The organism is Spirosoma soli (assembly GCF_042684525.1).
In the GTDB taxonomy this organism is placed as follows: Bacteria; Bacteroidota; Bacteroidia; order Cytophagales; family Spirosomataceae; genus Spirosoma; species Spirosoma soli.
This window is the reverse complement of sequence record NZ_JBHULN010000015.1, coordinates 57,672-115,342: the sequence shown is the minus strand read 5'-3', so window position 1 is coordinate 115,342 and position 57,671 is coordinate 57,672. Positions and strand designations below refer to the sequence as shown.

The following is a 57,671-nucleotide window of genomic DNA, read 5'->3' as shown; positions in this document are numbered from 1 at the left end:
ATGCGGGTAGTCTGTCGGTGAGCACCAGCTTTGGGCTGTCGGTGAGCCCGATGCCGGTGGCCTCCAGTGGCTTCAGCATTCTGGGCGTAACGACAGTGAGCTGTGAGGTGATCGGTGCTGACCAGCGTCGGTTGACCTTCACCCCCCAATACGGGGGCGTAACGGGAGCGCCGATCTCTTTCTCGGTGGTCAATGAGAAGCTGCCCACTACCGATCCAGGTCCTTATACGCTGAATCTGTACACTGATAATCCGGCCATCAATTTAAGCGCTCAGCAGGGTAGCACGGTGGCTACTTACCGATATAACTGGCTGGTTGGCTGCCAGGGTGGTGCCCGATTGGGTAGTGTGGAGCCGGGCAGCGAACTGGTGGTGCGGGTACTGGGTAACCCCATCCAGAACCACCAGGTAAAGCTGGAGGTGCGGGGTGCAGAAGGTAAGCCTCTGCGGCTGCAACTGACTGACCAGACGGGCCGAACGGTGAATGAGGGGCTAGTGGAGCAGGCCGGGGCCATCGAGCGCCAGACGCTGAACCTGGGCAACGAGCCAGCGGGTATGCTCTTGCTGCGGGTAAGTACTCCGACCCAAAGCCAGACGGTAAAAGTGCTCAATACCAGATAAGCTGTCTCGGAGAGTGGGATCGTTTGCCTCAACGCATCCCACTCTCTAACGTGCCTTTGTAGGAGCTTTGCCCGGATGAGGGTTGGTAACTACTGATATATTTAATTTATGCTGTTTTGTAAATAGCTGATAATCAGCAGAAATATAAGTTTGTATTTTTTGTCCACGCTTTTGTCCACGCCTGTTTTTAGGCTTTGATAAGCTTCTAAACTTGCTTTGTTTCCGCCAGGATACTGGTTTTCGTCTCATCAATTCTCTGTTCTGATTGCGTATAAAGAAGCCATCTGTTAACAGCTATCATCCATAATCATACACCCTTTATTCTACTATCATGAAAACGATTTTACAGAACACCCTCCTGATTACCGGTTCACTGCTGAGCACGGTACCGCTTTATGCTCAGCAGGTTGGCATTGGCACGTCTACTCCCAAAGCTTTTTTTAATGTAATTGAGAACAGGGATGTCCTTTTCGGTACAGACGTAAACGGGAGTGGCAACAAGCTCATTTGGTACGGCTCGAAAGCTGCATTTCGAGCCGGTAGTAGTGGAACTACCCAGTGGAATAATAGTGAAGTTGGTCAGGGCTCCTTTGCTGCTGGTTTCAATACACGGGCGAGTGGTGTCGGGTCTACAGCTTTGGGAAATGCAAGCGAAGCAACGAACACGAACTCGTTGGCTACGGGTTTCAATACACGGGCGAGTGGTGTCGGGTCTACAGCCTTGGGAAATGCAAGCGTAGCATCCGGCCTTAACACGACGGCCATGGGATTTTCTTCAACGGCTTCCGGCGAAACGGCAACGGCAATCGGTAACAGTGCCCAGGCACCGGGTGTATCGGCCATCAGTATTGGAACGCAGACGTCGGCTGGCGGTCCCTACTCAACCGCGTTAGGGTTTGCTACACAGTCAACGGGCGAATTTGCCACTGCGATTGGCAATACAGTCGAGGCTAGTGGCAGGAACTCCATTGCATTGGGGACTAATGTCAGCACGAACGAGCGAACTGGCTCAATAATTATTGGCGATGCGTCGTCAAATCGGTACGAAAGTGATGGTAATCAGAAAATGACAATGCGCTTTGGCGGAGGGTATGTGCTTTATAGTTACAATGGGCCGCAGCGTCTGGGCGATCCCTTCTTCATTCCTCCAGGCGTTGAGTTACGCCCTGGCCAGAATGCCTGGTTTGTTATTTCCGATTCAACAAAGAAGGAAAATTACCGATCTGTCGATGGCGCAAGTGTTCTCAAAAAAATTAGTCAGATGCGGTTAGGGAGCTGGAACTATCGTGGGCAGGACCCGAAACTGTACCGTCACTACGGTCCTATGGCCCAGGATTTTTTTGCCGCCTTTGGTCATGATGCACTGGGGACCGTTGGTGAGCCTACGGGCATTAATCAGGGCGATTTCGACGGCGTCAACCTCATTGCCATCAAAGCACTCATCGCTGAGGTAGACCAGCTAAAGGCGGAACTGGCCGCATCCCGCGACCGGGAAAAAACAACCCAGGCCCGGCTCGATAAAATCGAAGCCCTGCTCGGCACCTCGGCGGGTGTCGGTACCGCCAGCCCGAAGCCACAAGCCGGCCGGTAATTAGCCTTATTTAGCCCATTACTCAATGGTGATTGTTCGTCGTCCGAAAAACGACGCACGACCACTCGGGGCTCTCTTTGCCCACATTAATCAACCAGACCACCTTCCCTTATCCAGCAATCCACTCATTGCCAGGCTACATCCATCAGCATGACCGTCGATTCTTCGCCGGTACCGTGGACTGGAGTGGCCCGTTCACCTCAGAATTGTATGAACAGACTTATTCTTACCTCGATAGTCGTTTTATGGGTGGCCCTCACCACCCAGGCTCAATTTTATAATAACGGGCTGATTACCAACACCGGCAATGTTATTAGCGACTCACAGCTGCCGTGGGTCAACGCGGCTAATGGCGTTTATAACGGAGCTGGCACCAACGCTGTATTTGAGCATCGGGGGCCCTCGGCCCAGACATTTACCAACCTTGGCACCTATTCTGCAATGACGGGACATACCGACCGATTCTTAGGGCCGGGCGGGTCGCCAGGTGCGCAGGAACTGGCCGGATCGAAACAACCGGTGTTTTCGAATCTACATCTGAACAACGGAACGGGCCAGGCCATCAATATCACCAATACGGCCGGTATTCTGGTAACGGGTAACCTTACCTTCGCCAATGGCATCACCTCTACCGTGCGCACCAACCCAGCGGCCGGCTCCCTGCGCCTGGGCGCAGGAGCGACCTATACCGGTGGTGCCACCGACGCGCAGCACGTCAATGGCTACGTGACTAAGACGGGCAATACGGCCTTTACATTTCCGGTCGGCAGTGGTACTGACATCCGTACGCTGGTCATGAGTGCGCCCGGTGCGGCCACCGATCAATACAGCGTCGCCTGGATTGCGGGTGACCCGACCAACACGCTCGACCCTTCCGATGCGCAGCCGTTGCACCCCACCTCGAACCGGGATGCCCAGGCAATCAATCGGGTTAGTCCCGTAGGGCAGTGGGACTGGATTGATACGGATGGCACCGGAGCTGGTCTAACTATCAGCGTGTCTATCCCTGACATGACTGCTTTTCAGAGTGCGATTAGCTTGCGACTCGTTGGCTGGAACGGTACGCGCTGGATTAACCTCAGCACGGGGCCAAAACCGTATCTATCAGGAACTAGCTACGCCAGTGGTAACACGGCTAACAGCACCCTGGACGGCACCCTGGTGGCGGGCATCACGGCCATCGGCATTGGCGAGTTTCCCAGCGGATCTCGCCTGACGGGTAGTGTTTTTTACGATGGTAACGGCCTGACGGACGGACGCGTGGAACAAAATGGTAACGGACCTGTTCCGCTCAATGGTACGGACTTCGATCCGCTCACGACAGGTGCGCAGGCGCTGTACACCACGCTCATTAACAGCAACGGCACTCCTGTAACGACCGTGCCCGTAACCTCGGGCGGTACGTTCTCGTTTAACAGCGTCGCGCCCGGTAATTACTCCGTGGTACTAAGCACGAATGCGGCTGGTAGTACGGTGTCGGTGCTCCCTGCCAATTTCATGAGTATCGGTGAACGATTGGGTACCGGGGGGGGGAATGACGGGAAGCCCGACGGTATTTTAACCGGCATTACGATTTTCATTGGAGCGCCTGCCGGGTCTTTTGATAACATTGTTAATTTCGGCATTAATCGGCAACCCGTCGCGAAATCAACGCAGGTTCCTCCGCAAGCTACGCCGGGACCGGATGTTCGGGTTCCCGTACCCGCTACAGCCTTCGGGGGAGTTGACCTCGAAGATGGGGCCTATCCAAGCCCTGAAAACAGTACGTATAGTTATGATCTGCGGAGCCGGGAAGTAACCCTCCGCCCCGCCACGAATGGTACGGTTTACTACGCCGGGAGTCCCGTCACTGCCCCGCTGATTATTCCGGGTTTTGATCCCGATCAGGTGAGTGTAAGCATAGCGAACGCCCAAACCACGTCGGTGTCCTTTCCGTACACCATTCGCGATCAGGCAGGCTTTGCATCGGGCATCAGCAGTATTAATTTAACGTTCACCGGGCCAGCCCCATCTATTTCGGGTACGGTCTTCGCTGATGGGAACGGGGATGGAACAGTGAATGGTACACCTATCAATGGTACCGCCGTGCCCCCTATCAATGGCGCACCCGTGCCGCTCTACGTCAGTCTGGTGCAGAATCTCGCCCAGGGAACGGCATTGATTGCCACGGTTCCTGTAACAGCTACGGGCACTTATAGCTTCACCAATCTTGCCATTAACACGTCTTATAACATCATACTTACCACAAATCCGGATGGCACCACCAGCGTCCCCTCGCTGCCGACGGACTGGGCCAGCACGGCCGATTTTTATGACGGGCTGTATGATTCCAGAGGAGATGGCACCATAACTGTTTTGGTGAGAACGACCCCGGTCGTGAATGCTATTTTCGGCATTAACCGCCGTCCGCAGGTTAGCAGTGCGACTGACGTTGTTCGGCTCAATCCGGCTGTCGCAGTTCCGGTGTCGGCCAGTCTTTTTGTCGGTTCTGACTTTGAAGATGGCGCGTATCCTAATAATATGCTGGGGCGAACCGTATCGTTAAGCGCGGCCACCGGCGGGGCACTCTTCCACAATGGTCAGCGGATCTCGACGGTCGCCGGGTTCGTCAACGGCTTTACCCCGTCCGGGCTGACAGTTGACCCCACCGAGCCGGGTGCCACCACTGTTACGTTCGCTTATCAGATACAGGATAATGCAGGTGCGTATTCAGCGCCCGGCATCATCAACGTACCCTTTGTTGGGCCAACCGTTAGCCTGTCTGGTCAGGTTTTTGACGATGGTAATGGCCTCAGCGATAATCTGGTCAACCAGACCGGAAATGGGCCTAATCCACTCAACGGTACCGATTTTGACCCCCAGGTTACCGGCAGTCAAGCTCTATTTGCCACCCTGGTTAACAGTACCGGTACAGCCCTCGGCACTGTACCCGTGACGGCGACCGGTACCTATTCATTCACGGGTGTGAGTGCGGGTACGTACTCGGTCGTGTTGGGTACGAACGCTGCAGGCAGCACCACATCCTCCCTGCCTAACACCTGGGCAAATACCGGCGAACAATTGGGTACTAGTGCAGGCAGCAATGGTACACCCGACGGTATCCTGACGGGTGTCGTTGTGGGCACAACTGCTGTTGGCGGGGCCAATTTTGGGATTAATAAACGACCTGTGGGCGCTACTGTATCGCTTCCGGCCCAGCGCAACCCCGGGGGTAATGCACAAGCCGCTGTCCCGGCAACTGCCTTTACGGGCACCGACCTGGAAGATGGTATCTATGCCAACAACCTGGCCGGCCGGGACGTAACGCTACTTCCTGCATCGGGCGGGACGCTGTATTATGCCGGTAACCCCGTCAGCACCACAACAGCTATTGCCAGTTTTGACCCAAGCCGGGTCACGGTAGACCCTACGGGCACGCAGGGCACGACGGTTCAGTTTACGTATATAGTGCGGGACAACGCGGGAACGCCCTCAAACCCGGCGGCTACCTCAAGCTCTATCTTTGTTCCGTTCACCGGCGACCCAATTGTCATTTCGGGTACTATCTTCGACGATGCCAACGGGCAGACAGATAACACCGTCAACGGAGTAGCCATCAACGGCACGGCCGTGCCCCCCATCACGGGGGTACCCGTGCCGCTCTACGTGAGTCTCGCGCTGGAAGCCACGCTGATTGCCACCGTGCCCGTGAGCGCGGCTGGTACCTACAGCTTTAGCAATGTGACAGGCAATAGTGCCTACAATCTGGTACTGACGACGAACCCCGCTGGCAGCGTCATCAATTCGACGCTGCCCTCAGGCTGGGTTAACACAGGGGCATTTGTGGGTACGGGTCCGGGCAATACCGGCACCTTCCCCGGCGTGCAGGGGGTGTCTGTGGGCTCTAACAGCATCAGCAACGCGAACTTCGGCATCGACCGCCGACCCGAAGCTGTGGCTGTGACTCTGGACCCGCAGACCAACCCTGATGGCAACGTACAGGTCTCCATTCCGGCGACAGCCTTCACCGGTATCGATCTGGAAGATGGTACCTACCCCAATAACCTGACCGGCCGGGCCGTAACGCTGGGTGCAGGTGGGGGCGGCACCTTGTACTACAACGGTACAGCGGTCAGCACCGTGCTGGCCATTACCAACTTCGACCCTACGAAGGTTACCCTTGATCCGACTGCTCTGGGAATAACGACGGCTACATTTACGTATTCGCTGAAAGACAATGCCGATGTGACCTCGCTGCCCACTACGATTACCGTACCCTTCCAGCCGACGTTCGGCATTGCAGGTCGGATATTCGATGATGGCAACGGCCTGACCGACAACACCGTCAACCAGATTGGCCAGGGTCCCAATCCGCTCAGAGGTACCGACATTGACCCCCAGGTGGCCGGTAATCAACCCATCTACGCCGTGCTCTTCCGCCTGCCCGACGAAGAAATAATCGCCACCGTAGGCGTCACAAACACGGGTACATATTCCTTCACCGGACTGCCCCCTGGCACTTATGCCGTGGCCCTGGACAACACCCCGGCCGGCAATCAGGCCCAATTGTGGCCCGGCTGGCAATCGACCGGCGAGTTTCTGGGTGTCGGTCCTGGCAGCGATGGCTCGCCCGATGGTTTGCTGACCAATATAAGGCTGACTAACGCCAGCGTGACTGAGGCTAACTTCGGCATCAACAAACGGCCCCAGGCCACAAGCCGCGTCCTGACGGCGGAGCTTAATCCAGGTGGCAACAGGCGGGTGGAGGTTTCGCCCAGAGCGTTTTCGGCTGCCGATCTGGAAGATGGGACCTACCCCGACGATCTTTTCCGCCGTCGCGTGACGCTCAACCCGGCCACGGGGGGCACATTGTATTACGAGGATGCTCTGGTGAGTGCCCCGCTGGAAATTGACAGCTTCGACCCCGATGAGGTTGAGGTTGATCCCGACGCGGATGGGGAGACTTTTGTGACTTTCTCGTATTCCATCGACGACAACGCGGGCGTTGCCTCCGAACCAGCCTCCGTTACTCAACCCCTGGGAGTAAGGTACCGTATTTCAGGTCGTGTTTTCGACGATGGTAACGGCCTCACCGATAACACCGTCAACCAGGTTGGCCAGGGGCCGAACCCGCTCAGAGGCACCGACATCGATCCTCAGGTTGATGGTAACCAACCCATTTATGCAGTCTTGTTCCGCTTGCCCGATGAAGAGATCATCGCCACCGTACCGGTCACCATCTCAGGTACGTACGCCTTCACGGGACTGCCCGCTGGCACCTATGCCGTGGCCCTGGACAACAACCCGGCTGGCAATCAGGCCCAATTGTGGCCCGGCTGGCAACCCACTGGCGAGTTCCTGGGTAGTGGTCCTGGCAGCGACGGCTCGCCCGATGGCATCCTGACCGACATTAACCTGACCAATGCCGACGTGGTCAACGCCAACTTCGGCATCAACAAACGGCCCCAGGCCACGTCCCGCACCCTGCCGACCCAGCCGAATCCGGGCGGTAACGATCAGGTGGTTATTTCGTCTACGGCGTTCTCGGGTAGCGATCTGGAAGATGGCACCTATCCCAACAACCTGGCCGGCCGAAGAGTACGTCTCAGCTCAGCTGATGATGGTACCCTTTATTACGACGGAGCAGTCATTGCATTGGGCTTAGATATCGCCAGCTTTGACCCGACTAAGCTTACGATCGACCCTACGGCGGTCGCTTCGACCACGGTCAGCTTCGACTACACCGTTTATGATAACGCGGGCGTCCCCTCCGAGTTAGCCGAGGTTATGATACCGTTCCAGCCCACTTACACGGTATCGGGCCGGGTGTTCGACGACGGCAATGGCCTGACCGACAGCACCGTCAATCAGATAGGCCAGGGGCCAAACCCGTTGAATGGTACGGACATTGACCCGCAGGTTGCCGACCCGCAGCCGATTTATGTCGTATTGGCGGATAATTTCGAATTTCCACAAATTTTGCGCTCTGTTCCAGTATCGGCCGCGGGTACGTACTCCTTTACGGGCGTACTTCCCGGCACGTATTCGCTTCAGATCAGTGCTCAACCATCACGCTTTCAAACATTCGTTCCCTTTTGGCTACCGACCGGGGAGTTCCTGGGCAGTGGACCCGGTAGCGACGGTAATCCCGATGGTGTGCTAACCAGCGTTCAGGTCGCCAGTGCCAACGTAGGCGAGGCCAACTTCGGACTAAATAGAATAGCCAAAGCGAACGACGCTACCTTGGCCGAACAGCCGAATCCGGGTGGTAGTGTGCAGGTGCCGGTGTCGGCTACAGCTTTTTCCGCCACTGACCTCGAAGATGGTATCTATCCCAATAACCTGACTGGCCGACGTGTTGATCTGTATGAATTAGGTCAGGGTACAGTATACTATAATGGTGAGCTTGTGGTGGGTTCATTAACGGTCGAGCGCTTTGATCCCACGAAGGTTGCCGTTGATCCCACCGAGCCGGCGGCTACCACCGTCACCTTTGGGTATGCTACTTACGACAACGCTGGTCAATCCTCCGAACCAGCTTCGATCACCATACCCTTCACCAATCCGTCATTCAGCTTGTCGGGGCGGGTCTTCAACGACGGCAATGGTTTAAATGACGGAATTGTCAACCAGAGCGGCAATGGGCCTAACCCACTCAATGGTACCGACATTGACCCCGAGGTAGCGGGTCCGCAACCCATCTACGCCGTCTTGTCGCAGGCCGGGGCTAATCCTCCGGTGGTTACCGTGGTGCCGGTAACCACCACCGGCACCTACTCCTTTACGGGCCTAGCGGCCGGCACGTACGCTGTTGCATTAAGTACCGATCCCGCTGGCACAACCCTTACGTCGCTGCCTACGGGCTGGTTCAACACTAGTGAGCAACTAGGCAATGGCCCCGGCAGCGATGGCTCGCCCGACGGACGGTTGTCCGGCATCGAGATTACCCGAAGCAACATCACCGATGCCAACTTTGGTATTAACAAGCAGCCCAGAGGGGCCGAGGTTACGCTGGCTAATCAGCCGAATCCGGGTGGTAATGTGCAGGTACCGGTGTCGGCTACAGCTTTTTCCGCTAATGACCTCGAAGATGGCATCTACCCTAACAACCTGACTGGCCGGGCGGTGGTACTCAACCCAGCTACGGACGGTACGCTGTACTATAGCAATACGCCAGTCAGTGCCAGTGTGGCCATCAGTAGTTTTGATCCGACTCAGGTTGCGATCGATCCCACTGCGCCGGGCAGTACGACAGCCACGTTTACCTACTCGGTCCAGGATAACGTAGGTATAGCCTCGCCACCCGCCCAGATCCGCCTGTTCTTCCAGCCGGTATTCAACATCACAGGACGGGTCTTTGATGATGGCAATGGCATGACCGATGGCCTGGTAAATCAGTTTGGTAGCGGACCTAACCCGCTCGACGGCACCGATATCGATTCTGAGTTTGGCGGTAAGCAACCAGTTTATGTGGTTTTATACGATGATTTCGAGTTTCCGCAAGTGCTGAGGCTGGCACCCGTAACAGCTACGGGCACTTACTCCCTAACGGACGTACCGGCGGGCACTTACTCACTCTTACTCACCAGCGAACCGTCCACTCTTTTTCCAGTAATGGTACCGGGTTGGGTCTATACTGGCGAGCACGTCGGCAATGGGCCGGGCGACGACGGTAAGCCTGGCGATGGTCTTCTTGAAACTATTACGGTCACGAACGCGAACGTCAGTGAAGTAAACTTCGGCATCAATAGACGAGCCCAGGGAGAGGAATTCACCCAGGATGAACAACCCAATCCTGGCTCGCTACGGGCACCCGTTGATTCCAGGGCATTTAATGCCGAGGACCTGGAAGACGGCTATTATTTCGATAATCTGCGTGACCGCCGGGTTGAACTGGTTAGTGCTGAGCCGTTCGGTACCCTGTATTATAAAGGCAACGTTGTCAGAAATGACACAATTTTTATAGTGGACCGGTTCGATCCTAACGAGCTTTCGGTCACGCCCGCCGATTCAGGCGAAACCACTGTCCTTATCACGTATTATGTCTACGACAACGCGGGTGTACAATCCCGGCCTATTATTATCCGAATACCCTTTACGAACGAGCCTACGTATAGTCTGTCGGGTCGCGTCTTTGACGATGGCAATGGTCTGACTGACAACCTTGTCAATCAGATAGGTCAGGGGCCTAACCCGCTCAATGGTGCCGATATTGATCCTCAGGTAGCGGGTAATCAACCCATCTACGCGCTGTTACTTCGTGATGTTGCAGGGAGTCAGGAGATTGCCGCTACCAGCGCCGTGACCACTACGGGTACCTATTCCTTTTCGGGTTTGCCGGGCGGGGCGTATCGGGTGGCACTAGGTACCGACACTACCGCCGACCGGATTGCCACGCTGCCTACCGGTTGGAACTTCACGAGTAAACAGTTGAGTACGGGACCTGCCAGCGCCAGCACCAGCCAGACCGCCCGGCTCGATGTAGCTATCAACAACGCCAGCGTGGGCGATGCCAATTTTGGTATTAACAAACGACCTGTGGGGGCGAGTGTCACGCTGGCGGAGCAACCAAACCCCGGCGATAGTGTCCAGGTACCGGTGCCGCTTAGTGCCTTCACTGGTTCCGACCTCGAAGACGGCACTTACCCGGACGGCCTGACAGGCCGACGGGTCCGACTCGAAGCATTTACTGGTGGATCGCTGTACTATAGAGGTAGACTTGCCCCTAATAGTCCCTTTATCCAAATTATATTGGACTCCTTTGACCCCAGCCAACTCACCGTCAATCCTACTGCGCCGGGAGCGACCACGGTTAGTTTTCGATACTCGGTTTATGACGACGCGGGAGTAGAATCTTCGGGATTGAACACAATCTCACTGCCCTTCACTGCTCCAGAGCCCCGTATTGCAGGACACGTCTTCAACGATGGCAACGGGCTGGCTGATAATTTGGTTAACCAGATCGGTAACGGGCCAAACCCGCTCAACGGAGCTGACATCGACCCGCAGGCCCCCGGCAACCAGTCACTCTATGCCGTGCTGTATCGGGATGATAATGGCGTCCCTGATGCCGACGACGAGATTATAGCCGTTGAGCCCGTTGCGCCTAACGGTAGCTATGCCTTCTACAATCCGCCCACTGGTCCTTACTCTATCCTTCTGAGTACCAATCCTGCCGGGAGCCTGAGTCCCTCGCTGCCCCAGGGATGGGCCAACACTGGCGAACAGCTGGGCACCGAACCCGGCAGTGATGGACAACCCGACGGACGACTGTACGTAGTGAGCTACCAAACGGAGGTTAGTGAGGCCAACTTCGGTGTCAGCAAACGGCCCGTGACTAACCCCGTTGCTCTGGCTCCGCAAACCAACCCAGGCGGTAACAATCGGGCTTCTATTCCGGCCAGCGCCTTTACTGGCTCCGATCTGGAAGACGGCCCCTACGCCAACAACTTACGGGGGCGGCATGTGACGCTCAACCCGGCTGTGGGCGGCCGGCTCTACTACGATGATGCAGAGGTGATTGCTCCGCTGGAGGTGGATGAGTTTGACCCTGATGACGTCGACGTCGATCCCGATGCTGATGCAGAAAGCTTCATAGCTTTCTCGTACTCTGCCGACGACAACGCGGGCATTGCTTCCGAGCCAGCATCGGTCACCCAGCCTTTCACGGCATCGTACCGCATTTCGGGGCGCGTCTTCGACGACGGCAACGGTCTCAATGACAATATAGTCAACCAATTCGGCGATGGACCTGATCCCCTCAATGGGAATGACATTGATCCCGATGAGGCTGGCAACCAGTCACTCTACGCCGTGCTGTATCGGGATGATAATGGTGTTCCTGATGCCAACGACGAGATTGTGGCCGTTGAGCCGGTTTCGCCAGATGGTAACTACGCTTTCTACAACCCGCCCACTGGTCCTTACTCTATCCTTCTGAGTACCGATCCCGGCGGGAGCCTGGCTGCTTCGGTACCGGAAGGTTGGGTGAACACCGGTGAATACGCAGGCAACGGGCCGGGCAACGACGGACAGGCAGATGGTCGACTCTATTTTCAGAGCTACCAGACCGATGTCAGCGATGCCAACTTTGGTATCGAGCGGAAACCGGTGGTCATGGTGGGGGTTGCCTCGCAGCTTAATCCGGGCGTGGGGCAGCAAGTCACTGTGCCGGCGATAGTCTTTTCGGGCACTGATTTTGAAGACGGTCCCTACGCCAATAACTTAACCGGTCGGCCTGTAAACCTGACGCGGGCCGTGAACGGCACACTCTATTACGAGGGCAATCCGGTAAGCACCTCGCTGGCTATAACCAGTTTCGATCCGACTAAGGTAACACTAAGTCCAACCGCCGAAGGGTCCTTGCTAGCAACGTTCACCTACGCGGTTAAAGATGATGCGGGCGTATTGTCGGATGCCAAGCCAATCAGCTTTACTTTCCGCACGGAACCCATCCGTATTTCGGGTACGGTCTTCGACGATGGCAATGGCCTGACCGACAACACTGTCAACGGCACTGCTGTCGTCGGCGCGAGCGTGCCGCCAAATAGTGGCAGCCCTGTGCCTGTATTTGCCAGTCTTATAGTAGACGGTAATTTGCTGAGCACGGTCGCCGTCACCGCTACAGGTACCTATGCCTTTACCAACGTCACTGCCAACAACACTTATCAAGTCGTGTTGAGCACCGACCCCGCCGGTAGTCTGACGCCTTCCTTGCCGCAGGGCTGGGTGAACACCGGCGAGTTTCTGGGTACCGGACCCGGCAGCGACGGAACACCTGATGGCATTCTGGCGGGTATTTCGATCGGATCAGCTTCTAAAACTGATGCCAACTTTGGCATTGATCAGCGCCCTGCCGGTGCCAACGTGACGCTGGCCAGCCAGGATAACCCCGATGGCACGGTTCAGGTACCCGTTTCGGCGACGGCCTTTACCGGTACAGACCTCGAAGACGGCACCTATCCCAATAATCTAACAGGGCGAGCCGTCTCGCTGAGTGCCGCCACGGGTGGTACGCTCTATTACAACGCTACAGTGGTGAGCACAACACTGGCCATTGCCAGTTTCGATCCAACCAAGGTGACAGTTGATCCCACGGCTCAGGACAGCACGACGGTCAGCTTTACGTATCAGGTGCTGGATAACGCCGGGATAAGCTCAGCTCCGGCCACCATCACCCTGCCATTCGGGGCACCTACAGTAAGTATATCGGGGAACGTGCTGAACGATGGGAATGGCTTGCGCGATAATCTGGTCAACGGACCAGGCATCAATGGTCCGTCCTTGCCGCTGTATGTGTCGCTGCTGGACGGGGCGAACATAATTGAGACGGTATCAGTCAATGTGTCCGGCTTCTTTAACTTTCTCTCAGTCCAGGCTAACAAGGCCTATAAACTGATTCTGAATACCCTGTCGGGTGGAAGTCAAACGCCTTCATTACCTGCTAAATGGATCAATACTGGGGAGTCGGTGCCAGAGGCCAATAAAGCCCTTGCCACGCTAAATAAAGGGGCTAGATTGAGCCAGCAGCAATTGCTCAACTTGGTGGACGATGCTGCTGATGGGGCCATCCAGATACAGGTTCAAACAAGTGCCGTTAGTGATGTGGTTTTTGGCATCGAACAGCGTCCTGCCGGAGCGGATGTTACGCTCGCTGCTCAAACCAATCCTGGCGGTACGGTTCAGGTACCCGTTTTAGCTACAGCTTTCACGGGGTCCGATCTGGAAGATGGGGTGTATCCAGACAACCTGGCGGGCCGAGTAGTTGATTTGAATCCAATCACGGGGGGCACATTGTACTACAACAGTACGCCAGTGAGCACCAGCACGTCTATTTCTAACTTTGATCCAACTAAGGTTACCCTGGACCCTACCGCTCCTGGGAGCACGACGGCCAGCTTTACCTATCGGTTGCAGGATAATGCTGGTGTTAGTTCTCAGCCAGTAACTATCACCCTGCCGTTTACGGGACCGACGGCTCAGCTTTCGGGCAACGTTTTCAATGATGGTAACGGCTTAACCGACAACCTCGTGAATGGTGCCGGGGCAAACGGTGCAGCCCTGCCGCTGTACGCGAGTCTGATCAGCAACGGCGTAGTCGCTACTGTACCGGTGACAGACGCGGGTGCTTACTCCTTTACCGGCGTCGGTTCGGGTACGTATTCGGTCGTACTGACCACCAATTCGGGGGGCAGCACAACGGCTTCGTTACCCGCCAACTGGGTGAGTACGGGCGAACAACTCGGCACCGGTCCGGGCAGTGATGGGACGCCAAACGGCATTCTAACGGGTATTAGCGTGGGCACTAGCGACGTGGAAGCGGCCAACTTCGGCATCGACCAGAAACCAGTCGTGTCCAGTGGCGCCATGCCTCCGCTGTCGAATCCGGGTGGTACCAACCAGTCAGCCGTGTTTGCCTCCGTGTTTGCGGGTAGTGATCCTGAAGATGGGACGTATACCAACAACCTAAGCGGACGCGAGGTGACGCTGACGGCCGCGACGGGTGGCACTTTGTACTACAATGGAAGCCCGGTCAGTGGAGCTGGCGTCATTACTAACTTCGATCCCGCGCAGGTTAAGGTAGACCCCACCGCTCAGAAAGAAACCGTGGTAACCTTTGCCGTTGCCGTAAAAGACAACGCTGGTGTCTTATCGGACCCGAAAACGATTGTGGTTCCCTTCTCCGACGACCAGGACGACGAAGATGATAACGACGACCCCGATGAGGACGACGGCAATGAAGACCCGGATGACGATGACGATGGTGACAACAATGACGATGGGAAACGGGATGATCGCGTTCGGCTACCGAACAATACCTTTACGCCTATCATCCCCACGATTCGGTTACCTCTCCCGATCGGCGTTCCGCCCATTCCGCTCATTGGTGTACTGATCACCGTGTTCCCGATCAATGCCATTTCTATCATCATCAACGGTACGGTATACACCAAAGATACGTTCCCGCCGGAGGGTATAATCGTGCGAACGAATGAGGACGGCGATCTGGAGGATGACCTGGTTATTGAGCCGGAGGACCCCACCAAGCCTGTGCCGATTCCGTTTGTCGGCGTAGGGCCAACGGGTACACCGGTGACCAGCCCGAGTAACACCAACGCCCAGCCCGCCACGCTGGTTAACAACGGGCCGCTGTCGTGCACAAACACGACGGTCACGCTGACCGCTGGGGGCATAGGCACGTACCGCTTCAGTGCGGGGGCAACGCAGGTAGCCGGTGGAAACACCGCTAACGTTACCGGAGAAGGTACGTATTACGTGATTGTAACGGGTCCCAATGGTTACCAGGCCAGGGCAGCGACCGTAGTTGGCGTCGATAAAAGCGTACCGGCTGCTACGCTCACCAGCTCCGGCCCGCTATCTTGCTCTACGACCAGTGTCACCTTAACTGCCGGTGGTGTGGGAACGTATCGCTTTAGTGCCGGAGCCACACAGGTCGGCACAGGCCCTACTGCAACGGTGACCCGGGCCGGTACTTACGAAGTAACGGTAACAGGTGCTAACGGTTGCCAGGCCACCGCTTCAGTTCAGGTAGTGGCCGACCAGAGCGTACCAACCGCCACGCTGGTGAACGATGGGCCGCTATCGTGCACGAACACGACGGTCACACTAACGGCCGGGGGCACGGGTACCTACCGCTTTAGCGCGGGAGCCACGCAGGTAGCGGGCGGTAATACCGCTACTGTTACTGAAGCTGGTGTGTATAGCGTAACGGTGACATCCGATGGCTGCTCGGCTACGGCGCAAACAACGGTTAACTCAACCAGCGAAGATCCCCTTCGGATTGTAAACCAGCCCGTTTCATCCTCAACCGTCACTGTTGGGGCCACCATTACCGCCAGTGTTTCTGTCTCGGGTACGGGGCCAGCGCAGTATCAGTGGTACAAGGACGGCGGTACGCCCGTGGTAGGGCAGACCAGTGCTGTGCTGAATCTGTCAAACGTGCAACGTTCTGATGAGGGCCGCTACGTTGTGGTCATCAGCGGTCCGTGCAACAATGGCGTGCCGGGTAGCCTTACGTCAACGGCATTTAATCTTACCGTCAATCCAAATTCGCTGACTCTTACCGTAGTGGCGACGCCGGATACGTTGCGGACAACCGAAACAACCCGGCTGACGGCAACGGTACTAGGAGGCACCGCGCCGTACACTTATGCGTTCAGCGGACCTGGTACAATAACGGCCGCGGGAAATACGGCCACGGTGTCTAGCTTAACAGCTGGCGTGCAAACCTTTACCGTCGTGGCCAGAGATGCGACAACGCCGACCAGCCAGACCGTTTCGGCATCGGTGAGCGTAACGGTCAGCGAACCGAACACGCCCCCAAGGGCAACGGCCAACCTCAGCCAGACGGCCATTGTAAACGAGGATTTCTCGTATGAAGTGGCCGCCTTCACGGACGCCGAAACGCCCAACAGCCTGACCTACTCGGCCCGCATCAGTCCGGCCAATGGGTTAAGTTTCGATCCTGCAACGCGGGAGATATCGGGTACGCCCCGTTTGGTCGGTGTGAGCAGTGTGACCATCACCGCCACCGATCCGGGTAGTTTGACGGCCAGCACAACGTTCCTTATCGTTGTCCGGCAGCCACAAAGCACTACCGGTTTGGTAATCAGTCAGATTTATGGCAGTGGTGGTGAACCGGGCGCTACGTACAGGAATGATTTTGTAGAACTCTTCAACCGGAGCAACGCCACCATCGACGTCAGCGGCTGGTCGGTTCAGCACGCCAGTGCCACCGGCGATACCTGGCAGTCGACCCCGCTAACGGGCAGTATACCGGCCGGGGGGTATTACCTGGTGCAGGGAGCCGCCGGCAGTTCGACGGCCGTAACTACCAGCCTGCCAGCAGCCGACGCCACCGGAACGATTAGTCTGAACGGAACGGTGGGCAAGGTAGCGCTGGTGAAGGTGAGTACGGCCCTGTCGGGAACGTGCCCCACGGGAGCGGACATCGTTGATTTTGTCGGGTATGGTACTGTAAACTGTTACGAAGGCAGTGGTGCAGCCCTGGGGTCGCCCACCGGTACAACGGCCTACTTCCGAAAAGAGAACGGCTGTACGGATACCGACGACAACACGGCGGACTTCGCGGTCAGTTCGGTACTGCCGCGCAACTCGGCGAGTCCGACTAACGTATGCGGTGCAGTTAGGTCGCTGTCGCTGACAGTCTCTGCCAGTCCCACCACGTTGCTGACGACGGGTACAACCACGCTGTCGGCAACGGTGACCGGGGGCGCGGGTCCTTACAGCTACACTTTCAGCGGGTCAGGCACCATCAGCCAGACGCCCGCCAGCAACACGGCGACGGTGACCAGCTTAACCGACGGGGTGCAGACCTTTACGGTGGTCGTCAGTGACGCTACCACCCCCGTCAGCCAAACCGCCACCGCTACGGTGAGTGTAACGGTGACGGCTCCTCAGCCGGTCAACACGGCGCCGGTGGCTACCACCAACGCCAGCCAGACGGCTCTTGTGGGTCAGCCGTTTGCTTACACGGTTAATGCCTTTGGCGATGAGCAACCCGCCAGTCTGACTTACACGGCTAGTATTAATCCGGCCAACGGGCTGAGCTTTAATGCCGCCACGCGAGTCCTATCAGGTACGCCTGTTCAGGCCGGTGTTGTCAGCGTGACTATCACGGCCACCGATTCGGGCAGTCTCTCGGCCAGCACCAGCTTTACTATCAATGTGCAGTCGGCATCAGCTGTGATGGCAGCTACGCTGTCGGGCAGTTCAACGATCTGTGTCGGCTCGTCGGCCGCAGTTCGGGTAAGTCTAACCAGTGGGATTGCACCTTACATCGTTGTTTATTCGGATGGGGTTCGTTCGACTACTGTATCAGGCTACATTAGCGGGGCGGACATCCAGGTGAGCCCTGTTCAATCAACGACTTACACGCTGGTATCAGTGACTGACTCGGCCGGTGTACGAGCCCAGCCTCTGAGCGGAACGGCTGTGGTTACGGTTAGTCCGCTCCCGCTGGCCCGCATCAGCGGTCTGCTCACGGTCTGCCTGGGTCAGAGCACAACGCTGACCGCGTCGGATACGATCGGTATTCCGGGCATTACCTACCGCTGGAACACGGGGGCAACGACAGCGGCTATTTCGGCCACAACGGGTACATATTCGGTAACGATTACAACCCTCAGCGGCTGTACGGCTACGGCCAGCGCAACGGTTTCGCCATCAAGTGTTGATTTTGGTCCGCTGGTAGATCTGTACAACAGCACGGGTGGAGCCAACTGGACGCAAAAAGATAACTGGCTGACGGGCTGTACGCCTTGCAACTGGTACGGTGTAAGCTGCGACGGCAATGGTCGGGTAACGGCACTCCGCCTGCTCGGTAACAACCTAACGGGTACGCTTCCTGCTAGTCTGTCCACCTTAACTCAGCTGACATCGCTCGAATTGGGTGAAAATGAATTGCTGAGTGGTGGAATTCCGAGCGGTTTGTCGTCATTAACGGGGCTGCAAACACTGAACCTGAGCCGTACTCAATTAAGAGGACCCATCCCCGACAATTTAGGCGCGTTGGTCAACCTGGAGCGATTGTTTCTGAACCAAAGCGGACTGACAGGAGCGATTCCTGCCAGTCTGGGTGGGCTCACGAAGCTCCAGGACCTGCAACTGTATTCTAACCAGCTTACAGGATGTTTCCCCAATAGTCTGTCCGCCTTGTGTGGCAATCGGGTCATCAATTTTAGTGATAATCCCGGCCTGCCCGGCGGAGGTGACTTCGCGGCTTTCTGTAGTAACGGTACTGGCAGCTGCAATCCGGTCAACACGGCCCCGGTGGCTACGGCCAACGCCAGCCAGACGGCTCTTGTGGGTCAGCCGTTTGCCTACACCGTCAATGCGTTCAGTGATGCCCAAACGCCCGATGGTTTGATCTACTCAGCTAGAGTTGAACCTGCCAACGGCTTATTCTTCGATGCGGCCACGCGGGTCCTCTCGGGTACACCTTCACTGACGGGAGTGAGCAGTGTGACGATCACGGCGACTGATCCGGGTAGTCTGAGTGCTTCCACCAGCTTCAGCATCACGGTGGGGCCAGCCCCGGTGGTGACTCCGCTATCCGTGACACTAACGGCCAGCCCAACCACCTTGCTAACGACGGGCACCACCACCTTGTCGGCAACGGTGGCTGGAGGGACCGGACCTTACCTGTATAACTTCAGTGGAGCGAGTGATAGGTTTACGGGTATATTCAACGGAAATCCGCGCAGCAACACGGCAACGGTATCAGGCCTGAATCCCGGCGTTCAGCTGATCAGTGTGTCAGTCACGGATGCCACCCAGCCTACCAACCAACGTGTCTCGGCCATCGTGAGCGTGACAGTGGTGAACCCGCTACCAGTCAACACCGCCCCGGTGGCCACGACTAACGCCAGCCAGACGGCCACAGTAGGCCAGGCCTTTGCCTACACCGTCAATGCGTTCGAGGATGAGCAACCCGCTAGTCTAACGTATACGGCCAGCATCAATCCGGCCAGCGGTCTGAGCTTTGATGCGGCCACACGGGTCCTCTCGGGTACACCTGACCAGGATGGCCTTGTCAGCGTGACCATTACGGCGACTGATCCAGGTGGACTATCGGCCAGCACCAGCTTCAGCATCACAGTGAATCCGGCTCCGGTGGTGGCTCCGCTGTCGGTGACGCTGACAGCCAGCCCAACCACAGTGCTCACCACAGGTACGACTACGCTGTCAGCGACCGTGACTGGAGGGACCGAACCTTATCTGTATAATTTTAGCGGAATAGGCATATTCAATGGTAGTCCGCGCAGCAATACAGTAACGGTATCAGGCTTGAACCCCGGAGTGCAGACGCTCAGTGTGTTAGTCACGGATGCCACCCAGCCTACTAACCAGCGCATCTCGGCCATCGTGAGTGTGACGGTGGTACCCCCAGCACCAGCCAACACGGCTCCGGTGGCTACGGCCAACGCTAACCAGACGGCTACTGTGGGTCAAGCGTTTGCTTACACGGTCATTGCCTTTGGGGATGCCGAAACACCCGACAATCTGACTTACGCGGCCAGCCTTGATCCGGCCAATGGGTTGAGCTTCGATGCGGCCACGCGAGTCCTCTCGGGTACGCCTGTTCAGGCTGGAGTAAGTACCGTGACGGTGACAGGCACCGATCCGGGTAGCCTCTCAGCCTCTACCAGCTTCAGCATCACGGTGAGTCCCGTCTCGGTAACTGCGACGGCACCGTTTGCCATCACGGGGGTGACAACACTCAGTTGTACGCCGGTGGGCGACCGCATCCTGCTACGTTTCTCGCCCCAGTATGCGGGTCTGAGTGGAGCGCCGGTGAGCTTCTCGATAGTTAACGAGTTGTTGCCGACCTCCGCGCCGGGACCTTACACTCTGAACCTGTATCCGGATAACTCGGTGCTTACCTTGAAGGCCGTTCAGGAGGGATCACCGGCGGACGCCAGCTTTGTTTACAACTGGTTGGCCAGCTGCGACGCCCTGGTGTCGGGCAATACACCACCCACGCTGGTCCAGGCCGTGCCACCCCAATCGGCAACCGTTGGTCAAGGCTTTACGTATCAGATACCAGCCAATACCTTCACCGATGCACAAACGCCTAATGCGCTGGTGTTGTCGGCCACGGGCTTGCCGGCAGGACTCTTTCTGGTGGGCACTACCATCAGTGGTACGCCCTCGACCACCGTTGGTTCGCCCTATCGGGTGACGCTCACGGCTACCGATGGGGGAGGGCTATCGGTGCAGACCAGCTTCGCTTTCACGGTGAGTCCTTCGTCGACGACCGAAGTGGCTCCCTTTGCCATCACCGGGGTGACGACGCTCAGCTGCACTCCCGATGGGGAACGCATTCGGGTGAGTTTCGTGCCGCAGTATGCAGGCTTGAGCGGGGCGCCAGTGAGCTTCTCGGTGGTCAATGAGTTGTTGCCGACCACGGCACCTGGTCCCTATACCATTAGTCTGTATCCCGACAACGCCCTGATCACCCTGAAGGCGGTGCAGACGGGCTCACCGGGCGAAGCCAGCTTCGACTACGCATGGCGAGCGGCCTGCACGAGTGTGACGCCGGTTAACACGGCGCCCAGAGCGGTCAGGTTCATTCCGAACCAGTCGGTGACGGTCGGTCAGGCGTTTAATTACACGATCAGCGGCAACACGTTTACCGATGCCGAAACGCCGAATAGTCTTACCCTTTCGGTGAGCGGTTTACCACAGGGCCTGAACTTTACCGCCCCGGCCACCATCAGCGGTACGCCTTCTACCTCGGCTAGTACGCCGTTCCGGATCACCGTGACGGCCACCGATCCGGGTAGCTTGTCGACCAGTACCAGCTTTGAACTGACCGTGCAACCCATTGTCATCGACCCGGACCCGACCCAACCGTTTGCCTTAACGGGGGTACGCACGATTAGCTGCGAGGTAGTGGCCTCGGATCAGCGTCTGGTGACGTTTACGCCCCAGTACCGGGGCTTGAACGGACAACCGGTGAGCTTCTCGGTGGTGAACGAGTTGTTACCCACTACTAACCCCGGTCCGTATAGTTTGCGGCTGTATACTGATAACCCGACCATTATCCTGGAGGCTAGCCAGACGGGTAGTTCCCAAGCCGTTCGGTTCAACTACAACTGGCTGGCGGGTTGTCCTACCCAGCCGAGTGGTCGGCTGGGCAGCGGAGAGGCTTATGAGTCGGGGCTGCGCGTGAAGGTACTGGGCAACCCGGTAATCGGTAGCGAAGTAGTGATCGAAGTGACCGGTGCGGAAGGTCAGCCGCTTGAGTACGAGCTAACCGACTCGCGAGGGCGAGTGGTAGGTAGCTATCAGGTAGGTCAGGCTGGCCGATTGGACCGGCAGAGCCTACGTATTGCGAACCAACCGGCCGGCCTGCTCTTGCTGCGGGTGAGTACCCCAACTCAAAGCCAGACAGTGAAGGTACTAAGGCAATAACTGCATCATCAATCGTAAAACGCCCACCTCCGATTCGTAAAGAGTTATGGCGTGGGCGTTTTATGACTGATAATGGTTACAATGGAGCTTGTTTAGAAAATTATATGAGCGCTTAAGTGATTTGATTGGAGTTTGATCTATAATCAAGACGGAAAAAACCTACGGCTGGCGCGGAAGTGTCAGCCGTAGGTTTTTTACGCCTTATTTGCAGAAGTAAGCCCCAGCAATAACGTCAAAACAACGGGCGTCGAGCGACTGACGCGGGGTAGCAGAAGGTGCCAACACCGTCAGTCGGTCGGCGTAGGGCAGGTGATTGATTTCTTCGTCGAACACCAGTTGACTATGCCGTAAGTATCTCAGACCACTTTAATGCCTGACTCACTGAATAGTTTCAGCAATTGCTGTAACAACTGGCTCTTAAAGCTTGCTTCGGTATAGACGCTGGTGATCCATACCTGCACTTTCAGTTCTATGCTATCGGCAGCGATGGCAGTGACCAGCACTTCGGGCGGTATCGTTTTAACAACGCCTTGTATTTCAACAACTTCTTTTTTGATTAAATCCGTAAGTGCTGGCAGGTTTGTATCCGCACCGACCTTGAACGTAAGGTCGGTTTTTAGATTACTGCTGTTCGATGTCCAGTTTACCAGGCGGTTGGCCAGCAAATCGCTGTTGGGAATGATTACTTCGGAGCCTTGCACAGTTTTCATCCGGCTCGACCGAATGCCGATGTCGTGGATCATGCCTTTTTTGTCGGCCAGTTCGATGTAGTCGCCAATCTGGAATGGTTTTTCAAAGATGAGGATGATGCCCGACACAAAGTTGCTGACAATGTTCTGCATCCCTAAGCCGATGCCTACACTGAGTGCACCTAGCACCACGGTAAGCTTGTCGACCGAGATGCCCGAAGCCGCCACGGCCAGTAGCACACCGGCGATAATGATAACCAACCGCACCAGGGCCAGCATGGAGCTGATGTGTTCGACCTGCTCACCCGTCGAGGGCAGTTTGCTTTCGCCAAACAACAGGCTTACGTTTTTTTGCAGCAGACTGGACAGATAAACAATAATCGAGAACGACAATACATTGCTCAACGTGAACGTAATGCTGCCGAATGAACGAGGCCGAACGAGTATCTGGTAAAAGAAATTAAATAAACTGTTGGCTATACCCAGGTTGATGAAGAACACCAGTAGCCAAAGGCTAATAGTGACGAAAAGAAGTATTCGCTGAAACGACCCTCGTATGTGGTCTGTATTCACGCGCGAAAAGATGCCTTTGGCGTGGGTGCTTAGCCTCATCTGCAACTCCAGGCCTTCCATCATGATCTGGATGAACACGCCCAGTCCGATCACTTGCACCAGTCCAATAACAGCTGTAATGCCCAGGGTTTTGGCCAGGCTAATACGCCCGAACACGTTGAGTACAATAGCCAGTACCTGTAAGAGTTGATAAAGCCGAATAACCGGATTGATGAGTCCCTGGCTAATATGCTCACGGTTTAGCTTTGGGTAGAATACCAGGCCAATGTACAGGAAGCCTATGTTAAGGGCTATTAACGCAAGGCGAATGAAAATGGAATCGTTTAGCAGGGCATTGACCACAATAAGTGCCACGTACATGGCGATATTCAGCAGCCAAAACCGTAAATCATGCCTGGTAAAGCGCTTCCAGAGATGAACCGTCAGCACCATCAACAGCAGAAACTGAGTAACCTCTATGTACAAAGAAGGGGAGGTTGGCTCAAAAAGCGGGGTCAGATTAAGGTAGACAATCAGCGAAGCAACAATGGGCACCGGCTTTAGATTCTCGAACCGGATAGGATCGATCTGCTTGTCGGCCAGAAGCTCAGCGGCTTTGCGGTAGTTTGTAAATACCCATACAAAAAACAAACCCGACAAGAGGAGTAAGAGCAGCCGGTTGTCCCAGGTTGAATTAATAAAATACCGGAATATTTTATTCTGGCCCTGATAGGTCGATTTGACAATGGCCTGCGTGTTGCCAGCCCCGAATGAGGTAGGGGCGTCCCACAGGTAAGGCGACTCCCGGTAAAAAGCATTCGTGTTCGACTTTTGCAACTGCTCATTAATGATGGCCTGCAAGTTGCTGACCGATATTGACGTAGCTGAAACGTCGGCCAGAAGCCGGCTCACAGAATCTAACTTGGCACTGGTGAGCGTGCCGGCTTCCTGCAATTGTAGTTTAAGGCTGGATAGCTGTCCGGCGTAAAACTTCTTTTGGGTCGTATCGTTGCCTGCTACGATCAGCAGCGAGTCATCACTCAACGCCAGCACCTCGTCGAGTCGGCTCTGTAAATCGTTGTTAGCCTTTGAGAGTGTAGCTCGCCAGTCGGTCAGCTTTTCCTGAGAGTCGTCCAGGATTAAGCCATAACTCGACAGATTCTTTGAATCGATACTTTTGTTCGGCGTGTTTACGTCGGCGGAGATAGGAGCAATGCTGGCCTTTATACTCCTGAGGCCATTCCGTATGCGATTGGCGCCGGAGTTTTTTTTATTCGCTGCCTTTATTTCAGTAATAACCGACTGTGCTTTCTGTATTTTGAATAACAACGTATCCGGAATAGTCAGGGCCGGCGGGTTACCCGTAGACTTGGTCGTATCCTGCGCCATCACCGGCTTGGCTCCGGTCAGGAAAAGTATGATTAGGGCTAGTTTAACGAATAATTTCTTGACGGGCTGATAGCTGATACTGAGGTTATTATATTGCTGAAACATCATACATTAATCAACATCAAATTAAGTGCAGATAGGTGGTCAACAAACAACAGCCTATGGGTTGTTGTGCCATCTGCTTTCAGTAGGAACGCAAATTGTGCAGTACAATTCGGTAAAGTACGGCTTATCTGAGCAAATGGACACGGCTCGGACGAACTAAATAGGCGTTCCGATACGTTGATGGTAGCCTGCTTTTTGGGCCCAGCCTAATAGGTATAGATTAACGTTAACGGCTTCGATTTTTCAAAAACAACCTCTGAGCCCAAAGTTGTGTCTTCGCTGAAATCAACCTTATGCGTGCCAGTAAGCACCAACCGCTAATCGGCCAGGAGCAGCCGAGGTGTTGCAGAAACGATACCTTGCCAACTTAGTTTAGTGGCACTTAGGAACTCACCCCTTTCTTTTTATCTTTTGGCCTCATTCCACTGAATACATTATGCGTCTACCCAAAGCGGAACACGTGGCTCAGCTACAGGCAACTGCCTCCAGACTAAAACAGGAGTTTTTTGACTTGGACAAGATTGAGCGGTACTTTCGGTTAAGTGATAAAGAAAGCGTTTATCAAGTTATTTCAGACAAGACCTTTCAGGATCTGGACATGAATGAAGTTTTTATGTTCGTTGATCGTACCAGCTCGAAGGTGGGCCAGCAGTTTCTTTATCATACAGTACGTACAATTCCTGATGATAGACTCCAGTCCGAACGATTTGAAAAGCTGATCAACCGTATTGAGCGAACCCCTGGCCTGAAAGACACGATCCTGCTTGAATTATCGACCTTAAACAGCCCTAATGCTTACTCTGTTGTCTCTTTGTTTTTGAGAGATCAAGTCCAGAAACCCAAGTGGTTCTGGGTTATTAAAGCTCTGTCGTTTACTAGCCTCTGCGTGGTGCTACTGTCCATTGGCTTTCCGCAGGCGCTGCTTCTGCTACTGCCCTTGCTGGCGGTTAATTTTCTGATTCATTATTGGAACAAGAATAACCTGTATCAATACGTTGGCTCCATTCCTCAATTAGCCCGTATGAATCAGGCGGCCAAAGAGATCAGCAACTACGAAGTCAACGATGAACTAAGTCCTGGCATTCGTCTATCCATTGATGCAATAGATCGCCTGGGAGCGCAAATGTCTTTGTTTAAGCTGGAAGCAAAATTGCAAAGCGAGATTGGCCTTATTGTTGACTATGCACTGGAATTGGTGAAAGCGTTGTTTTTGCTGGAACCACTCGTATTTTTTAATGTGCTGGAAAAGATCAATGTGAAACGAACGGAAATCGAAGCTGTCTATCGTTACGTCGGAGAAATCGACGTAGCCATGTCGATACGATTTTTACGAGAGCAACTGCCTTTTTTCTGCCTGCCGACTTTAACTGCTGACAAAAAGCAGCTTACGGCTCTGGATGCTTACCACCCCCTCATTGACCAGTCCGTGCCTAATTCTATTTCTCTAGTGGATCATTCGGCGTTATTAACCGGCTCTAATATGTCGGGTAAGACTACGTTTATCCGTACAATTGGTATAAACGCGCTCATGGCTCAGACGCTGAACACCTGCTTTGCTAAACAATGGCGGATGCCAAGGCTAAAGATTCACTCGGCGATCCGGATCAGTGACGATCTGTTAAGCGCCAAAAGCTATTATTTCGATGAAGTACTAACCATAAAAACCTTACTTGACCAGAGTCAGACTGCGGAAGGACACCTGTTCTTGTTGGATGAGTTGTTTAAAGGAACAAATACCGTCGAGCGAATTGCTTCGGGCAAAGCGGTTTTGAGTTATCTGAACCAAAAGGCTAACCTGGTTTTTGTGTCCACCCACGATCTGGAACTGGCCGAATTAGTAAAAGACTCGTTCCAACTATTTCATTTTACCGAGATCGTTGAGGAGGGCACAGTTCTGTTTGATTATACACTTAAAAAAGGCAATTTAACCCATACTAACGCCATCCGGATCTTGGAACTGAACCAGTATCCCACGGAGGTGACCGACGAAGCGACTCAATTGGCCCGACACCTTTACGCCAACAAACTGAAGCCGGATGCTGGCTGAAGCAGCTCCATTAAAAATTCCACCAGACTGTTTTCGGATATACCGATCCTAGCATAACGGGCTCGCCAATCTGGGGCGTCGTTACGTCGAGTCCTTGCTCAGCAGCTCGTTTGGTAAGCCGCTGAATGGGTTCGTTCCAGGCATGATACGCCAGTGCGAACTTAGCCCAGTGCACCGGCAATACCGTTTTGGCTTTTAAATCCTGCGCGGCCGTTGCCACCTCTTCCGGAAACATATGAATGCTCGGCCAGTCTTTGCCGTACTGGCCGCATTCGAGAATGGCCAGGTCAAACGGACCGTATTTGGCACCAATCTCTTTAAAATGACTGTCGTAGCCCGAATCGCCCCCGAGGAAAATGTCGTAGCCATGCAGTTTCAGGGCAAACGCGGTCCATAACGTTTTGCCACGCGAGAGACTTCGCCCCGAAAAGTGCCGCGCTGGCGCTGCTGTCAATTCGATCTGATCCGCTACTTTTTGCGTTTCCCACCAATCAAACTCAACAATTTTGTTTGCCGGAACACCCCAGCGTTCAAGGTGTGCCCCAACACCGAGGGCCGTATAAAATCGTTTCACTTTTGGGATCAACTGCACAATGGTCTTGTAATCGAGGTGGTCGTAATGGTCATGGGAGAGCACAAGCAGATCTATAGTTGGCATGTCATCGGCGGTGTACACGTTTGATCCAGGAAAACAGCCTCCAAAAAAGGATACGGGCGATGCATAGCCGCTGAATACGGGATCGACCAGAATATGAACGCCTTTCGACTTAATCAGGTATGACGAATGCCCAAACCAGACAATCGTTGGTTTATCGTCGATCAGTGCGTTCAGATCTGTATGGACGGAAGGCAGGGCATGCGGAGGAACATTATCTTTTGGTTTGTTGAGGTAGTCTGTAAGCATAGCCGCATACGAAGCATTTTCTCGCATGACGGCCGTTGGTGTCAAATTATGGAATGATCCGTCCCGGTAATTAGGTGAGTGCTTGATACGTTCCAGGCGAGTTGTGGCCGGATTGCTCCCAAACGTAGGTTGCTGCATAAATAGCAGCGTTGCTCCTACTAAAACGGTTAAGACGATAGTGATGGTTAGCATGGTGGTTTTCAATCGTTTCATGCAGCCACAACGGGTAGTGCTTACATCAGGTTCCAGGGTTTAGGCTAAGTCATTATGGGAACAATACCCATTCGGGGGGTGTTATGCAACCGAATCAACGGAATGTATCGGTAATGCTTTGTTTAATGTTTGTAAAAAAAAATTGAACAGAATAGGGCTAAAACCGGTTATTTAGTTGACAATCGCACACTAATGAGCGTTTTGGCTACACGCTCTGCCGTCTGCCTGTGTTGTACACAAACTTTGTAACGACAGGTTGATCGAACCCTTTATTCGATTCTCTTTAGTATGGACATTTCTCGGGCGGAGGCCCCACGGGTTGCGGTGTTTCGCAAGGAACATTTCAACGCGGCTCATCGTCTGCACAACCCCAACTGGTCAGACGAGAAAAATACCCGCGTGTATGGCAAGTGCAACAATCCTAACTATCACGGGCACAATTACAACTTAATTGTGCAGGTAACTGGCCCCATTGATCCTGAGACCGGGTATGTTATCGATATGAAGGAGCTCAGCGACATCATTAATGAACACGTCATCGACCGCTTCGATCACAAAAACTTAAACCTGGATACCGAGGAGTTCGCTGACCTGAACCCATCGGCCGAAAACATTGCCATTGTTATTTACACAATTTTACGCAACCAGCTAAGCGAGGGCTTAGATCTTAAAATCAGATTATATGAAACTGAACGGAACTTCGTCGAATATCCTGCCTAACGGTGCCTCGCTCAACGGTAATCACAAAAATGGCTATGCCCTAAATGGTCATCAGGCCGGAGTGACGGACCATGAGGAGTTGGTCGACGAAATTGGCGACGCCCACGGTGCCGCTTCCATTGATACACCCATGCGTCCTGATGCCTTCGATCTTGACGACGATACTAAAATCGATTTGATTGAAGAGCATTTCCGGGAGATCATGGGTATTCTCGGCCTTGACCTGACTGATGATAGTCTGAAAGGATCGCCCCGACGCGTGGCCAAGATGTACGTGAAGGAAATCTTCCGCGGCTTGAATCCCGCCAATAAGCCGACGCCAACGTTGTTCGATAATAAGTTTCGGTACAACGAGATGCTGGTCGAGAAAGATATTACAGTGCAGACCTACTGCGAACACCACTTTGTTCCTATCATCGGCAAAGCGCACGTAGCTTACATCTCCAGCGGGAAAGTGATCGGTTTGTCGAAGCTCAACCGGATTGTTGAATACTTCAGCAAGCGGCCACAAGTGCAGGAGCGCCTGACGGTTCAGATTGCCGACGAGCTTAAGAAAGTGCTTGAAACGGAGGACGTTGCCGTTATCATCGACGCGAAACACCTTTGTGTGTCAACCCGTGGTGTTCACGACGTAAATAGTTCGACCATTACGGCCGCCTACGGGGGTAAATTTGAAGACGAAGCCACCCGGCAGGAGTTGCTTCGCTACATTGCACAATCGAATGTAACCATTTAAACAGTGGTCAGTTAACAATAAACAGCCAACAGTTAGCCCTCACAAACTGTTGGCTGTTTATTGTTAACTGACCACTGTGTTTCATGCAAGGTAAAAATATTCTTATTGTTGGAGCGAGTTCGGGAATTGGCCACGCCTTGGCCGAACAGCTCCAGGCTCAGGGCGCTACGCTCTTCACGGCCGGTCGTAATCAACCCGACGGCATTCCGTCTACACACATGACGTGGGACGTCTCGCAAACGTCGGCCACTGATGCCCTCAATCAATTGCCTGATACGCTGCATGGGATAGTGTATTGCCCCGGCACCATCAATCTCAAGCCTTTTCAGCGGCTCACGATCGATGATTATCGCACGGACTTAGAGATTAATGTACTCGGGGCTGTCGCCACGATTCATGCGGCTTACGCGGCCATCAAAAAATCGAAGGGTGGTAGTATTGTACTCTTTAGTACAGTAGCGGCTAAAGTTGGCATGGGTCTACACTCGTCGGTTTCGGTGGCAAAATCGGCGGTAGAAGGCCTGGCTAAGTCGCTTGCGGCCGAGTTTGCGCCGTATAATATTCGGGTTAACGCAGTTGCGCCTTCATTGACCGATACGCCCTTAGCGCAGTTTCTGCTCGCCGATGAGGCTAAACGAGAAGCGGGCAACAAACGTCACCCGCTCAATCGGTACGGCACTCCACAAGATATTGCCAGCATGGCCGCCTACCTACTTTCCGACCAGGCCAGCTGGATCACCGGCCAGGTGATCGGCGTGGATGGCGGCATGGGTACGCTAAAGTAATATCTCTGTAACGTGGACGGGAATCCGCGTAAACTGAAGGTAAGTTAAGTAGAGCAGCTTAGCTCTGTTTGCCTTCGGCTTACGCGGGCTCCCGTCCACGTTATTTTTTACTTCGTCATCTTTCCATCCACATTTCGCCAGATACCGAGTGGATTAGCGTTTTGCAGGGCTAGAGGCAGCAGCGCATCCGGAAAACTCTGGTACGTAACCGGACGAACGAACCGCAGAATAGCCCCGGTGCCCACCGAAGTAGTGCGGCTGTCGGTCGTAGCGGGGAATGGCCCTCCATGCGTCATGGCTTCGCAGACTTCTACCCCCGTGGGATACCCGCCAAAAAGTACCCGCCCGGCTTTGGTTTGCAACAGCTCTATCCAGTCAACCGATGATTGATGAAGTTCGTCGGGAGTGGCAAACAGCGTGGCGGTAAGCTGACCTTCCAGTGACTGAACACAGTCGGCTAGTTCGGCTTCGGTTTGACAAACGACGACCAGCGAGCTAGGCCCGAAAATTTCATGACTTAAATCAGGATTACTCAAAAACAACGGAGCCGTAGTGGTCAATACGGTGGCGCGGCCTTCGGTACGGTCGTGGCTGGCTTCTGTCTCTCCTTCGGCCAGCACATGAATACCCGGTAATACCCGAATCTGTTGCACCCCTTTGTAATACGACTGACAAATGCCCGCGTTGAGCATCGTTGCCGGAGCCGATGCTCTAATCTTTACGGCGACGGTTTCCAGGAAACTATCGGTTTGTGGCGAATCGAGGAGAAAGACTAGTCCCGGATTGGTACAGAACTGACCGACGCCCAGAACCACCGACGCGGCCAGACCTTCGGCTACTTTCACCGCGTTTTCCTGAATCGCACCGGGCATAATCACCACCGGGTTTACCGCGCTCATTTCGGCGTATACGGGGATGGGTTCGGGCCGCTCCTGGGCGACACGTAGCAAAGCCAGTCCGCCCCGTCGTGAACCGGTGAAACCGACTGCTCTCACGGCTGGGTGCGCTACCAAACCTTGAGCTACGTCGTTATCGGCGTGCAGGAGTGAAAAAACACCATCGGGCATTCCGGTTTTTTGAGCCGCTTCCACAATCGCTTGTCCAACGAGCGACGAGGTGCCGGGATGCGAGGGGTGGGCCTTGAAAATAACCGGGCAACCAGCCGCCAGGGCCGAGGCCGTATCGCCACCCGCTACCGAAAATGCCAGGGGGAAATTGCTAGCGCCAAAAACCACAACTGGGCCCAGCGGCACCAGCATTCGGCGCAGATCGGGTCGGGGGAGGGGCTGGCGATCAGGCAGGGCCGGGTTAATGCGGGCATCGACCCAGGAGCCTTCGCGCAGAAGCGTAGCAAACATGCGTAGCTGTCCCATTGTCCGGCCGCGTTCGCCCGAGATTCGACCCGTTGGTAAGCCACTTTCCAACACCGCCCGTTCGATCAGATCGTCGCCGAGGGCTTCAATTTCAGCAGCAATGGCGTCCAGAAAATCCGCTCGTTGCGCTGGGTGCAGTTTGGCATAAGCGGAGAAGGCAGCAGCCGCTTTGTCAACGGCCTGATTGGCTTGTTCAGCGGAGACATTGGCAAATTCGTCGGTAAGGGCTTCGTTGCGAGCGGGCGCAAAACTTTGAAAGGAGTCACCTTGGCCCGTAACGGCTTCATAGCCAATAAAATTCATATTGAGCTGAGGTTGAGTAGCTTGCATGTACTTACAATTTACAGGTTGTTTTTTGACCAATATTAAACACGGAGGCACAAAGAATACAAAGAAAATAACGAATCTCTGTGCTCTTTGTGCCTTCGCTTGGGCGGACTGATCTGTGTGAAATAGACTATCTAAACCATCGTTCCGACACGCTCCAGTAACGCTTTTGTTTTTCGAATGCCTTCGTATTCATCAAGTTTGTTGCCTTCATATTCAATTCCGGCAATGCCTTTGAAACCGCTGTCTTTGACCACCTTCATAACGCGGCTGTAGTCGGTTTCGATGCAATTGCCGTTCTCGTCAAAATCATACGTTTTAGCGGAAACTCCTTTGGCAAATGGCATGAGTTCCTGGGTACCCTGATAACGGTCGTATTGCTCTTCGCAGCCGTTAGCCCCGCGTTTGATGCAAAAATTACCGAAATCAGGCAACGTACCTACGTTTTTCATGTTCACTTGTTTCATCACGCCCGATAGCCATTGCCCGTTCGACGAATAGCCGCCGTGATTTTCAACAATGACGTTGATATTCATGGTTTTGGCAAACTCACCCAGCTTTCCCAGTCCTTCAACAGCCGCTTTAGAGACCTCCTCGGCTGTTCCCTTGCCAGCCGCATTAACCCGAATGGTTTTACACCCCAGAAACTTGGCGCATTCGACCCAGCGGTGGTGATTTTCTACGGCTTTGGTCTGCTCGTCTTTGTCGGTTGCGCCCAGATTACCTTCGCCGTCAATCATAATCAGGTGATTGGTGATACCATTGTCTTTGCAACGGGCCAGCAGGTCGTTCAGGTAGGTTTTGTCCTGTGCTTTGTCTTTAAAAAACTGATTGACGTACTCGACAATGCTGATGTCAAACTCTTTACGGGCAATGGCCGGAAAATCCAGGTTCGTAATTTTCTTACTGAACAAAGCTTTGTGCAGTGACCACTCGGCCAGTGAAATGTCGAAGAACATCTTCTTTTTTGATACTTCGGCAAAGGCAGCGGGGAATACAGCCATACCAGCAGCGGCTCCAGCGGCTTGCTTAATGAACATACGACGGTTAGAGGGCATATCGCAAGAATTGTTAGCGAGTGAAATTTCTGGAATAAAAGACTGCTTTTTCTTACAAAAACCAAAACAGGAGCGAATTACTCATTTACTCCTATTAATCTTTTAAGCAGTTTGTCATTAACAGTCTTGTAGTGTGATGAAGTGATCATTAATCATTACTGGCAGCGTAGACGCTATTAATCAACAAATGACAGAATATAACGGCCAATGACTCTTGCTTAAACCGGTGAGTAGCTTGCTTTCTTTGTATTTTGGCCCATCGATACGTTATTAACCCACATGCTGACAACTGATTTACCTTACATGATTTCAATTGATACCATCCGCGATGCGCACGATCGCATTCGGCCGCATATTCACCGCACAGCTGTTCTGACCAATCAGACAATTAACGACCGTGCCGGAGCCGAACTGTTCTTTAAATGCGAAAACTTTCAGAAGATTGGCGCCTTCAAGGCACGGGGTGGGTTAAACGCCGTTTTGCAGGTTGCTCAGAACAAGGAAGGCACCGCCCTAACTACCCATTCGTCGGGCAATCACGCACAGGCAGTGGCTTTTGCGGCCCGTCAGGTTGGGCTACCGGCCTATATTGTTATGCCACGCACGGCACCACAGGTCAAAAAGGAAGCGGTGTTGGGCTATGGCGCTGAGGTGATCGAGTGCGAACCAACCCTCGACGCGCGGGAGGCCGGTGTTCGTGAGGTTATTCAACGTACCGGTGCTGTGCTGGTACACCCGTTTGACGATGACCGGGTCATTGCTGGTCAGGCTACGGCGGCTAAGGAGTTGATCGAAGATTATGGACAGGAGCAACCGTTTGACGTGATGGTAGCCCCAGTAGGTGGGGGAGGACTGTTGAGCGGTACGGCGCTGACTACCCATTATTTATCGCCCACCACCCGCGTTGTTGCTGGTGAACCTGAAGGAGCGGCCGATGCCGTATTATCGTTTCGCAGTGGTCAGGTGGAGAAAGCGCCCTACATCAAGACCATTGCCGATGGGTTAATGACGACCCTGAGCGAACGAACATTAAGCATCATCCGAGCCCACGTTTCTGACATTCTGACGGTATCGGACGACGAAATCATTGCCGCCATGCGCCTGGTATGGGAACGGATGAAGATCATCATTGAACCGTCGTGCGCCGTGCCGTTAGCTGCCGTATTGAAACACCCAGACCAGTTTGCCGGACAAAAAGTGGGGATCATTCTGACCGGCGGTAACGTAGACCTGGGTAAATTGCCTTTTTGAGCCTTACTGAATTTGTTTAGTGCTAACCTATGCCAGAAATTCATTCTATTACCCCTGAGCAGACCTATGCGCTTCGCCACGCTGTGCTTTGGCCAGATAAGCCGCTGGACTACGTTAAGGTAGAAATCGACGCGGAAGGGCATCACTATGGAGCGTTTCAAGCTGGTGAATTAGTAGCCGTTATTTCGCTATTTGTGGATGGGCCGAGCGCTCGGTTTCGAAAGTTTGCTACGCACCCCGGTTACCAGCGGCAAGGCATAGGAACGTTGTTGTTGAATCACGTTATCGCCGAAGCCCGACGTATGGGAGCCACTACGCTCTGGTGCGACGCCCGACTCGACGCGGCCGATTTTTACCGGCGGTTCGGGATGAAGTCCGTCAGTGACACATTTTACAAAGGGGTAATACCGTATGCCAAGTTTTCGCTTAACTTGTAGCGGCTTCGCTAAAGGCTGGTTTTTAGCGAAGCCGCTGGTCTATTTTTATAAACTAAATCCTAAAATGTATGAAGTCTTTTTTGAGCTTATTACTAGTACTAAGCCTGAGCGCTTTGTCTTATACCGCGAGCGCTCAAACGACCAGTGCTACAACTGATTCAACCAAGTTGAAAGCGTATACCGGGTCGTACACATTCGCTAGTGGCAGCCCAATTCAGAAATACACGGTTACCACGGAAAAAGGGGAGCTGTATGGTGAAGCCGATACCTATGGTAAGAACAAACTGGTTAAGCAAGCCAAGGATGATACGTATCAGTCGACCAGCTCTTATGGGGCCATGATTACGTTTGTACGCGATGCGGCCACGAAAGCGGTGACTAGTATCAATCTGTCCGCTCAGGGAAATGAATTGACGGCTAAGAAAGATAATTAAGGGGAACCAGACCAGCCGTAAGCATTAGCCGGTTTTACCGTAAAGATAAGGCCCGAAAAGGACATGCTTTTCGGGCCTTATCTTTAAAACTGATAAAGTGCTCTGGCGCGTAACCCCATACTCACGGTCTGATGCCACCCCGGATCTATCTGGAGCGGAATGTTAGCAATGGGACCTGCCTGCGCCACCCAATGGCCACGATGCCATTCGATGTTGGTGCCTAAGGCAAAGGTATTGATGCGGTCTACGGCTCCCTTGAGCTTAAAATTAGCGGCATTAAATCCAAGCAACGGTTCCTTGTAGTAGAACGTTACGTTTTCCGTACTGCTTAGATCAATGTAGGTGCCGACTGTAGGCTGCAATGCCAGCGTTTTAGTAAGCGGAATACGATAGCCAAGGGTAATGGGTATCTGGAGCCGAATCGTACGAGTGTCAATGTTCAAAATATCCCGTCGTGGATCAATACCACGGGCAATTTCGCGTCGGAAATCGCGATGGGTGCGTTTATTGAACTCGATATCCGTCAGGAAATTGCCGGTGAAATACGTTGTTCGGTTCAGCCCAACGCCTAAGGCCCAATGCTGCCCAAGAAGTACTTCAGCCACACCGCCCACACTCCGCATGTTCAGACTAAGGTCTGTACTGGCCCCAACTCTTAGCTTTACGGCTAATTGCTTAACAGGCTGACTCATGGTTGGTTGTACACTTGTTGGCAGCGAAGGCCTCGCTGACCGCATCCGCTTAGATCGTTGAACGAGTTTGGAACTCCAGTCAGTAGTTTCGAGACTTAGCGGCCGGCTCGTCACCAACTCATAATTGGCTGCTGGTTTACTTTCCTCAGCTGTGGCTCCAGGAGTAACTGACGTGTTGATTGCTAGGTCGGTTGGGGCATTGTCGGCGCTGCCAGGAGAGGTTCCATTAGCACGAGATAGATCGGTACGCTGGTTTTGTCCACGGTCTTGAGTGCTCCGTTCCCGGCGCTGGTTATTCGTCTTAGTCGTTACAACCGATTCATTATAGGTAGTCCCGTTGGACTGAGTTTGAGTAAACGTTTTATCATTCAGTTCAGCTGGTGAATTGGTAGATGGTAATTGAGATGTAGTCGCAGAAGAAGTACGATCTGTGGCAGCATACCGTTCGGGCGATGCGTCAGAGCGTTGAATAGCACGGTTTTCTTTAGGCATAGGTGATGGCTGAGCAGGAACCGTGATGTAACGCGTTACGTATACGGTATCCGGGCGAACCGAAGCTTTTTCTGATGAACTGTGCCGTAGATTGCTATTCTCTTGAGGAAGAGCGGTGCCCGAATCGGCAACCTGCGAGTCGCCCGAGGCCGACGTATCGCCGTTTACGGGCGTAGATTTGGGTCGGCCCACCTGCTGGTGGCTGTACTGCCGGACTGTTTTGCGAAGCTGGTTTATCTCTTGCCGTTGCCAGATGCTGTAGGCCATGAGCACAACCGTACTCACACTGGCTGCGGCCATCATCCAGGGCCGACTGGTCCGGGCTACGCTGGTAAAGGGCTGACTGGCCCCCGGTGCATTCGGTTGGGGTAAGTTGGCCTGCTGAAGCGTAGCTTGCATACGCGTCCAGTCATTGTCGGTAAATTCCGGCCGAATACTTTCCAGTTTTCGCCGGATAATATCGGTAAATCGGTCAGTTTTCATGATAACGTATTGGAGCTTCGGGGCTAGTCTTAGCGTGGAAAGGATAAGCTTGTTTGATGAGTTGCTGCAACTTGGCGCGGGCACGAGCGTAGTTGGAGCGGACCGTCGCTTCGTTGTGGCTGAGCAAACCGGCTATCTCGTGAAGGCTATAGCCATCCACAACGTGCATCATAAACACAGTTCGATAGGTTGGACTCAGCTGCTGCACCAGCGCCAGAATTTCTTCGGCGGCAATCTGATCGACTATATCATCATTGAAGGCGACCTGTTCGCCCACTTCCAGCGATGTGTGCTGCTCTAAGCGTTGATTTTTACGGTAGTGACTTATGGCCGTGTTTACCAGAATTGTCCGTAACCAGGCTTTAAACGGTAGCGTTTCGTCGTAACTATCCAGATGCTGAAAAGCTTTTAGAAATCCTTCGTTTAATACGTCTTCAGCCTCTTCCGTGCTGGACGTGTAGCGTAGGCAGATGCTTTTGGCGTAACCGAAGAACTGTTTGAATAGCGTACGCTGGGCCCGTGGGTCATTAGCACGACAGGCCCGGATGACACTGAGCAAGTCATTGTCGGCGAACGAAGACGATTTTCTGAAAAACAAGGCTCGGTCGGATTAATGTGAACACCCGTGGTCACTGTGAGTAAGTACGCTTATCCTGCGAACAACGTTGCAGTCTTTGATTTAGTTAATTAATTTTTTTTAATCCTGCCACGTTTAGAAGAACGGTTACGTAAAGACGAGAAAGCAAGTTACTCATTAACTTTTCGCGGTCAAATGAATGTTTTGGTAATTGGCGACGAGCACACATGCAGATGTGGGCTACCAGCCGGTCAGCTTAGTTACATTGGGCATTTTATTCGTCAGATCAGCCGTACGGAACGCTCGGTATCTGTGGAAGCCTACGCGCATCTGACACTGCCTACGGTTTCCGCTGTGCTGAAACGGCTGCCGCTGAACCGCTATGATCTGATCATTCTGCAACTGGACTACACGTCCGTACAGACAGCGTCATCGGCAGGTAAACAGACGCTTAGGTATGGTGGAGTGCTTATGTTGCCTCACCTTTACCAACCACTTAGGCCGAAAAACCAGAATGCTTCTGAGCGCAAAACTCGGTTGGCTACTTTACGGGAAGCCATTCGAAAATTTGGAGTCGTTAGCCTGATTCGGCCACGTCGGATAGCTACGGCAATTGACGCCCTGCTGGAACAACTGCGACCCTACCGGCATAATGTCATGTTGCTAACGCCCTTCCCGCACCGGGAGCCGGTCGAGAACTGGTTACGAAAGCGAAGCCGCGATTTACTCATGCATAAGGCGGATAACCAACTGATAAGTGTGTTCGATGTGAACTCGGTGGTTGCGTCTCGGGAGGAATATTTTCTGACAAACAGTGACGAACACCTCAACGCTGTTAGCCACGAACTGATCGGACGGGCTTTATTCGACTTTTATCAGTCAGCCCCGACAATTGTCACCATTCAAACCATCCGGCGTGAGTAAGATGGCCTCGGCAATTAATTGAAAACCAAGAGGGCACTATTGTTGGCAGCCAATGACCTGTAAACGCTACGTCTTTACTCAAAGACTATCTCAGTTGTACGGCTCAAATAAAGACTATTCTCATATGCCAACATGATTACTAATTTATAATTCATCTTTTACGTCACCTATTCTAATCAAACAAACCATGAAAAAGAATGCGATTGTGTGCCTGCTTGCCCTGTTTAGCCTAACGCTGTGGAGCTGTAATCAGAATGGAGCCGTCTCTCCAACCGACGACGCTGCTACGAACACGGCTCGGCTAGCCTCCGATACGACTGGTTTCTTCTGTCGCGATAGTATAACTAAAGTTGCGGTGGCCGATCTTCCGGCCACTATTACGTCTTATATTACTACCAACTATGCGGGTGCAACCATAAACTATGCCGCTAAAGACGATGCCGGTAACTTCGTGGTAGCCATCACTCAAAACGATCAGCGGAAAGCACTCTTGTTTAATACGGACGGCACCTTCAATCAAGAGTTAGCGGTGCGTGGCAGAGGAGGTAAGGGACCTGGGCGAGGGCCTGGTCGGGGTTCACGAAACGATAGCCTAACGAAAATTACGGTTGCCGATTTGCCCGCAGCCATCACAAGCTATGTGACAACCAATTTTTCTAGTGCCACCATTACGCTGGCGGCAAAGGATGAAAATCGGGGTTATTTTGTGATGATTACTATAAATGGTGAGCGTCGGACGTTGTTGTTTAACCTCGACGGTACGTTTAATGAGGAAATTGTTCGTCGTGTAAAGGAAAACTACACGGCCGTAGCCGTAACGAGTTTACCGGCGGCCATCACTAGCTACGTAACGGCAAACTACGCCGGATCTACCATCGTTCAGGCGGGTAAGAGTTCAACGGGCCAGTTCCTGGTGTGGGTACAGCAGGCGAATGCTCGTCCGGTAGCCCTGGTTTTTGCGGCTGACGGTACGTTCGTGCAGGCGCTTAAGCACCGGCGCTAACGAAAGGCTAGCCCAAAGTAAGTTGCAAGCTAACAGCCCACGACGGTTGATCCGTGTGGGCTGTTTTTGTGTGAAAAAAGCCAGGGTTGGCTAGCGCTTATCAGACACGGTTCAATAAAATACCTCGGTCTTGTTGGCTTCTAACTGCTCAATAAGCTGAGCATAAGGCCCTTTTTTGGCATCGTCACGCGAGAGCGGATTTGAGCGTAAATACAGCTTTTTCAGGTGCGTTGATCCGCCAAATTCTTTGGGTATGTCTTGCAGGTTATTGTTACTCAAGTCGAGCTCTTCCAAGGAGGGCAACGTTGCCAGAACGGCCGGCGCTACGGTAAACTCGTTATAGCTCAGATCGAATACCCGTAAATTGGGTACCCTGAAGCTTGTTGGCAATTGGCCGATGCGGTTATGGTGCACGAAAGCTACCTGCAGCCGACGTAGTTTGGTGATCGACATAGGTAATTCTTTCAACTGATTATGAGCCAGGGCGAGCTGTTCTAGGCGCTTCATTCGTCGCATCGATCGGGGTAAGGTTGTCAGCTTATTGTAGTACAGGTCAAGCACGACCAACCGGTGCATCCGGCCAAAGTTTTTAGGTAACTCAGTCAAACCCGTGTTGTATAGATTCAGGTCGTTGAGTTTATGCAACCGCCGAAGCGTTTTCGCATGAATAGTCTTCAGGTCGTTGTTACCCAGCCATAAACTCTCTAAGCGACGGTTCTCAGCGATTGAAGGAGGGATACCCGTAAGCGAATTTTTCTGAATGTTAATCGACTTCACATGTGTGTTGCGGGAAAACGCTACACTATCATCACGAAGGCGGTTCGACATCAGATTGAGCTTTTCTAAGCGGGGTAAGGCCGTGAGCCGGGCGGGTAAAGACGTCAGATAATTGTTGCCTAAATCAATTTCATTGGCATTCGTGAAGCGGTAGATAACCTCGGGTAGCTGTTCGAGCCCCAAATTATTAAACATCACTCTCTTGACGGTATCTGGCCGGGTGGTACGAGCTGCGGTAGCTAAGTCGCCAATGATGCCAGGGCCTTTGGGCGTTTTTCGCGAAGAGCTTTTTGAGATAAAGAAAGAACCTGCCAGACGAAAGGTAGACCAGACGAGCGAAGACGAAACCGGTAGAGGACGATCACTTAAGTATTCAGATAGTAGGAATAAGAACTGCTTTTCTATTTTGGGGGATGGGCGGATGTCGTTCATTGTGTACTGATACAGGAGAAGATCAGCCCGGCCGTTCGGCTGAAAATATCCTTCGGTGTACAGGATAATCGACGTATCGGGTCGAAAGCCTTTTTTCTTCAGGAAGCGGTTAAAATCGGACCAATAGTCGGCCGCTAGCTTTTGAAACGCCAGATCGCGGCTAGTGGCCTGTTCTTTAGGCGAAACCGCAGCCGGGTATCGACTACGTAAGGTTTTGTAGTCGATCGAGTCTTTCATAGCCATCACCTTCACCTGTGCCAAACTAGTTAGTGTTGGCAGCATGAGTAATACAAACAGAATGAGCTTTTTCATAGTATAACGTAGGGTTTAGGTGTATGACTATTTTTATAGTTAAATTCCATAAAAAAAACCGGAATTTAGCAGATCTAAGGATTAATCTGATTTTGTTACCTCACCAGGCACTTTTACAAAATCTGCTCAATCCTTAAATCCGCTCAATCCCGGTCCCGGTTTAGACTCAGTCTTTCTTGCCGCTACCTACTGATGAGGTAGGTTGCTTTTCGGCCAGTTTCTTGGCTGCTTTGGCAAAGTCGCCCGCTTTAATGATCGAAATCTTAGCGGGGTCAATGTGCTTCTTCATGGCTGCGTTCACCTGCTCGGGTGTCAGTGACTCCATTTTCTTCTCGAAATCAGCGTCCCAGTTCATGGTGCGATTGAGATACAGATAGTTGTTAAGCGTACCGGCCAGCGAGGGGTCCTGCGCCCGCGACACTACCCGCGACTGCAACAGACCCGAACGGGCTGCGTTGATCTCTTCGGCGGTGAAGCCTTCCTTTGCTGCTTTCTCCAACTCCTCCCGGAAGGCTTTTTCCAGACGTTCAGCATTTTCGGGATTGTAAATGGCATACGTCATGAACATGCCCGTTTTGTCTAATGGGTTGGCCGAAAGTTGCGAACCTACACCATAGCTAATGCCTTCTTTCTGACGAATTCTGACGGCCAATCGCGAATTCAGGAAGCCGCCACCGAGGATGTAGTTACCCAACACCAGGGCTGGATAATCCGGGTCATCATCACGTAGTGGTAAGTTAACGCCCGCCAGCATGAGCGCGTTAGCCTTGTCGGGCGTTTCGATACTCTGCGGAGTAGGCTTAATGTCGTTGTATACCGACACGATACGGCTGAATGGCTTCTTCGCTTTCCATGTACCCAGTTCGCTGTTGACTACTTTTTTAACAGAAGCTTCATCGAAGTCGCCAACGATTGACATGGTAGCATTCTGAGCCCCGTAGAAGTCTTTGTGAAACTGCTTCAGATCGTCAAGCTTGGTCGCATTGATGGCGGCTACCTCCTCATCGGGTGTCATTACGTAGCGCACGTCTTCTTTGGGGTAAGGGTTCATCGTCCGTTGGAAGGCCGTGCTGGCGAGTGCCTGTGGCTCCGACCGTTGCGACTCGATCTGAGCCAGTTGCTCCTGCTTCAGTTTTTCGAACTCATTGGCGTTGAAAACGGGATTTTTGAGCATGTCGCTCACCAGCTTAACCACAGCAGGCAGGTTTTCTTTGGTCGTCTTGATCGTGGCGTTCACCTGATTACCTCCGCCATACACGTTAACCTGGGCTTTCAGCTTATCGAGCTCATCCTTAATCTGCTGGCGGCTCCGGGTCGTCGTGCCTTTGTCGAGCATGGAGGCCGTCAGCTGCGAGATCATCGCTTTGTTCATCAGGCTTTTCTGATCACCATAACGTAGCGTCAGGCGGGCATTAACTTCATTGCCACGGGTCGACTTAGGCAGCAGCGCCAGTTCGATGGTATTTGGCTGCTCCGAACGGCGAGTCCGGCCGTCGATGTTAGCGGGCGATGGATCAAACGCTTCCCCTTGTGCTACCAGTGCCCGGCCTTTGTAATCTTTCACCATAGCCGTAATATCGGGAGCCTGCGGAACGTCGACCCGGTCAGGAGCTTGTTCGGGCAGGAACATACCTACGGTACGGTTAGAAGGCTTAAAGTAGAAGCTGGCTACGCGTTGTACGTCGGCAGACGATACTTTTTCGAGGGCATCGCGGTACAGGAAGCCCAGCCGCCAGTCGCCGGTGGCAATGTATTCGCTCATGGCCAGGCCCACGCGTTCGGCGTTTTTAAAACTCAACTCAACGTCTTTCAATAGCTTAGCCTTAGCGCGCTCAATCTCTTCTTTGGTAGGCGCTTTGATCGCTACCGAATCCAGGGTAGACAACAAAGCCGCTTTTGCCTCGTCTATTGACTTTTCTTTCAGCAGTTCAGCCGCAAAGTAAACGTAGCCCGGATCTTTGGTGGTAAACGAATAGCCGTACTGCTGCGACGCTTTCTTGGTCTCAACAAGGGCTTTGTACAGCCGACCGCTTGGTTCGTTGGTGAGCAACTCGATCACTACGTCCATTACCGGATAGTCAGGGTGAGAGCCCGGCATAATGTGATACAGAGCCGACACAACTTTCGTGTCGCCAACGCGCCGGAGGGTTACCATACGCTCGCCATCCTGGGTGGGTTCCTGGCTGTAGGTGGGCTGCAATACACGAGCGGGACGAGGAATCACACCGAAATAGTCATTGACCAGTTGCAGGGTCTTACCTTCATCAATTTTACCCGCCACGACCAGTACGGCGTTATCGGGCTGATAGAATTTCTTGTAAAACGCCTGGAGGTTCTCGATCGGTACTTTCTCAATGTCAGTGCGGTTACCAATGGTCGAGTTGCCGTAGTTATGCCACAGGTAAGCCGATGACACCACTCGTTCGTTCAACACGTTTTGAGGGGAGTTTTCACCCATCTCGAACTCGTTCCGTACAACGGAGAACTCCGTTGCAAGGTCTTCTTTCTTAATGAATGAGTTCACCATACGGTCCGACTCCAGATCAAGCGCCCATTTCAGGTTTTCGTCGGTTGCGGCAAACGTTTCAAAGTAGTTCGTGCGGTCGAGCCAGGTTGTGCCGTTCGGCCGGGCTCCGTGCGATGTCAGTTCCTGCGGAATGTTGGTGTGCTTCGTCGACCCCTTGAAAACCATGTGCTCCAGCAGGTGAGCCATACCGGTTTCACCTAAACCTTCGTGCCGTGAACCAACCAGATACGTAATGTTGACGGTGATTGTTGGTTTTGACGGATCGGGGAAGAGCAACACCTTCAAGCCGTTCTTCAGGTTGTATTCCGTAATGCCTTCCACCGAGGCCCCTTTGGTAACACCTTCGGGCAAGGCAACCACGGCCGGTTTGTCCTGAGCAGAGAGGAAGGCAAAGCTTCCGGCCACCAGCGAAGCGGTTAAGACACCTCTTCGGGCCCAACCAGACGGTATACGTCCGGTTAGGGTAAGTTTGTTGAGCGTAGTCATACGCATAAAGAAGATTGGGTAGTTATGGAAAAAATAGGCGTATATTTAATCAGAAAGGGCTAAACTACCAACGATTTTTATAGGTAATTAACAAAAAACCGGATAAACGGTAAGCACAAAAAAAAGCCGGAGCATGCGCCCCGGCTTTATTATTATGTTCAGACAACTTACAGATCAGCGATTGCCTTAGTGATCTCGTCTTTTGTCTTGCCTGTCTTTTGTTGAATTTTTCCGTACATCTCGTCGGCCTGGCCTTCTTCGTAAGCCAGATCGTCGTCGGTCAGATCGCCGTAGGCTTGTTTGATTTTACCTTTTAATTCGTTCCAGCCGCCTTTCAGGGTTGTCTCGTTCATGATTGTAGTGTTTATAACGTTGAATGATAGCTGCAATCACCCTGATTGCATATATATAACTATGCCGTGACGAAATTGTTTTGTAAAATGTCGTCGGCTATACGTCCTGAATCAATCGTGAGGTTGTAGATGATGCCCGTCAACGGAGTTGTGTATCCCAGAAAATAAAGCCCCTGCAACGTTGGGTCCTTAAACCAAAGATGTTTAGGATAGCCGCGTTCATTTAAGATTTTTGCGGACAAATCTTCGCCGAGGATAGACCTAACGCCCGGTCGGTAACCCGTTGCCAGAATGATAGCATCAAACGGCAGTTCCTGGGATGCTCCGCCCGGCCTGGCGAACGTAACAGTTTTAGCGTTGATACGCTCGATGGCCGGGACAACGGTAATGTTGCCTGCTTTGATCTGATCCAGCGTTCCTAAATCAATTACCGGAATTTTACCGCGCCGGGTATCGTAAGAAGCTGGGTGGCTTGGTTTCCCTAATCCATACTTCGTCAAGTCGCCGACGGTTAGCTTCTGCGATAACCCCGTTACCAGATCGTAGAACCAGTTGGGAAATTTATTCAGGAAAATGGCCGTGGGTTGCGCTGGTTTACCAAACACGTCGCGCCGGACGATATTAATGGGCCTACGCACCGAAATAAACGGCCGCGCACCGTGTTCGAGCAGGTCTAAAGCCAGCTCGGCCCCGGTATTACCCATGCCGACCACGAGTACGTTCTCGTCGCGGAAGGGGGCTCCATTGCGGTACTCATGACTGTGCCAGATGATGCCCCGAAAATCACGTTGACCCGGTAGCTCGGGTACGTTGGGAATGCGATTGTAGCCCGTTGCCACAATGACCCGCCCAGCTGTGAACGTATTTGTTTCGGTTTGCACCTGCCAACGTTCGTCCGTAATGTCTGGCGTATCGTTCCGCCGAATGCTGATTACTTTTTGATTGAATAAAGGTTTGATGCCAAAGTGTTCAGCGTAGCGTTCGAGGTAGTCAACCACCTGCAAACGTGATACGTAAGTTGGGTAGTCGGCCGGATATGGCAAATGAGGTAAAGCCGAGTGCTGCTTTACGGTATGCAGGTGGAGTCTGTCGTAATGATTGCGCCAGGCAAACCCAACATACTCGCTTGCTTCCAGCATCGTGAAGGGCAGGTTTCGGTGCGCCAGCTGACCAGCTATGGCCAGTCCGGCTGGTCCGGCACCGATGATTAAAGTTGCAGGGTTTCTCATAGATAGTTATGAAGTTACAGAGTCGTAGAGTTGTAAAGTAGTCCCCGCTATGGAAACAACTTTACAAGTCTACGATTCTATAACTCTACAACTCATTTCACCCGCGTCCAGGTTTGCGTTTTGCCGAGCAGGGAAATCCCTACGTAGCCTCGAACGTCAAGCGTATTTGGGTTTTTGAGCGTCATTTTGCAGTTATACTCCTTACCATCTTCAGGATTGTAGATTTTGCCGTCGCTCCAGACATTATTGCCATCGTATTTGAAGTTGTACATAAGCGGTAAGTTAAGCAAAGGCCGCGCCCGCTTCGACTCATCGGCATTATTGATGTCCGTTTTTGGCTTGCCTGTATTCGGGTCATTCGGTTCTTTCAGCCATATTAGTTTGCCGAAATAGGTGCCCCCTTGCTTATAGATCTGAACATGCCCTTTCTTCGTGCCGTTGAGCCAAGTACCCACCACGGCATCAGAGTCGTCTTTCGGTGCAAAGGCCGTAGTCGCAATGAAGAGTGAAAAAAAAGCCAACAAATAGTGAATGCGTCTCATGGTATTGGTCAAATTGGAATAAAACAGTGATTTAGTTGTACTAACGCAAATATGCTGACTGGGATTACTCGGATGAAATGTTTTACTTCATTTTTGCAAAAAAACGCACCTGCATTCGATGAATTTTTAGTTATATCTGCTGACTAATTAACCACTACTGTATGTTTAAACGCGATCCTAATCGCAGTTACCCTACTGAAACCGAATCGAGGATGATTATCCGTTTTCAGGACTGCGATCCTTTACAGCATCTGAATAACTCCAAATATTTCGATTACTACTTCAACGCCCGCGAAGATCAGGTTGCCAAATTGTATGACTTTAACCCAGGGCAGTTGTTTAAGGAGCTGAAAACCAGTTGGGTGGTCTATCAGCATCAGATTGCTTACATCCGACCCGCCATGGTGAGCGAATGGGTCCGAATTACGTCGAGGTTGATTTATGTCAACGAGGATACAACCGTGACGGAGTACTTCATGACCGATGATGGCAAAACGCACCTCAAAAACGTGCTTTGGGTAACCTCCAAATACATCAGCGTGGTGACCGGTAAACGCATTCCGCACGACGATCTGGTGATGGGTTATTTGCAGGCAACCCTGGTTCCGAACGTAGATTTTGTCAATCTGAACTTCAACGACCGCATTCGCGACATTAAGCGGCAAGTACTGCCGGTGGCATCGCTCTGACTTTTTTTCGTTCTTTGTCATTCTTCTGTTTGTCAGGCTAGCCAAGTAGAAGAATGACAGACAGTTTATGAAACTACTGAACAACCTGACGGTTCGCGTCCTGATTGCCATTACCCTGGGCATTCTGACCGGCTATTTCTTTCCCGAAACGGCTACGAAGCTGAAACCCCTCGGCGACCTCTTCATCAACCTGATTAAGATGGTTATTGCCCCCATTATTTTCCTGACCATCGTGTTGGGGATCAGTAATATGGGCGATCTGAAAAAGGTAGGCCGGGTTGGCGGGAAAGCGCTACTTTACTTTGAGATTGTCACTACGGGGGCCCTGGCCATTGGGTTGTTGCTGGCCAATATCGTCCGGCCGGGCGAGGGCGTTCAGGCAACGGCGGTCAAGGGGGGCGATGTCAGCAAGTATGCCGAACAAGGAGCGGGCATGGACTGGACCGAGTTCTTTCTGCACATCGTGCCAAGCAATGCCGTGAAAGCGTTTGCCGAGGGCGACATTCTGCAGGTGCTGGTGTTCAGTATCTTATTCGGTGTTGGCCTGACCCGCATGGGCGAGATGGGTAAGCCCCTGATTCAGACCTTCGAGCGGCTGTCCAAGGTTTTCTTCAATATCCTTAGCGTAGTGATGATCCTGGCCCCACTGGGCGCATTTGGGGGCATGGCGTTTACCATCGGCAAATACGGGCTAAGTACGCTGCTGCCGCTGGCAAAATTGATGGGGACAGTCTATACAACAATGTTTCTGTTTGTGTTTGTGGTGCTGAACCTCATCCTGCGCTATTACAGGATCAGTCTTTGGGCGGTGCTCAAGTTCATAAAAGAAGAACTGCTGATCGTGCTCGGTACATCCTCATCCGAGTCGGCGTTGCCGCAGGTAATGGAAAAGCTCGAAACACTGGGTTGTTCGCGGTCTGTGGTCGGGTTGGTTATTCCGGCTGGTTATTCTTTTAACCTCGACGGCACCACCATCTACCTGGTTATGGCGACCATATTTCTGGCGCAGGTGTTTGGCGTGAATTTGACGCTAGGCCAGGAGCTAACCATTATTGGTATCCTGATGGTTACGTCGAAAGGAGCCGCGGGCGTAACGGGGAGCGGTTTTATTGTGCTGGCCAGTACGTTAACGGCTGTGCAGGTTATTCCCGTTGAAGGGCTTGCTCTGCTACTGGGTGTTGACCGGTTTATGTCCGAAGCCCGGTCGATCACAAACATCATTGGCAATACGGTCGCCACTATTTTTATCGCTAATAACGAAGGCGAATTCGATCGGGCGAGGTATGAACGAGTGCTAAATCAGGAAGCATAAAACAAGGTGCCTGATTATAAATACTAGTTTTTAGATTTATTTCCAGATTAAGTTAAACCATTTCATGGCTGGCTGTTCAAAGAGGCAAATACAATCGCTTCGGCGGTCCGACGCTTCGGCGGTCCAACTGAATAAACAACCACCATGAAAAAAGCCCTAATGACAGCTACTACGTTAGTTGTCCTGCTCACTACCGGCGCTTTCGCGCAACGTTATGGTTATCCTGCTCCACCTGCCGGAAACTATCCTCAACAACCCGCCTATGGCCAGCCTGGCTACAATCAGGGGTACGGCCAACCGGGGTATGGACAGCAAAACTACAATTACGATTATGACGACTATCGTTTTGATCGGCACCTCGACTGGTGGGATCAGGAATTAAACCTCTCGCGCCGTCAGGAGCGGGAAATTCGCCGAATCCGTGAGCGCTTCGAGCAGCAAACGCGTAACCTTAACCTGCGTGACCCCCGGCAGCGGGACTTTTTGCGTCAGTCGCGGCAACGTGAATTTCTGGATATGATGGCGGTGCTTAGCCCGTCGCAACGGGATCGCGTCATTGACCACATGCGCCCTTACGAACGAACGGCCGGTCGTGGGCGAGGCTACGGAAATAGTCGTGGACCCGGCTACGGTCCGTACGGATATTGAGTTGAAGAAGCGAGTGCCTAAACAGCTGACCATATTGGTCGGCTGTTTTTTTGTGGAGTAGGTTAGCTTACCCTGGCTGGACTTACCCAACCTGCCACTCAGCCCGATTTGAGACCGCACCTGCAACGAATGGTTGTCTGAGTTGTCTTTGTTTTGTATTTTTCCCGGAAACTCAAATCCCAAAGCCGTATGTTAACACATCGACAACTCATTAAAACAAGCGCGTTGCTGGCCCTAGCAACTACTACGAGTTTCGGCCAGCCGTCGCCCCAGCAACCGAAAATGACCCAAAATCCATTTCTGGCGCCGTATACGACACCTCACCAAACGGCCCCCTTTGATAAGATCAAGAACGAAGATTATCTGCCCGCGCTGAATGACGGATTGGCGCAGGGACGTAAAGATGTCGATATTATTGTGAATAATGCCGCCAAGCCGACGTTCGAGAACACGATCGTTGCCCTTGAACGTAGCGGAGATTTGCTAGGCAAAGTCACATCGGTACTGTTCAACCTGAACAGCGCGGAAACCACCCCCGAGCTTCAGAAGATTGTCAAAGAGGCTTCTCCGTTACTGAGCGAATATGGCAACGATATTACGCTGAACGAAAAACTCTTTGGCCGGATCAAGGCCGTATATGACCAGCGGGCCAGCCTGAAACTTGATCCCGAGAGTGCCATGCTGCTCGAAAAATCATACAAGCGTTTTTCTCGTAACGGGGCCAACCTTGACGCCAAAGGTAAAGAGCGGCTGCGGGCCATTGACAAAGAACTGTCGCAACTGTCGCTGCAATTCGGCGAGAACGTTTTAAATGAGACGAACGAATACGTGATGTTCGTGACCGACGAAAAAGACCTCGCTGGTCTGCCTGATTTTGCTAAGGAAGCGGCTAAAGCAACGGCCAAGCAAAAAGGCAAAGAAGGTTGGGCGTTCACGTTACAGGCTCCAAGCTACGGGCCATTCATGCAATATGCCGATAACCGTGAATTGCGCAAGAAACTATACATGGCCTTTAACGGTCGGGGCTTCCATGGCGATAAGAACGACAACTCGGGCATTATTCAGAAAATGGTAAACCTGCGCTACGAGCGGGCCAATCTACTGGGTTATAAGACCCACGCTGACTTTGTGCTGGAAGAAAGCATGGCCGGTTCGAAGAATAAAGTACAAAGTTTCCTGGATGAGCTGGTTACCTACGCCCGCCCGGCCGCCGAGAAGCAACTGGCTGAGTTAACCGCCTACGCCAAAGCACATGGTTTTACGGAAGATAAGCTGCAAGCCTGGGATAGCAGCTATTATTCGGAGAAGCTCAAGAAAGAAAAATACGACCTCGACGATGAAACCCTGAAGCCTTACTTCAAGCTGGAAAACGTCTTGAACGGCGTATTTACGGTGGCTAATAAGCTGTACGGGATTACATTTAAGGAGCGTAAAGACATTCCAGTGTATAATTCTGAGGTTAAAACGTTCGACGTATTCGATAAAGACGGTAAGTTTCTGGCGGTGTTCTACGGCGATTACTTCCCTCGCCCCGGCAAACGGAGCGGTGCCTGGATGAACGACGTGCAAGGCCAGAAGGTAGAGAATGGCCAGAACGTTCGGCCCCACATCATTAACGTCTGTAATTTCACCCGGCCAACCGACACCAAGCCATCGTTACTGACTTTTTACGAAGTAACGACCCTCTTCCACGAGTTTGGTCATGGATTGCACGGTATGCTGGCTAACGGCAAATACGAAAGCCTGAGCGGAACCAATGTGCCCCGCGATTTCGTGGAGCTTCCCTCACAGGTGATGGAGAACTGGTGCTATGACCCCGAAGCGCTGAAACTCTTCGCCAAGCACTACCAAACCGGCGAAGTGATCCCGAACGAACTGATCGAGAAAATCCGCGCCAGCCAGAACTTCCTGGCCGGTTTGGCTAACTTGCGGCAGCTGCGGTTTGGACTGGTAGATATGTACTACCACGGTCAGAAACCAACGGGCGAAAGCGTTTCAGAAGTTGAAAACAAAGTCGACTCAGTAGCCAACCTGTTCCCCCGCGTTGAGGGCGTTGCCTTTAGCCCGGCCTTCTCGCACATTTTTGCCGGTGGCTACTCAGCTGGTTACTACAGCTACAAGTGGAGTGAAGTACTCGATGCCGATGCGTTCGAGTTCTTTAAAGAAAAAGGCGGATTAGACAACAAAACAGCCGCCGACAGTTTCCGTAAGAACGTACTGGAAAAGGGCGGCAGCGAGAAACCAATGGAACTGTACAAAAAATTCAGAGGCCGCGAACCGTCACCGAAAGCGATGCTGCGCCGAAGCGGGCTGATCCTGTAAGGTTATTCGTAGTCAAGTATTGTTTAGAGTCTTTCATGACCACATCTTGATCACGTTTTGACAAAATACTTACTATAATCATACAAAAGCCGCCATGCAGGTATGTCTGCATGGCGGCTTTGTTATGTATTACGAAGCACCCTTAGGCTTGCTTAGTTACCTGAATATTCATCACCAATCGAACGTCATCGCTGACAACTACACCACCAGCTTCGGTTACACCATCCCAGGTTAAGCCAAATTCTTTGCGTTTGATGACCCCAGTTACCTCAAAACCGGCTTTGGTCTGGCCGTAGAAGTCCTGCATCTGACCACCGTATTCTGCTTTCAAGGTCACGGGTTTGGTAACGCCGTGTAGGGTTAGGTCTCCACTGAGTTGATACGTATCGTCGCCGGTTTTTTTCATGTCGGAAGACGTAAACGTCAGCTTTGGAAACTGCTCTGTATCAAAGAAGTCAGCTGATTTCAAGTGACCATCGCGTTGTTCGTTGCCGGTACTAATGCTGTTTACATCAGCCGAGAATGTGATTTTGGCATCTTCAAAATCATCGCCAACCATCTCTAACTGGCCTTCGTACTGACTGAACAAGCCCGTTACGGTTGAGACCATCAAGTGTTTTACTTTGAATTGAACTTCTGAATGCAGTGGGTCAATAACCCAGGTGGTAGCGGTGGTTGCTTGAGCTTCCATTGAATGATGTTAGTTAATGTTTAAAATTAGTTGTAATGTCATTTAATGTACATACATATAATCGTAAAATAAAGTTTAACAAGCTTGATTAAATTTTTGTGTTGTTGCTGCCTGCCAGATTCAGCGACGTACGAAGTCTGATTATAGGCGATGTTAGCTATACAAAGACTATTCTAATTGGTAAGTAACATGGGCAACAGCGAGGCTACGTTTAATTGACTTAATTAGCTCAGAATGTAGAGCCGATAATAAACTAAAAAGTTAACGATATGATTTTAAACTAATCAGTATTGCTATAGTTAGTATACTTAATTATTATATTGCTATATATATACTTTAAATAATTATGAGAAACCATTACATTCTGCTCCGACAGTCGCAAAGCTGTCGACCCACAAGTCACTTTAAAAGAAGGGCTCATTTGCTTTTTGTAGTGACCATGATCATCTTCACTGCAGCCGAACGAAGTACCGCCCAAACTTACCCAACTGGATTCAGCCAGGTGCTGGTGGCGAACGGCATAAATCGGCCAACCGCCGTAGCGTTTGCCCCTGACGGGCGAATCTTCGTTACGGAGCAGACAGGAGCGCTTCGAGTCATTAAAAACGGTAGTTTGTTGCCTACCCCCTTTGTGCAACTAACCGTTAATTCGCAGGGGGAACGCGGCCTTATCGGCATTGCTATTGATCCTAACTTTGCGGCTAATCAATACATTTATCTGTACTACACCTCTACCCAGGGAGCAATACACAATCGGGTCAGTCGCTTTACAGCCAGTGGAGACGTGGTGCTGGCGGGCAGTGAGCAGATTTTGCTTGATATGGAGCCGTTGAATGCAGACAACCACAACGGTGGCGCTCTGAGTTTTGGTAAAGATGGTAAGCTGTACATCGGCGTTGGTGAGAACGCGGTGCCTGCTTATTCGCAGAACTTAGACAACCACTTAGGCAAGGTTTTGCGAATAAATCCGGATGGTACAATACCTGCGGACAACCCATTTCCGGGCGGGTCGGCTGCCCGGCGAAGAATCTGGGCGTTTGGTCTGCGGAATCCTTATAACATCACCGCTCAGCCGGGTACCGGGCGTATTTTTGTTAACGATGTGGGGCAGAATACCTGGGAGGAAATCAACGATGCAACAACCAAGGGGTTAAATTTTGGGTGGCCTGACGCGGAAGGAGCCAGCTCAACTCCAGGCTTCACGAATCCGGTTTACGCTTACCCACACGGCGGTGGTGATGGGAAAGGATGCTCGATTACGGGAGGTACCTTTTTCAATCCAACGAACACTAATTACCCGGCTGAGTACGTAGGGAAATACTTTTATCAGGAATTCTGTAATGGGTGGATCAATCAGCTTGACGTATCAGGCAGTTCCGCCGTTCGTTCGCCATTCGCGGTAAATCTTCCCGGTCTGGGGGTAGGCTTGTCGACGGGGACCGACGGAAACTTATACTTTCTGAGCATTGGCAATAGTGCAATCTATAAGATTGTATACACGCCTGCCAACAACGCTCCTCAGGTAGCCAATGCTATTGGTGCACAGTCGGCACAGGTGGGCCAGAGCTTTGCTTTCGCTATACCAGCCAACACATTTACTGACCCCAACGGCGATGCATTGACCTTATCAGTGGAAGGCTTGCCTGCTGGTCTGAGCTTTACGTCACCAGCGACGATCTCGGGTACGCCTTCAACGAGTGGAACAGCAGCGGTTACTGTAAAGGCTACCGATCCGGGAAGCCTAACAGCCAGCACACAGTTTACGCTGACCATCAGCCCGGCTTCAGTCACTCCAGCCAACTTTGCCATCATCGGCGTAAGTCCGGCGACCTGCGTCACCCTATCAGCAGGCCAGCGTCGGCTAACGTTTACGCCCCAATACACGGGCTTGAGCGGAACCCCAGTGAGTTTCTCGGTGGCCAATGAGATGTTACCTACGACAGCCGCAGGCCCCTATACCTTGAACTTATATACGGACAACCCGGCCATTACACTCAGAGCGTCTCAGCAGGGTACACCAGGCGATGTTAGCTTTGTATATAATTGGTTGGCTGCTTGTAATGGCAACCCTCCGGTTAACACGGCACCGCGAGTTATAAAGGGAATAGCTAATCAGACAGCTACTCAGGGACAGTTTTTTACGATGAATCTGGCCGGTACTTTTTCGGATGACCAAACACCCGACCAACTAACCTTATCGGTCACGAACCTGCCCTCTGGTTTGAACTTCACCGCTCCGGCCACAATATCGGGTACGCCTTCGGTGAGTGGTACCGCTACGCTGACGGTAACAGCCACTGACCCGGGCAGCCTGGCTGTCAGTACTCAGTTTACTTTAACCATCAATCCTCCTTCAGTAAATCCAGTCAATTTTACTATCAGTGGAGTAAGCGGAGTGAGCTGTGCTGTTGTAAGTGGTGGCCAGCGCCGGGTAACCTTTACCCCTCAATACACGGGGTTGAGCGGGGCGCCGGTAAGTTTCTCAGTGGCTAATGAGATGTTGCCCACCACGGCTGCCGGTCCCTACACACTAAATCTATACACCGACAATCCGGTCATTACGTTAAAAGCCGTTCAGCAAGGTACAGCGGGTGAGGCTAGCTTCACCTTCGGGTGGCTGGCTGCTTGTGGGAGTGCCAGGGTAGGAGCCGAACCTGCATCAAGCTTATCGGTAGTTGTATTAGGAAACCCCGTACCTACTGAAACTGCGTACGTCGAAATACGCGGTGCCACTGGTCAAACGCTGTTTATCCAGGCGGTGGATAGCCGAGGCCATGTCGTGGATGAGACGGCGATAAAGCAGGCCGCTTCTGTTGAACGGGCCTCAGTACAGTTGAGCCGTCCGGCTGGTATCTACTTTATACAAGTGAATACCGCGATTCAGAAACAAACAGTGAAAATTATAAAGCCTTAGGGTAGAACCACTTTACGGTTGTAACGTACCGGAGCACCAGACGATCAGCCTGTGCTCTGGTTTTCTTTTTTATAAGGCATCGGTTGAGGCTAAATGAACGAATTGTTTTTAGCTAAACATATGATTACGAACACATTGTGCTTGTTCTTGTTGCGAGGCCTATACCGGTTTGATAGTTTAAATAACAGTGGCGACAAAGCATAAAAAAGGATGAAGTTATAAACCAGCTTTGCCTATTTTTAGGCACCTTTACCGCTGGATTTTTGTTCTATTTACATATCAAATCATTAAAAAATGCCCAACTGGTTTCTTGGAAAAATCCGCTATCAGCAGCCTATCGACGACTCGAACGTCGGCACGCGGAACGAAGAGTTTATCAAGCAGAAAACAGTAACGGAGGCCTACCTGGTCGATGCCGTTTCGTATACCGATGCCGAAGCCCGGCTCTATCAGGAGATTGCGGCTAACACCCCTGATTTTGAGATTACGGATATTTCCCGAATGAAGCTCGCAGATGTGTTCCATAACGAAGAAGGGGGCGGAATCTGGTTCAAGGTGAAGGCTATGTTTATTACGGACGATGAGAAAACCGGCAAGCAGAAAAAGACGCCGAGTTTGATGCTTGTCAATGCCGAAACGCCTAAACAAGCGTATGAACGCATCGAGCTTAGCCTGAAATCAGCCCTCGATCCATTTGAGATAACCGACGTGAACACAACGAAGATCCTGGACATTTTCCCGTTTAATGAAGAGGAAAAGCGAAATCTTCGTCCGTTACATGAGGCTGTTTCTGCGGAAGAATAGTCAATACGTCGTTAAACAGAAATCGCCTGACATATCAGGCGATTTCTGTTTAACGACGAGCCAGATTGCCGGACCCAAACTCCTGTCGTTTCTGACCTTTAGAATTTGTTATTTCTACCGATTTTACCTGTGGCCCTACCAACAGCGTGCGTGCCGATTGGGATAAGAACGAGTTGCCGTAACAGAACTCTATTTTTTGCTTCTTACCATCGGTGAAGGTTACCAACGCCGAAGCGTCGGTTGGTTTTAAGCGGACCGATGGGGCAATCTTGCTATTACGGAATACACACAACCGCCCCCGGTTCTGGGTAGCTACCAACAGTTCGCGGCCTTTGGCGTCGGTAAGCTGCGCTAAACCTTTGGCATTACCTGGTACGTAGAACCCGCTGGCGGCAATGGATTGAGCGTTGAAGCCACCCTTTCCATCGCCCCGGAGAAACAATCCGTTCAGGGCATCGTAGCGCCCAACAAGCACTTCGCCACCGTAATCGTTGCCAACCAGCATGACGTCCAGATTCCCGTCGCGATCAACATCGTCGGCTACCATACCAAAAACCGGGGCCATTTGGGCCTGAACCGGCAATGGGCGAAGCGTGAACGTACCATCACCTTTGTTTTCAACGTAAGCTGACTGAAGGTAATTGGCTTCTACGACCAAAGCGCTTTGCCGTTCTTCGGCCGTGAGTAGTTTGTCAATCGAAGCCTGACTAAAGTCTCGGTAATAAGGAAATCGCTTCCGCATGACAATCATTTGTTTGATTAAATCATCGCGTCCATGAAACGTATACTCCTGCCGTTTGCCGTCGGCATCGGGAATGAATATAGTTGGAATGGCGTCGTAGAAACCGTTGTTGTCGAAGTCACCGGCGTACACGCGTACGGGCTCGGTGTCGCTGGCCTGCATTCGGGCATTGCGGCCAAGATTACCGGCTACGTAATCGATGTCACCGTCACGGTCGAAGTCTCCCGCCACCAGTGAATTCCACCAGCCTTTCTGACTTTCGAGTCCAGAACTAGCTTTTTCCAGCTTTCCTTTTTGGTTTTTTAAAACGGTTAGCGGCATAAATTCACCCGCTAGCATTAGGTCGAACCAACCATCGTTATCGGCATCTGTCCAGAGGGCGTCGCATACCAGTCCAAGGTTTTGCAAAGCAGGGGCAACGGTTTTTGTTACGTCGGTAAATCGCGGATGACCGGGCTTAGAGTCGTTACGGAGGATAAAGCTGGAAACTGGTTTAGGGTAATGATCAGGCTCAACCCGCCCGCCGACAAACAGATCCAGGTCACCATCGCGGTCAAAATCAGCGGCTTTCACGCACGACTTACTGACCGTATTTTCGGGCAGGGCCGTACGAGTCAGTGAAAACATTCCCTGGCCATTGTTCAGGTACAGCCGGTCCTGGAAAACAGGGGTATTCGCATTGCCTTCAATGCCACCGCTGGCAACGTATAAATCCAGGTCGCCATCACCGTCGGCATCAAAAAGTAGGGTGCCCATGTCTTCTTCGCCTTTGGTGAAGGTAGTGCTACCGGGTTGGGTTTCGGTGGTTAGCAAATCTTTCTCTATAAAAGACCCGCTCGCCGATTGGATCAAAAACCGGCCTTTGTTCAGCCGCGAACCGCCCAGAAACAGATCGTCTAATCCATCCCCGTTTACATCGCCAACGGACACACCAGGGCCGTACTGGGATAGTTTATGAGGGAGTAGTTTTTGCGTGTTAAAATCAATGTATTCGGGTTCCTGATGCTGAAAGGCAATGCTGAGCGAATCAGTTACTTCCGTGAACAGCCCAGTAGGCTGTTTCGCTGGCTTACTGACCGGTTCACGCGCGTTGCGAATGTCGACTGTCAGCACCTGGTTGGCCTTTACATTACGTAGGGTTTGCTGACGAGCCGGTTGACCGTCATGGGCAGGCCAGATAATCCGAACCTCGTCGATCGTATTAACCGCGCCAAGACCAAAGTGAGCGATGGGTTCGACCGTCGACAGATAACCACGATACGGGCTATGTTCATAAATCTGCTGTTGCGGTTTGCCGTTGCTATAGTGTAGTTCTACAAACGCCCCCAACCCCATCCGATTATGGGTAGGCCCGGCAAACTTTACGCGCAGATAATTGGCTCGTTCGGGCTTATCTTCAATGAGGTTGTTTCGGTAGACAAAGGCGGAATCGTTAATGTTGTTGACCACATAATCCAGATCGCCGTCATTATCGAGGTCGCCATAAGCGGCACCGTTAGAGAACGAAGGGGTATTGATGCCCCATTTTTCCGTTACGTCTTCGAAGGCCAG

Annotated in this window: 32 protein-coding genes (2 of these 32 cut by a window edge); 18 read left to right on the top strand and 14 right to left on the bottom strand. The window is 52.5% G+C overall.

Features of this window, described 5'->3' with window-relative positions:
- The 3 genes from ACFSUS_RS21080 to ACFSUS_RS21070 form a co-directional block, all read left to right on the top strand.
- Positions 1-620, top strand: part of the annotated coding region (locus ACFSUS_RS21080; RefSeq protein WP_381525729.1) for a putative Ig domain-containing protein (this coding region is incomplete at its 5' end). Its footprint begins 768 nt before the window's first position; 620 of its 1,388 annotated nt are in view.
- 331 nt (positions 621-951) lie between these two features.
- Positions 952-2,211: a tail fiber domain-containing protein gene (locus tag ACFSUS_RS21075; RefSeq protein WP_381525728.1), complete on the top strand. Its 1,260-nt coding sequence runs from the start codon at positions 952-954 to the stop codon at positions 2,209-2,211.
- Positions 2,212-2,421: 210 nt separating this feature from the next.
- Complete coding sequence (locus ACFSUS_RS21070) at positions 2,422-22,149, top strand: putative Ig domain-containing protein (protein ID WP_381525727.1); 19,728 nt, start codon at positions 2,422-2,424, stop codon at positions 22,147-22,149.
- A 201-nt stretch (positions 22,150-22,350) separates the two neighbouring features.
- On the opposite strand, the gene ACFSUS_RS21065 is transcribed toward ACFSUS_RS21070, so the two are convergent.
- Complete coding sequence (locus tag ACFSUS_RS21065; RefSeq protein WP_381525726.1) at positions 22,351-22,482, bottom strand: hypothetical protein; 132 nt, start codon at positions 22,480-22,482, stop codon at positions 22,351-22,353.
- 23 nt (positions 22,483-22,505) lie between these two features.
- Entirely contained in the window at positions 22,506-24,887 is a 2,382-nt protein-coding gene (locus ACFSUS_RS21060) for a mechanosensitive ion channel family protein (protein ID WP_381525725.1), read from the bottom strand.
- A gap of 433 nt (positions 24,888-25,320) precedes the next feature.
- On the opposite strand from ACFSUS_RS21060, the gene ACFSUS_RS21055 reads away from it, so the two are divergent.
- Positions 25,321-26,931, top strand: a complete 1,611-nt coding sequence (locus ACFSUS_RS21055; protein WP_381525724.1) for a MutS-related protein — start codon at positions 25,321-25,323, stop codon at positions 26,929-26,931.
- A 10-nt stretch (positions 26,932-26,941) separates the two neighbouring features.
- On the opposite strand, the gene ACFSUS_RS21050 is transcribed toward ACFSUS_RS21055, so the two are convergent.
- On the bottom strand, positions 26,942-28,048 hold the full coding sequence (locus ACFSUS_RS21050) for an MBL fold metallo-hydrolase (RefSeq protein ID WP_381525723.1): 1,107 nt from the start codon (positions 28,046-28,048) through the stop codon (positions 26,942-26,944).
- Positions 28,049-28,336: 288 nt separating this feature from the next.
- Here ACFSUS_RS21050 and ACFSUS_RS21045 point away from each other — a divergent pair, with 288 nt between their 5' ends.
- The 3 genes from ACFSUS_RS21045 to ACFSUS_RS21035 all read left to right on the top strand — a co-directional run bounded on the left by ACFSUS_RS21045 (position 28,337) and on the right by ACFSUS_RS21035 (position 30,289).
- Positions 28,337-28,768: a 6-pyruvoyl trahydropterin synthase family protein gene (locus ACFSUS_RS21045; protein ID WP_381525722.1), complete on the top strand. Its 432-nt coding sequence runs from the start codon at positions 28,337-28,339 to the stop codon at positions 28,766-28,768.
- On the top strand, positions 28,731-29,504 hold the full coding sequence (gene folE, locus ACFSUS_RS21040; protein WP_381525721.1) for a GTP cyclohydrolase I FolE: 774 nt from the start codon (positions 28,731-28,733) through the stop codon (positions 29,502-29,504). The genes ACFSUS_RS21045 and folE overlap by 38 nt, the downstream gene beginning before the upstream one ends.
- Positions 29,505-29,587: 83 nt before the next feature.
- Positions 29,588-30,289, top strand: coding sequence for an SDR family NAD(P)-dependent oxidoreductase (locus ACFSUS_RS21035; protein ID WP_381525720.1), 702 nt, complete (start codon positions 29,588-29,590; stop codon positions 30,287-30,289).
- A 107-nt stretch (positions 30,290-30,396) separates the two neighbouring features.
- On the opposite strand, the gene ACFSUS_RS21030 is transcribed toward ACFSUS_RS21035, so the two are convergent.
- A complete protein-coding gene (locus ACFSUS_RS21030; protein WP_381525719.1) occupies positions 30,397-31,992 on the bottom strand; it encodes an aldehyde dehydrogenase (NADP(+)) in 1,596 nt (531 codons plus the stop codon).
- Between the two features lie 131 nt (positions 31,993-32,123).
- Complete coding sequence (locus ACFSUS_RS21025; RefSeq protein WP_381525718.1) at positions 32,124-33,047, bottom strand: sugar phosphate isomerase/epimerase family protein; 924 nt, start codon at positions 33,045-33,047, stop codon at positions 32,124-32,126.
- 303 nt (positions 33,048-33,350) lie between these two features.
- Here ACFSUS_RS21025 and ACFSUS_RS21020 point away from each other — a divergent pair, with 303 nt between their 5' ends.
- The 3 genes from ACFSUS_RS21020 (at position 33,351) to ACFSUS_RS21010 (ending at position 35,169) form a co-directional block, all read left to right on the top strand.
- Entirely contained in the window at positions 33,351-34,298 is a 948-nt protein-coding gene (locus tag ACFSUS_RS21020; RefSeq protein ID WP_381525717.1) for a threonine ammonia-lyase, read from the top strand.
- Positions 34,299-34,327: 29 nt separating this feature from the next.
- Positions 34,328-34,735 (top strand): GNAT family N-acetyltransferase, encoded by a 408-nt coding sequence (locus ACFSUS_RS21015; RefSeq protein WP_381525716.1) that lies wholly within the window; start codon positions 34,328-34,330, stop codon positions 34,733-34,735.
- Positions 34,736-34,803: 68 nt separating this feature from the next.
- Positions 34,804-35,169 (top strand): DUF3471 domain-containing protein, encoded by a 366-nt coding sequence (locus ACFSUS_RS21010; RefSeq protein WP_381525715.1) that lies wholly within the window; start codon positions 34,804-34,806, stop codon positions 35,167-35,169.
- An 83-nt stretch (positions 35,170-35,252) separates the two neighbouring features.
- Here ACFSUS_RS21010 and ACFSUS_RS21005 read toward each other — a convergent pair whose 3' ends face one another.
- On the bottom strand, positions 35,253-36,836 hold the full coding sequence (locus ACFSUS_RS21005; protein ID WP_381525714.1) for a hypothetical protein: 1,584 nt from the start codon (positions 36,834-36,836) through the stop codon (positions 35,253-35,255).
- Entirely contained in the window at positions 36,826-37,434 is a 609-nt protein-coding gene (locus ACFSUS_RS21000) for an RNA polymerase sigma factor (RefSeq protein ID WP_381525713.1), read from the bottom strand. The genes ACFSUS_RS21005 and ACFSUS_RS21000 overlap by 11 nt, the downstream gene beginning before the upstream one ends.
- A gap of 174 nt (positions 37,435-37,608) precedes the next feature.
- Between ACFSUS_RS21000 and ACFSUS_RS20995 the strand changes: the two genes are divergently transcribed.
- On the top strand, positions 37,609-38,337 hold the full coding sequence (locus tag ACFSUS_RS20995) for an SGNH/GDSL hydrolase family protein (protein ID WP_381525712.1): 729 nt from the start codon (positions 37,609-37,611) through the stop codon (positions 38,335-38,337).
- A gap of 187 nt (positions 38,338-38,524) precedes the next feature.
- A complete protein-coding gene (locus ACFSUS_RS20990; protein WP_381525711.1) occupies positions 38,525-39,340 on the top strand; it encodes a PepSY-like domain-containing protein in 816 nt (271 codons plus the stop codon).
- Between the two features lie 111 nt (positions 39,341-39,451).
- On the opposite strand, the gene ACFSUS_RS20985 is transcribed toward ACFSUS_RS20990, so the two are convergent.
- The 5 genes from ACFSUS_RS20985 to ACFSUS_RS20965 form a co-directional block, all read right to left on the bottom strand.
- Complete coding sequence (locus ACFSUS_RS20985) at positions 39,452-40,861, bottom strand: leucine-rich repeat domain-containing protein (protein ID WP_381525710.1); 1,410 nt, start codon at positions 40,859-40,861, stop codon at positions 39,452-39,454.
- A 166-nt stretch (positions 40,862-41,027) separates the two neighbouring features.
- Positions 41,028-43,874 carry a M16 family metallopeptidase gene (locus ACFSUS_RS20980; RefSeq protein WP_381525709.1) on the bottom strand — a complete coding sequence of 949 codons (2,847 nt, stop codon included), beginning with the start codon at positions 43,872-43,874 and terminating at the stop codon, positions 41,028-41,030.
- A gap of 167 nt (positions 43,875-44,041) precedes the next feature.
- Positions 44,042-44,227 carry a CsbD family protein gene (locus tag ACFSUS_RS20975; RefSeq protein ID WP_381525708.1) on the bottom strand — a complete coding sequence of 62 codons (186 nt, stop codon included), beginning with the start codon at positions 44,225-44,227 and terminating at the stop codon, positions 44,042-44,044.
- Between the two features lie 59 nt (positions 44,228-44,286).
- The gene (locus tag ACFSUS_RS20970) at positions 44,287-45,456 is read right to left on the bottom strand and encodes a flavin-containing monooxygenase (protein WP_381525707.1); all 1,170 of its coding nucleotides are present in this window, start codon (positions 45,454-45,456) and stop codon (positions 44,287-44,289) included.
- 92 nt (positions 45,457-45,548) lie between these two features.
- Positions 45,549-45,998, bottom strand: coding sequence for a DUF2147 domain-containing protein (locus tag ACFSUS_RS20965; protein ID WP_381525706.1), 450 nt, complete (start codon positions 45,996-45,998; stop codon positions 45,549-45,551).
- A 161-nt stretch (positions 45,999-46,159) separates the two neighbouring features.
- Here ACFSUS_RS20965 and ACFSUS_RS20960 point away from each other — a divergent pair, with 161 nt between their 5' ends.
- The 4 genes from ACFSUS_RS20960 (at position 46,160) to ACFSUS_RS20945 (ending at position 50,969) form a co-directional block, all read left to right on the top strand.
- On the top strand, positions 46,160-46,687 hold the full coding sequence (locus ACFSUS_RS20960; RefSeq protein ID WP_381525705.1) for an acyl-CoA thioesterase: 528 nt from the start codon (positions 46,160-46,162) through the stop codon (positions 46,685-46,687).
- 67 nt (positions 46,688-46,754) lie between these two features.
- Positions 46,755-47,999, top strand: a complete 1,245-nt coding sequence (locus tag ACFSUS_RS20955) for a dicarboxylate/amino acid:cation symporter (RefSeq protein WP_381525704.1) — start codon at positions 46,755-46,757, stop codon at positions 47,997-47,999.
- A 144-nt stretch (positions 48,000-48,143) separates the two neighbouring features.
- Entirely contained in the window at positions 48,144-48,647 is a 504-nt protein-coding gene (locus ACFSUS_RS20950) for a hypothetical protein (protein ID WP_381525703.1), read from the top strand.
- A 282-nt stretch (positions 48,648-48,929) separates the two neighbouring features.
- A complete protein-coding gene (locus ACFSUS_RS20945; protein ID WP_381525764.1) occupies positions 48,930-50,969 on the top strand; it encodes a M3 family metallopeptidase in 2,040 nt (679 codons plus the stop codon).
- Between the two features lie 142 nt (positions 50,970-51,111).
- Here the strand turns inward: ACFSUS_RS20945 and ACFSUS_RS20940 are convergent, their stop codons facing one another.
- On the bottom strand, positions 51,112-51,660 hold the full coding sequence (locus tag ACFSUS_RS20940; protein WP_381525702.1) for a YceI family protein: 549 nt from the start codon (positions 51,658-51,660) through the stop codon (positions 51,112-51,114).
- Between the two features lie 439 nt (positions 51,661-52,099).
- Between ACFSUS_RS20940 and ACFSUS_RS20935 the strand changes: the two genes are divergently transcribed.
- Together ACFSUS_RS20935 and ACFSUS_RS20930 are read left to right on the top strand one after the other, a co-directional pair.
- Positions 52,100-54,574 carry a PQQ-dependent sugar dehydrogenase gene (locus tag ACFSUS_RS20935; protein WP_381525701.1) on the top strand — a complete coding sequence of 825 codons (2,475 nt, stop codon included), beginning with the start codon at positions 52,100-52,102 and terminating at the stop codon, positions 54,572-54,574.
- A 294-nt stretch (positions 54,575-54,868) separates the two neighbouring features.
- Positions 54,869-55,378 (top strand): DUF4494 domain-containing protein, encoded by a 510-nt coding sequence (locus ACFSUS_RS20930; protein ID WP_381525700.1) that lies wholly within the window; start codon positions 54,869-54,871, stop codon positions 55,376-55,378.
- Between the two features lie 49 nt (positions 55,379-55,427).
- Here ACFSUS_RS20930 and ACFSUS_RS20925 read toward each other — a convergent pair whose 3' ends face one another.
- Positions 55,428-57,671 carry the 3' portion of a VCBS repeat-containing protein gene (locus tag ACFSUS_RS20925; RefSeq protein ID WP_381525699.1) on the bottom strand. It continues 1,386 nt past the right edge of the window, so only the last 2,244 of its 3,630 coding nucleotides appear in the window; its start codon lies beyond the right edge, outside the window; its stop codon occupies positions 55,428-55,430.

Excerpts from the sequence above, each read along its gene's own strand:
- ACFSUS_RS20975 (WP_381525708.1), bottom strand. The coding sequence starts at position 44,227 with ATGAACGAGACAACCCTGAAAGGCGGCTGGAACGAATTAAAAGGTAAA.
- ACFSUS_RS21045 (WP_381525722.1), top strand. The coding sequence starts at position 28,337 with ATGGACATTTCTCGGGCGGAGGCCCCACGGGTTGCGGTGTTTCGCAAG.
- ACFSUS_RS20930 (WP_381525700.1), top strand. The coding sequence starts at position 54,869 with ATGCCCAACTGGTTTCTTGGAAAAATCCGCTATCAGCAGCCTATCGAC.
- ACFSUS_RS21015 (WP_381525716.1), top strand. The coding sequence starts at position 34,328 with ATGCCAGAAATTCATTCTATTACCCCTGAGCAGACCTATGCGCTTCGC.
- ACFSUS_RS21060 (WP_381525725.1), bottom strand. The coding sequence starts at position 24,887 with ATGATGTTTCAGCAATATAATAACCTCAGTATCAGCTATCAGCCCGTC.
- ACFSUS_RS20995 (WP_381525712.1), top strand. The coding sequence starts at position 37,609 with ATGAATGTTTTGGTAATTGGCGACGAGCACACATGCAGATGTGGGCTA.
- ACFSUS_RS21005 (WP_381525714.1), bottom strand. The coding sequence starts at position 36,836 with ATGAAAACTGACCGATTTACCGATATTATCCGGCGAAAACTGGAAAGT.
- ACFSUS_RS21030 (WP_381525719.1), bottom strand. The coding sequence starts at position 31,992 with ATGCAAGCTACTCAACCTCAGCTCAATATGAATTTTATTGGCTATGAA.
- ACFSUS_RS20985 (WP_381525710.1), bottom strand. The coding sequence starts at position 40,861 with ATGAAAAAGCTCATTCTGTTTGTATTACTCATGCTGCCAACACTAACT.
- ACFSUS_RS21070 (WP_381525727.1), top strand. The coding sequence starts at position 2,422 with ATGAACAGACTTATTCTTACCTCGATAGTCGTTTTATGGGTGGCCCTC.
- ACFSUS_RS21020 (WP_381525717.1), top strand. The coding sequence starts at position 33,351 with ATGATTTCAATTGATACCATCCGCGATGCGCACGATCGCATTCGGCCG.
- ACFSUS_RS21055 (WP_381525724.1), top strand. The coding sequence starts at position 25,321 with ATGCGTCTACCCAAAGCGGAACACGTGGCTCAGCTACAGGCAACTGCC.
- ACFSUS_RS20960 (WP_381525705.1), top strand. The coding sequence starts at position 46,160 with ATGTTTAAACGCGATCCTAATCGCAGTTACCCTACTGAAACCGAATCG.
- ACFSUS_RS20950 (WP_381525703.1), top strand. The coding sequence starts at position 48,144 with ATGAAAAAAGCCCTAATGACAGCTACTACGTTAGTTGTCCTGCTCACT.
- ACFSUS_RS20935 (WP_381525701.1), top strand. The coding sequence starts at position 52,100 with ATGATCATCTTCACTGCAGCCGAACGAAGTACCGCCCAAACTTACCCA.
- ACFSUS_RS21050 (WP_381525723.1), bottom strand. The coding sequence starts at position 28,048 with ATGAAACGATTGAAAACCACCATGCTAACCATCACTATCGTCTTAACC.
- ACFSUS_RS20970 (WP_381525707.1), bottom strand. The coding sequence starts at position 45,456 with ATGAGAAACCCTGCAACTTTAATCATCGGTGCCGGACCAGCCGGACTG.
- ACFSUS_RS21035 (WP_381525720.1), top strand. The coding sequence starts at position 29,588 with ATGCAAGGTAAAAATATTCTTATTGTTGGAGCGAGTTCGGGAATTGGC.
- ACFSUS_RS20980 (WP_381525709.1), bottom strand. The coding sequence starts at position 43,874 with ATGACTACGCTCAACAAACTTACCCTAACCGGACGTATACCGTCTGGT.
- ACFSUS_RS21025 (WP_381525718.1), bottom strand. The coding sequence starts at position 33,047 with ATGCCCTCTAACCGTCGTATGTTCATTAAGCAAGCCGCTGGAGCCGCT.
- ACFSUS_RS21075 (WP_381525728.1), top strand. The coding sequence starts at position 952 with ATGAAAACGATTTTACAGAACACCCTCCTGATTACCGGTTCACTGCTG.
- ACFSUS_RS20990 (WP_381525711.1), top strand. The coding sequence starts at position 38,525 with ATGAAAAAGAATGCGATTGTGTGCCTGCTTGCCCTGTTTAGCCTAACG.
- ACFSUS_RS20965 (WP_381525706.1), bottom strand. The coding sequence starts at position 45,998 with ATGAGACGCATTCACTATTTGTTGGCTTTTTTTTCACTCTTCATTGCG.
- ACFSUS_RS21010 (WP_381525715.1), top strand. The coding sequence starts at position 34,804 with ATGAAGTCTTTTTTGAGCTTATTACTAGTACTAAGCCTGAGCGCTTTG.
- folE (WP_381525721.1), top strand. The coding sequence starts at position 28,731 with ATGAAACTGAACGGAACTTCGTCGAATATCCTGCCTAACGGTGCCTCG.
- ACFSUS_RS20945 (WP_381525764.1), top strand. The coding sequence starts at position 48,930 with ATGACCCAAAATCCATTTCTGGCGCCGTATACGACACCTCACCAAACG.
- ACFSUS_RS20940 (WP_381525702.1), bottom strand. The coding sequence starts at position 51,660 with ATGGAAGCTCAAGCAACCACCGCTACCACCTGGGTTATTGACCCACTG.
- ACFSUS_RS20955 (WP_381525704.1), top strand. The coding sequence starts at position 46,755 with ATGAAACTACTGAACAACCTGACGGTTCGCGTCCTGATTGCCATTACC.